At 37.9% G+C, this 57,671-nt stretch carries 34 protein-coding genes (1 of these 34 running past the window's edge); 1 reads left to right on the forward strand and 33 read right to left on the reverse strand.

Annotation, left to right across the window (positions count from 1 at the left end):
* Nucleotides 1-363, forward strand: a 363-nt coding sequence (locus tag PLJ10_01905; protein ID HOK08396.1) for a hypothetical protein, incomplete at its 5' end; no start/stop codon positions are given.
* A gap of 639 nt (nt 364-1,002) precedes the next feature.
* On the opposite strand, the gene PLJ10_01910 is transcribed toward PLJ10_01905, so the two are convergent.
* The 33 genes from PLJ10_01910 to PLJ10_02070 form a co-directional block, all read right to left on the reverse strand.
* A complete protein-coding gene (locus PLJ10_01910) occupies nt 1,003-1,467 on the reverse strand; it encodes a DUF962 domain-containing protein (GenBank protein ID HOK08397.1) in 465 nt (154 codons plus the stop codon).
* A gap of 61 nt (nt 1,468-1,528) precedes the next feature.
* Nucleotides 1,529-2,824 carry an ABC transporter substrate-binding protein gene (locus PLJ10_01915; protein HOK08398.1) on the reverse strand — a complete coding sequence of 432 codons (1,296 nt, stop codon included), beginning with the start codon at nt 2,822-2,824 and terminating at the stop codon, nt 1,529-1,531.
* Nucleotides 2,825-2,826: 2 nt separating this feature from the next.
* Entirely contained in the window at nt 2,827-3,702 is an 876-nt protein-coding gene (locus PLJ10_01920) for a carbohydrate ABC transporter permease (protein ID HOK08399.1), read from the reverse strand.
* Complete coding sequence (locus PLJ10_01925) at nt 3,686-4,486, reverse strand: sugar ABC transporter permease (GenBank protein ID HOK08400.1); 801 nt, start codon at nt 4,484-4,486, stop codon at nt 3,686-3,688. The genes PLJ10_01920 and PLJ10_01925 overlap by 17 nt, the downstream gene beginning before the upstream one ends.
* A 221-nt stretch (nt 4,487-4,707) precedes the next feature.
* Nucleotides 4,708-5,970, reverse strand: a complete 1,263-nt coding sequence (locus PLJ10_01930) for a 3-deoxy-D-manno-octulosonic acid transferase (GenBank protein ID HOK08401.1) — start codon at nt 5,968-5,970, stop codon at nt 4,708-4,710.
* Between the two features lie 42 nt (nt 5,971-6,012).
* Nucleotides 6,013-9,165 carry a tetratricopeptide repeat protein gene (locus PLJ10_01935; protein ID HOK08402.1) on the reverse strand — a complete coding sequence of 1,051 codons (3,153 nt, stop codon included), beginning with the start codon at nt 9,163-9,165 and terminating at the stop codon, nt 6,013-6,015.
* Between the two features lie 104 nt (nt 9,166-9,269).
* Complete coding sequence (locus PLJ10_01940; protein ID HOK08403.1) at nt 9,270-9,782, reverse strand: hypothetical protein; 513 nt, start codon at nt 9,780-9,782, stop codon at nt 9,270-9,272.
* 2 nt (nt 9,783-9,784) lie between these two features.
* Nucleotides 9,785-10,756 carry a hypothetical protein gene (locus PLJ10_01945; GenBank protein ID HOK08404.1) on the reverse strand — a complete coding sequence of 324 codons (972 nt, stop codon included), beginning with the start codon at nt 10,754-10,756 and terminating at the stop codon, nt 9,785-9,787.
* Nucleotides 10,756-12,846, reverse strand: a complete 2,091-nt coding sequence (pilM, locus tag PLJ10_01950; protein HOK08405.1) for a type IV pilus assembly protein PilM — start codon at nt 12,844-12,846, stop codon at nt 10,756-10,758. The genes PLJ10_01945 and pilM (PLJ10_01950) overlap by 1 nt, the downstream gene beginning before the upstream one ends.
* Nucleotides 12,847-13,092: 246 nt before the next feature.
* Nucleotides 13,093-14,481: a formylglycine-generating enzyme family protein gene (locus PLJ10_01955; protein HOK08406.1), complete on the reverse strand. Its 1,389-nt coding sequence runs from the start codon at nt 14,479-14,481 to the stop codon at nt 13,093-13,095.
* 99 nt (nt 14,482-14,580) lie between these two features.
* A complete protein-coding gene (locus PLJ10_01960) occupies nt 14,581-20,493 on the reverse strand; it encodes a right-handed parallel beta-helix repeat-containing protein (GenBank protein HOK08407.1) in 5,913 nt (1,970 codons plus the stop codon).
* 1 nt (nt 20,494) lies between these two features.
* Nucleotides 20,495-28,150: a hypothetical protein gene (locus tag PLJ10_01965; GenBank protein ID HOK08408.1), complete on the reverse strand. Its 7,656-nt coding sequence runs from the start codon at nt 28,148-28,150 to the stop codon at nt 20,495-20,497.
* 90 nt (nt 28,151-28,240) lie between these two features.
* Nucleotides 28,241-29,968 (reverse strand): prepilin-type N-terminal cleavage/methylation domain-containing protein, encoded by a 1,728-nt coding sequence (locus PLJ10_01970; GenBank protein ID HOK08409.1) that lies wholly within the window; start codon nt 29,966-29,968, stop codon nt 28,241-28,243.
* Entirely contained in the window at nt 29,952-30,371 is a 420-nt protein-coding gene (locus PLJ10_01975) for a prepilin-type N-terminal cleavage/methylation domain-containing protein (GenBank protein HOK08410.1), read from the reverse strand. Before PLJ10_01975 ends, PLJ10_01970 begins: the two co-directional genes overlap by 17 nt.
* Entirely contained in the window at nt 30,368-31,261 is an 894-nt protein-coding gene (locus PLJ10_01980) for a prepilin-type N-terminal cleavage/methylation domain-containing protein (GenBank protein ID HOK08411.1), read from the reverse strand. The genes PLJ10_01975 and PLJ10_01980 overlap by 4 nt, the downstream gene beginning before the upstream one ends.
* Nucleotides 31,262-31,345: 84 nt before the next feature.
* Nucleotides 31,346-32,218, reverse strand: coding sequence for a prepilin-type N-terminal cleavage/methylation domain-containing protein (locus PLJ10_01985; protein HOK08412.1), 873 nt, complete (start codon nt 32,216-32,218; stop codon nt 31,346-31,348).
* A 130-nt stretch (nt 32,219-32,348) separates the two neighbouring features.
* Complete coding sequence (gene gspF / locus PLJ10_01990) at nt 32,349-33,587, reverse strand: type II secretion system inner membrane protein GspF (GenBank protein HOK08413.1); 1,239 nt, start codon at nt 33,585-33,587, stop codon at nt 32,349-32,351.
* A 14-nt stretch (nt 33,588-33,601) separates the two neighbouring features.
* Entirely contained in the window at nt 33,602-35,380 is a 1,779-nt protein-coding gene (locus PLJ10_01995) for an ATPase, T2SS/T4P/T4SS family (GenBank protein ID HOK08414.1), read from the reverse strand.
* Between the two features lie 25 nt (nt 35,381-35,405).
* Complete coding sequence (locus PLJ10_02000; GenBank protein ID HOK08415.1) at nt 35,406-36,515, reverse strand: type IV pilus twitching motility protein PilT; 1,110 nt, start codon at nt 36,513-36,515, stop codon at nt 35,406-35,408.
* A 20-nt stretch (nt 36,516-36,535) separates the two neighbouring features.
* On the reverse strand, nt 36,536-38,377 hold the full coding sequence (locus tag PLJ10_02005) for an ATPase, T2SS/T4P/T4SS family (GenBank protein ID HOK08416.1): 1,842 nt from the start codon (nt 38,375-38,377) through the stop codon (nt 36,536-36,538).
* Nucleotides 38,378-38,587: 210 nt separating this feature from the next.
* Nucleotides 38,588-39,100: a hypothetical protein gene (locus tag PLJ10_02010; GenBank protein ID HOK08417.1), complete on the reverse strand. Its 513-nt coding sequence runs from the start codon at nt 39,098-39,100 to the stop codon at nt 38,588-38,590.
* A 13-nt stretch (nt 39,101-39,113) separates the two neighbouring features.
* Nucleotides 39,114-40,610 (reverse strand): pilus assembly protein PilM, encoded by a 1,497-nt coding sequence (pilM, locus tag PLJ10_02015; protein HOK08418.1) that lies wholly within the window; start codon nt 40,608-40,610, stop codon nt 39,114-39,116.
* 41 nt (nt 40,611-40,651) lie between these two features.
* The gene (locus tag PLJ10_02020) at nt 40,652-41,959 is read right to left on the reverse strand and encodes a type II secretion system protein GspK (GenBank protein ID HOK08419.1); all 1,308 of its coding nucleotides are present in this window, start codon (nt 41,957-41,959) and stop codon (nt 40,652-40,654) included.
* Nucleotides 41,956-42,840 carry a prepilin-type N-terminal cleavage/methylation domain-containing protein gene (locus PLJ10_02025; GenBank protein HOK08420.1) on the reverse strand — a complete coding sequence of 295 codons (885 nt, stop codon included), beginning with the start codon at nt 42,838-42,840 and terminating at the stop codon, nt 41,956-41,958. Before PLJ10_02025 ends, PLJ10_02020 begins: the two co-directional genes overlap by 4 nt.
* Before the next feature lies 1 nt (nt 42,841).
* Nucleotides 42,842-43,339, reverse strand: a complete 498-nt coding sequence (locus PLJ10_02030) for a prepilin-type N-terminal cleavage/methylation domain-containing protein (GenBank protein ID HOK08421.1) — start codon at nt 43,337-43,339, stop codon at nt 42,842-42,844.
* Nucleotides 43,336-44,154 carry a type II secretion system protein gene (locus PLJ10_02035; protein ID HOK08422.1) on the reverse strand — a complete coding sequence of 273 codons (819 nt, stop codon included), beginning with the start codon at nt 44,152-44,154 and terminating at the stop codon, nt 43,336-43,338. The genes PLJ10_02030 and PLJ10_02035 overlap by 4 nt, the downstream gene beginning before the upstream one ends.
* A gap of 42 nt (nt 44,155-44,196) precedes the next feature.
* Nucleotides 44,197-44,595: a type II secretion system protein GspG gene (locus tag PLJ10_02040; GenBank protein HOK08423.1), complete on the reverse strand. Its 399-nt coding sequence runs from the start codon at nt 44,593-44,595 to the stop codon at nt 44,197-44,199.
* A 4-nt stretch (nt 44,596-44,599) separates the two neighbouring features.
* Nucleotides 44,600-45,838, reverse strand: a complete 1,239-nt coding sequence (gspF, locus tag PLJ10_02045) for a type II secretion system inner membrane protein GspF (protein HOK08424.1) — start codon at nt 45,836-45,838, stop codon at nt 44,600-44,602.
* 36 nt (nt 45,839-45,874) lie between these two features.
* Complete coding sequence (gene gspE, locus PLJ10_02050; GenBank protein ID HOK08425.1) at nt 45,875-47,620, reverse strand: type II secretion system ATPase GspE; 1,746 nt, start codon at nt 47,618-47,620, stop codon at nt 45,875-45,877.
* On the reverse strand, nt 47,620-50,271 hold the full coding sequence (gene gspD, locus PLJ10_02055; GenBank protein ID HOK08426.1) for a type II secretion system secretin GspD: 2,652 nt from the start codon (nt 50,269-50,271) through the stop codon (nt 47,620-47,622). The genes gspE and gspD overlap by 1 nt, the downstream gene beginning before the upstream one ends.
* A gap of 60 nt (nt 50,272-50,331) precedes the next feature.
* Entirely contained in the window at nt 50,332-51,213 is an 882-nt protein-coding gene (locus tag PLJ10_02060; GenBank protein HOK08427.1) for a type II secretion system protein N, read from the reverse strand.
* A 310-nt stretch (nt 51,214-51,523) separates the two neighbouring features.
* Nucleotides 51,524-53,974 (reverse strand): hypothetical protein, encoded by a 2,451-nt coding sequence (locus tag PLJ10_02065; GenBank protein ID HOK08428.1) that lies wholly within the window; start codon nt 53,972-53,974, stop codon nt 51,524-51,526.
* Between the two features lie 54 nt (nt 53,975-54,028).
* Nucleotides 54,029-57,671: the 3' end of a PKD domain-containing protein gene (locus PLJ10_02070; protein ID HOK08429.1), read on the reverse strand. The gene runs 7,859 nt beyond the window's last position; 3,643 of the gene's 11,502 nt are visible here — the last part of the coding sequence; the start codon falls outside the window, past its right edge; its stop codon occupies nt 54,029-54,031.

The raw sequence follows: 57,671 nt of genomic DNA on the forward strand, positions 1-57,671 counted from the left end.
GAAGGTTCGATAGAAGGCTCAACCGAAGGTTCGGTTGAAGGTGCAACTGAAGGTGAATGGGAAATATTACCTATCCATTCCGCTGACCAGGATAGCGATGGAAAAATCAGTTTAAGAGAACTACTCCGTATTATCCAATTCTTTAACGCAGGAGGATTCCATTGTGAAGAAGGAACAGAAGACGGTTATGCTCCCTATTTTGATGGTGATAAAACATGTAGACCCCATGCTTCCGATTACAATCCAAGAGATTGGAAGATTTCTCTACCAGAACTACTTCGGCTAATACAGTTCTTCAATACCGGAAGTTATCACCGTTGTGATGAAGGAACTGAAGACGGATATTGCCCCGGCCCAGCATAAACTCAAAGATAAAAATAAAAGATATTTTAAGAGGGCAAGTTTTGATTAACTTGCCCTCTTTTTTCATCTCTATAAAATATTTTAAGTTTCGAAGATTTGACATGTAGAAAGCATACAATAAAGATAATGGAAGTAGCCAAAATACCCGCAGAGAAAGGAAGTACTTGTTTAAGGCATACCATGTTTATTCTGAAAATCCAAGGGAATAGGTCCTAAGATGTATCTGTGAATGTTAAACCTGAAATCATAAATAGCACCGAGGGGAGGTTGTGTTTTAGAGAAAACACAGATTGATTACGGTACGTTGTTAATGTTGGCTAAGAGCTGTTTTAGTTAAAGATATCTGCACCTTGGACAAGCAGGAAGTTACAGATTGAATATAACACAGTAAATAGGATATATCGGATTCTACACGATGGGATATCATGGAATCTGGGCAGTTAAGCAGATAGGAGGAGGGGTATAAAAGTTTTCAGGCGAGGTAGAATAGGTGGAAGATTAGAACAAAAGATACTGGTATTTAGACACATTAAACGAGAAGATAAGGCAAGGGTTAAGGTGATATCTGATATGAATCTTACTGATTGCCTTATCTGTTCTACTTATTTCATAATGCCCAACACATATAAAAAAGAACAATTAAAATCTCTGTACTCCAACTTTCCGAAGTATTTCAATCACGAAAAAGAGTGGGCCGATAAGTAATTGAATTAAGTTATCCGTAAAAGCAGGCTTTTTCTTCTCAAATACTGTATGACCTATAAACTGTAAAATCCATCCCCCAACAAATAAAACGAGGAAAACCATTAGATTTACTCTCCACTCAACTTTTTGGAATAAAAAGGTTAAAGCAAACAATGGAGATATAAGCAAAGCCATAATAAAGGATATTGTTTTGTCAAGTATAAAATAATAGAAAAATACACAAACTAAAAATATAGTAGCCCCATTTATATATACCGGGAAACCAGGATATTTCAGCCATGACAAGAATAACAGGAGGGAGAAAATAATAATTGGAATACCAAAATAATGGGTAAGTTTATTATAAGGATTTTTATGATAACCTGCATAAATATCAATTTGTTCTTTAAGTGTCTTCATAAACAATAATCCTCCTCACTAAAACAAAACAAAAAGAGCCTTACTGTTTATTTCTTATTTTTCAAGGGAGGCTTAATATTTTATCTGCTTGCCTTTTTAATTTATTGCAAACATTTTCAGGTGTGTCCATCATAGTAAGCACTTCTAATTCAGCACTTTCTACCATATCACGAATTTGTTGCCAACCGGACAAATTAGGTTCAGGTCGAGCAAATTTCAAGCATTCATAGGGAATACGTGCAAATGGTTTATTACGCCAGAAATTTTGTAAAAGGGGATTACGTTCTGCTGATTTTCGAATTGGCACATATCCTGTCTCTATTGCCCATTGGACTACATTTTCTGTTGATGTCATAAAGCGAACAAATTGCCATGCCCTTCTTTGATGTTCAGGCGTTGTATTAAATATGGTTATATTTGGACCAAATAACACAGTTACGAGAGGCACATTCCTATCATGAGGTAGAGGGGCAATTCCCCAATTAAAAGATTTTTCTTTTTCTAACATTTCAAGGGATATTCTAACAGAACTGGAACGAATCATAAAGGCTATATCGCCTTTGGCAAATGAGACCTGGTCATCGAATGTTCCCGGTGTAATAACAAAGGCAAGGTTTTCTTTCACAAGTTGGCGTAAAAATGAGAAAACACGTAGTGTCTCAGGGGAATTAAAAAGCGTTTTCCTCCCCTGAACAATATCTCCACCAAAACTATATATCATTGCATCAATTGTAGAACAATCAATAGATATAGCGTAGCCTGCCTTCCCTGTTTGTGATTTGACAATTTTTAAAAAGTTATAAAAATCATCCCACGTCTGCGGTGGAGAGTTAATTCCTGATTGCTTCAACACATCAATATTGTAATATAAAACAAGAACACTTTTCGCTAATGGGAAAGAATAAAGTTTGTTTCCGAAATCAGGGTAACGATTTGCTTCTATTACCGCTGGAAAGAAATCAGCCAGTTCATTTGCAGGAAGACCTATTTCAGGGTCATTTATAAATTCATCAATCGATACAACTGCTCCTGTTGGAATATACTCACTTGTCATACTTTCATACGAAACAGCCAAATCCGGCAGTTTACGAGCTTGAATACTGGCTGATACTTTTCGAAATATTTCTGAGTATCCTCCTGCTCGCTCTACTTTTATTGGCAACTCTGGAAACCCAGTATTAAATTCATTTGCTTTATTCTTGATAAACATGGCACTCTCTGCTGTCTGTCTATCCCAAAATACAACATGCTCTTGATTAATAGGTACAAAGTGATTACCAACCTGGGTACATGAAGAGAATATACATAAAGCAAGTGGAATAAAAATAATATCTCTTATTGTATTTGGGTCTTTCATCTCTAACCTTTTAATCCTACCCGTATCGATTCTTGAAAAAAATATCTCTGTGCTATAAGGTAAATAATTATTGTAGGCAGTGCTACTAAAGTGGAAGCTGTCATCAGAAGGTTAACACGAACACCTGCATCTCCAGAGAAAACAGTCAAGCCAACTTGCACTACACGTTTTGTTTCATCAGCGGTAACAATAAGGGGCCATAATAAAGAATTATAACTATTTAAAAAAGAAAAGAGAGCTACCGTAATTAAGGCAGGCTTAACAAAGGGTATTGCAAGATGAATTAAAAACGAAATATGACTACAACCATCAATCTGTGCAGATTCATAATAATCATTCGGTATCGTCATAAAGGCTTGACGAAGCATAAGTATAGAAAATGCATTTGCACACCAAGGGAAAATCAAAGCGAAATAGGTATTATACCAACCTAACCTACTGATCAAAATGAAATTTGGGATTAACACAGCCTCAAAAGGAACCATCATGGTTGCCATCACCAACGCAAAAATAACATTTTTACCAAAAAATCTTAATCGTGCAAATGCATATCCAGCTAATAATGAATTGATACAAACAAAAAAAGTAACTGTCCCTGCAACGAAAAAAGAGTTAAAGAAATATTTCCCGAATGGAGCAAATTTGAAAATATAGATCCAATTTTCCCACTGCCATTGCTTTGGAAAAAGCCACAAAGATGGGGTCGTTGCTTCTTCTAATGTTTTCAAGGATGATGTCACCATCCATAAAAAGGGAAAACTTACAAAGAAACCAAAAACAAACAGAATAAAGTAAATAACCCCTTTCCACACATATCTACTTAAATCATAATGAATATTATATCCTTTTTTTTCTAAAGTGCTATTGATAAAAAACATATCTTCTTGCCCATTGCCATTGAATATATGTTAATAGCATAATAAAAATACTTAATAAAATGGCGACTGCAGAACCATATCCCCAATAACCATACTCATAGAATTGAGAATAGATATGGAGCATTAGATTTTCTGTCGTACCTAATGTCCTTCCACTTGCAGGGCTAAGTGCATAAAAGCTACTAAATGATTGCAATGAACGAATGGATTGTACTGTAATTAAAAAAAGCCATGTAGGACTTAACAATGGCAATTCTATATGCAATAGTATTTTCCATGGATTAGCACCATCTATTTTTGCAGATTCATAATATTCTTGTGGAAGAGTACTCATTCCAGCAAGAAAAACAACCACTGCAAAACCAAAGGTATGCCATATATCAAAAAGTGATATACAAACCAAGGCAAGACTCGGTCCATAATGAGGGTCGATAGCACCTCCAGTAATAATATTCAAAACACCCCGAGGTTCTAATAACCACTGTTGAACTGGAAGCCCTAACGTTTTAAGTATATAGTTAAACAAACCTAATTGAGGATTATAGAAAATACGCCATACCATTGCTACCGCAACTGTCGAAGTTACATAAGGAACGAAAAATAGGATTCGCAAAAATGTTCTTGCTCTAATGATTTTTGCTAAGAAATATGCAAATGTAAACCCTAATAATAATGTAGCAGGGATAGTTATCATAGCGTAGTAAAGTGTTACTTGTAAGCTTTGCCAGAACATAGGATTTTGAAAAGCAAATATATAATTTTTTAAACCTACAAACGTTCCCATATTTCTTTTACCTCCCCATAAACTCAACTGAAGAGCATAAAATATAGGAAAGATAAAAAAAGGAAATAAAATTAAAAGAGAAGGAAACAGGAACATTAATGCTGTAAATAATTCATAATATTTCTTTTTATATTTTAAATATTTCAACGATAAATTCCCCTTGTATATTGCTACTATTCTATAAAAATAGACACCCAAATAAAAATCAAGGATACGACAAATTAAAACTCAATAAGATTACTTAAAAGTGAAAATGTTTTCTGCACAGCACCTTGATTTTGTAACACGATTTTACGAGCACGTGTCCCATAATTAATAGACTCGTAAGGGGACTGAAAAAGTTTTTCTATAACACTGGGGAGTTCTTCATAATTTTGTAATTGAATTGCCCCATCATCTTTAGTAAGTTTTTCTGCTGGTTCTTGGAAATTTCGCATATATGGTCCAAAAATAGGAACAACACCCAATCCAGCGGGCTCGAGTGGATTATGCCCATCTACTCCTGGAAACCAACTTCCACCAATGATAGCCACGTCTGCTATTGAATAAAATTGATTTAATTCTCCTATGGTATCTATAACAATTATTTTCTCTTCTTGTCTCCTCTTACCTTTTAGATTATCCGTACGTAATATAATAGGTTCTGAACCAAAGTATGCCATTATTTGATTTTTCTTTTCGGGATGTCTCGGTGCAAGAATAAGAAATAAATTTGGAAATTTTGTATGCAGTTCCTCCCAAACTCTTTTTGCAACTATTTCATCGCCATCCCGCAAACTACCGAAAACAATAACTTTAGCGTCTTTAGGAATATCTAATGACATACGCAATCTATTACGGATATTTATATTTATTCCTGTTGCAACAGAATCATATTTAATATTTCCTACAACACATATCTTTTGAGTATCTGCACCAAGTTCTGTAAAACGTTCTGCATATTCTTCGGTTGGTGTCATAATTATATTTATTTTCTGGATAAGGTCCTTGTATACCTTCTTCCAACGCCGATATAATCGGAAGAACTTATCACTTATCCTACCATTTATGATTGCTATCGGAATGTGATATTTATTTGTTAATCGAATAAGATTAGGCCAAAGTTCAGTTTCAACGATAACCAATAAGCGAGGGGCTATCTGTTTTAAAAACGACTCCACAACTTCAGGATGGTCAAATGGGCACCATGTAATATTAATTGAATACTCTTTATATTTTCTTTCTGCTTGCTGAAAACCGCTAATGGTGCTTACAGTTAACATGAGTGAAATATTTGGAAATATTTCATGCCACTGCTTAATAAAAGGTTCAATTTGATTTACTTCGCCGACACTGCACGCATGTATCCACACAGGATTTGTTAGTGGTGGTATTGGAGGGAAAAAACGATTTAATAATAGAAAATATTTCCGACTAAATCTTAGATAAAGTTTTATTCCCGGAGCTAATATTTTCCAGAGTAAGTTATAAACAAACACCCACATATATTCTGATTAACTATAAAACCCCTATCTATATTTTCTTTTTTATGAGGCTTCTTTTCCAACGCTGAAGAATCGTGCACCGGTTGTATCTATGATATCCGGTGTAACAAAAATCAATAGACTGGACTGCGATACTTCTTTAGATTTTCCACGGAAGAAGAAACCAATTAAGGGAATATCAGCAAGGTATGGCATCTTTTGATTATTATGGATAGTTTTATCCTGTACCAAACCACCAAGAACGAGAGTATCACCATCATGCACAATTACGTTGGTCCATGCTGCCTGCCACGATGTTGTCGGCAATACAATCTCTGTGACTGTTTCATTAGTGCCCACAATATTCTTCTGTTCAAATCTCTTTTCACCGATACGAGCACGCACTTCAGGATTTAACCAAAGACGTATCTGGTCGTTATCGCGAATTTGAGGTGTAACAGATAAGGCTATACCGAAATTAAATGGACTGAACGTTGGCTGAGTAATAACGGATTGTGTTGGGGTGCCACCAAATCCACCTTCTGTGGTCCAAACTTCATTATAAACCTGGGTTAAATAATATTCAGTCTGGAAATCTGCAACTACTGCTGGCTTACGGTTCATCGTTGTTACACGAGGAGCACTAAGTAATTCTGACTCTGATAAACTATTCAGATAGTCAAATGACACACTTAATTTGTCCCCATCTGCATTATCTATAATTTTTGTCATGATACTAAAAGTTGGATTCGCTGCAGATAATGCTGGGTCAACCAACCCTGAAATTGTCCCCTGTGTAACAGAATTACGAATAACCTGGCTCCCATCAGGCCGGACATAAAATGGTACTTCTTCATCCACACCATCACCATTTATATCATAACTATAAGTCTGCTGTGATAAATATTCATTTTGTCGGGGTCTATTGTTTTGGTCACTTAAATCGCCTGACCAGTTAAATCCTATTTTCTTTAAATCAGATACACGAACGGTTAAGAATTTTGCTTCGATACTTACCTGTTTAGGTGTAACATCAATTTGCCCTAAAACTTGTTCGAACTTGTCTAAATTTGTAGGGGTGTTCGTTACAATAAGCATGTTTGTTGCTTCATTATACGCTATCTTGGAAAGGACTTCACCCGTGTATGGTTCCTTAATAGAAGGTATAGCATCAGCAAGAATTTGTAAGCCTGACATTTGAGATTCTTCAAAACCGGCACGAGCACCCAATTGGGCTGTACCAGCCGCACCTCCATATCCTGTAGTAGTTGTACCTGTTGCTAATGCTCCTCTACCACCTAAACCTGCTGTAGCACCTGTTCCTGCTTGTACTATACCTACTGGACCTAATTCACCTACAACCTGGTCACTGATTGATGAAAACATATCTGAAATATTACTTAATGTGGTAACATCTCTTCCATAACCACCCATACCTCCGTACATACCTCCACCATATCCGCCCATACCACCTCTGTAACCACCATACATACCTCCGCCATACATACCGCCCATTCCGCCTCCATACATTCCGCCCATTCCGCCTCCATACATACCACCGCCATATCCACCTACCCCACCTCTATAGCCTCCACCATAACCACCGCCTCCATACATTCCGCCCATTCCGCCTCCATACATCCCTCCTCCATACATTCCACCCATTCCGCCTCCATACATCCCTCCTCCATACATTCCACCCATTCCGCCCCCATACATCCCTCTTCCACCATACATTCCGCCTCCATACATTCCGCCCATTCCGCCTCCGTATCCTCCTCCTCCTCCTACTCCACCGAAAGGATTACGAAGTACTAATTTAAATAGTATATCCGCCCCGACATTTCTCAATTCATAGAATCTGGTCTCTAAAGGCTCGAATGTTTCTTGACGAATAATTTCAGGTTTACTTATCCACACAAAACCTGGCTGAACAGAAAAATCTAAGCCAAGAGGTCGTAATAAAGCCTTTAATGCTTCTCTTAATGTAACATCTTTAAGACTTATATACGGAACAATACCATCCGATTTCGTACCATAATAGACATCTGCTTGAGCTAAACCTACTCCGGGTGTTCCTGGTGTACCATACGGTGTCGTTCCAATCCCGCCACCTTGGAACCCACCAGGTCCTGGTCTTAGTCCAACACCCCCTGTTGTAGGAGCAGCGCCTCCAGGCGGACGAAGTCCACCTGGAGCACCACCAAATGCAGGTGCTCCTGGAGGGCCACCGGGCATTCCCAATGCTCCGGGCTGAGCAGGTTGGCCCGTTGCTTGCTGAGCTTGTTGTTTTGCTGGTGGTTCTACAGCTCGATTATCAATAACAATGTTTACTCCGTAACTATCAGAAATAAATTGCGTAATTTCACTTATATGTATATCTTCAAATTCAATACTTACTACTGAATCTAATGATTTCTCTATCTCGCTCACTTTCGTTACTGGTGCAACTTCTTCTTCAATTTCTGGGACTGTAAATTTATAAGGTTTTATACCTCTTGCGTCAGCACCTTCTGGAAGCTGTTTTTGCTTCTCAATAAAATCTCTAATCTTGGCTCTATCTTCTGCAACTTTTCTTTCAGATTCTTTAACAGATTGTTGATGCAGTTTGATTGTCGCCTGATGAAGTCCTTCACGAGCTATATCATTTTTAGGGTCAATTAAAAGTATATTGTTATATATCTCTACTGCGATATCAAATTTTTGCGCTTCCATATAACGTTGAGCATCAGAAAGTAACTTTTGTACTCTTTCCTTTTTTAATTCATCTGCTGTTTTTTCAGGGACTTCAGTTGGTACTGCAGGTTGAAATGTCTCAAAAGCAGGCGGTGCAGTTGCTTCTGGCTTTTCACCTATTGAAAGTTGTAATTGTGCATTACATTTTTGTTGGTACACCTGAGCTTCTTGATGATTTGGATTTAAGGCAAGAGCACGATTGAACTCAGTTAACGCTTCACGATACAATTCTTTTTTATATAGTCCAACCCCTCTACGGAAATACGTTTCTGCATTTTCTTCCGCTGAAGGATTTTGTCCTGAATCTATATTTTCTGCTGATGTTGCATCCTGAACTTCAAGAGGTGCAACTGCAGATACCTCTTCTGAGGCATTTGATTCTGTTTGTGCACGAGCCCCGCTCGACATTATCAAAAGGATTGACACAAACAATAATAAAAACTTAACTACTCGATAATGAAAATGTTTTGTTGTAAACATTCGTAATTTTTCCTCCGGTGGTTTTTTGTTGATAACCGTTTGGAAGTTATTATTATATATACAATTATCTAATAAATTAAACACCATTTTCATTTTTTTTCCTTTTATTTTCTCATTTCAAGTGTAAATCTTCTTCCATATTGTTCAGAATATATAATAACAGTTTTTTCATCCGGATTGACTTGTTCCAAAATAAATTGTTCGAACTCTTCGCCTTCATCATACCATTTTGTTGTAGAACGAGTACGAAGTTGTGCTCTCCATTTTTCGCCAACTTGTCGTATATTAAGTAATGTGATTCCGAGGTCTTTTGCTGTGACTGCTTGTTCTCCTTTTTTGCCTGCGGTTTCACCTGCAAAATACCAGAAAGGATTTTCACGCCATAGTGAAGCATAGGTCCCAGGAATAGATAATGAAGGTGGTAATGGTGGCACAGGAGGTCTGAGTTCATCCGGCACCTCCTTCCGTGGTGGAGAATAAGTTTTTTCTACTGGTGGTGGTGGTGGATAGGCAATGATATACACACGATATCCTAATATCCCAACTAAAACCAATAATACAAATTTTTCTTTGTTCCACCAAAACCATATTCCTATTTTTTGTATTCTATCTAACATATTCAGTTCATAACCAATATATTACGTTTAAACCATTTCCATGCTTTTCCAAAAAAACCTGGCTCTTCTGTAGTCGTCGTTGCTGTTGCTCCTTTTCGGCCGGGTGCTCCAGCTCCCATTTGAGCTTGATATTGGAGGCGAATATCAGCCCCCACTTCCTTCGGAGGATTATAATTTGCCTGAGATATAATCATCTCTATTTGAAGTAGAGGCTCTACATTATAAGCGATATAGGGATATTGAATTCTAATACAATTGATATTAAAATACCTGTTTGATAACCTTAATTTTTCTTCAACAAAATTTACAAAGTCTTTCATATTCATTGTGCATCGGATACCGAACAAATAAAAAGAAAGTAATTTTTCAAATTCGGGTGCTTGATTAATAGGTTGCCAAAAAACAATATCATCGATACTTGCCATCTTTGAATCCAGTAAGAACTCACACATCTTAATTCCGAAGGCAAGTTTTGCTAATGCTCTGTTCACTACCTGCTCTGTAACATCTTGTCTTGATATCTCATCAAGTGTAGGGACGCCAAGAGATTTACGAATATCCTGAGGGAATAAGTCATACCGTCCCATTTTTTCGCCTACTTTTTCATATAACTGTTTTATCATTTTTTGGGCTTGCTCTTCGTACCAGAATTTTAGTATTACTCCTTCTTTTGGTGGGACTTCATGTTCTGTCCAATTACTTAAATTAAAAAATGCAGATCTTTGTTTTACTGTTTCTTCCCATGGAACAACCTGGGCTCGCCATTCTCTAATTAACACTTCGGGATCGGTCTGAGAAAAGGTCTGTTCCAAATCCATTAACGCCGCTTCATAATTCTTTTTTAAATTTTCATCTTTTTTATATTCTGCCAATTGCTTTTGTAAAAAGAAATAGTAGATGCCAGCGAAAAGAAGAAAAGATAATAGCAATACAGTAATATAGATAATGGTTCCTCGTGAAATAGTTATGTTCATTATCGTGCCCCTCCTCCACCTTGTTGTGTTGCATCAGTAGCCATAGCTTTTTGAAACTGAATGGTAACCACAAATGTAAAGAGATTTTGTCCTGTAGGTGAGAAGGCGGTTGTTTGACCTGTTTGTTGGGAATACATACCTAATCCACGCTGTTGTCCACCTGGACCTGATATACCCGAACTTCCTTGAAAAGCAGTCTGTGCATTATAAAGGGAATCCCATGTGGTAACCTGTACACTGGCTTCTGAAAAAATAACATTTTTACAAGATAAGATCATACCATCAGGAAGGGTTTGATTTACCTTCTTCAAATTTTCAACAAAGTTCTTTATTATTATGTCTGAAGTGGCTAACCCCGCAATTCGGAAACCATTAGCGCGAGGTAAAGGTTGTTGCTGTTGTTGTCCTTGCGGTTGAGGTGTTGGAGTTACTGGTTCTGCTCCTCTACCAAAGATACCTCCTCTTCCCGACCCAAAACCACCAACAACTGCACCTTTCGCCCCAATTCCCGGGAAACCGGTTATATTAAATTGTGGTTGTTGCGTTTGTTGATGCACTCCCATTCCGGGGACGTTCCTCATCTGGGCTGGCATCTGTCCACCTTGTGGTTCTTGTATCAATACAGTTTCTACAGAACTGAACCACAAACCATCTTTATCTGTTCGGGGTGGCCTTGCAGAAAGAACCAATGATAATTCATCTAACCAAAATCGTCTGGTTTTTACACCCCTATCAAGAGTATCAACTTTCTTTTTCAATACTTCTATCTCTGTTTTTGCTTCTGCTAATTTTTGTTTTAATGGAGATGTAATTGTTGGGTTTTGTGCCACTTCCGGGTCATACATTTGCACATAGCGACGAAGTTCTTCTATCCGTTGTTTAACCAATTTATTCTGTGCCGCATGCACAGGAATGACAGACGCCATAATCAAAGCAAGTGTTACCATGGACAAAGCCCAATATATGGCTTGTTCTTTTCTCCGTCGCATCTCTAAAATTCGCGGAGGTATTAAATTAATTTCTAAAGCGGTGGACTCCCAGTTCCTTAGAGCCAAACCGAGAACAACACAACTTCTTTCTGGATGCTGGACAATAGATTGTGCATCGGGACCAATAGTAATACCGCTAAGTGGTTGAGCAATACGCACATCAATTCCGAGAGCACGTTGTAAGTATGGGACTATATTACGGAGTGCACAACTGCCACCACAAAGATACACTCGCATAACTTGACTTCCACCTGGCAAAGAACGAAAATATGAAAATGAACGTTGTATTTCACTTACTAACCGATTCAACACCCTACCAATGGCTTCGCCTCCCTTACCATCAATTTGTGGATTTCCAGTAGGAGCAAAACCTTTTTCACACTTAATTCTTTCTGCCTCTTCAAATGGAATATTAAAAGTATCTGCAATGGCTTGCGTAATATCGTTACCACCCAAGTTGAGGGTTCGAGTATTACGGAAAATACCATCTCGCTCTACCACAATATTTGTTGTAGAAGCACCTAAATCTATAATAGCAACACTTTCTGAATGAGCATGGATTTCGCCCACATATTTAAGCCAGCTATATGAGGCAAAAGGAATAACATCTACAATTTCTGGCTGAAGTTTTAATCCATCAAGAACCGATAAAAATTTATCAACAACATCAGTCTTTATTGCAACCATTAATACTTCATAACCACCGCCTTCCGGATGGTCTAATATTTGATAATCAATTGCAATTTGTTTTAAATCAAATGGAATTTGTTGCTGTATTTCATAACGAACAATTTGGTCTACTTTCCTTTCTGATACAGGTGGTAGCGAACGAACACGAACAAATACAGATTGCCCAGGAACAGCAATAATTAGCTTTTTAGACCTAATTTTAGCCTGTTTTAATAAATCACTTACTGCCTTCTTTCTTACATCTCTTCTCTCTTCTTCATTCATTCTAAAATCATTCGGGACTGGTTTCTCAAAATACTTTACTATCTGCAAGCCATTCTTTGTTTTTACAAATTCACAAAGCCTAACTGCAGATGTTCCTATTTCAAGAACAACTCTTTTTTTACCTCTTCGTGTCGAATATATTGACATAACTTTTCTTTAACTATTTAATCCTTTTTCTATCATATTATTGTAATATATTTTTTACCATAAAGTAAATTCTTTCCAAGGTTTCATTTTTTTCACTTATAATATCCTTGTTAATAATTGTATAACAAATGAGTTTAAAAGTCAAGAAAATTATTGACAAAAATTATTTATTTTTTTATATTTATTTATGAGTTCTTTTAGCATATTATTCTAATAATTTTTTACCCCGTATACAAATTTTAAAGATTACTTTTTTCCCTCTTCACTAAGAACAGATGGGACATCTTTCACACACCTAAAACCATAATCTGCTCGTGTAGCATCCATTCGGTCAAAATGTCTACGTGCACATCTAACATCGAATTTATCTGTCATAAAAGAGCCACCTCTCAATACTCGATAAATCTGTCCGTATTCTTTTTTAACTGATTGATTCCCTTCATAACGTTGATACCAATCAGAGACCCACTCATAAACATTTCCAGCCATATCGAAACATCCATAAGGAGAAACTCCACCAATATAGCTTCCTACAATGGCTGGCGCATCAAGGTTTGATTCTTTCGAATTGCATAGGCTTGAAGAGAAGTCGTTACCCCATGGGTATTCTCTGCCATCTTCGCCACGGGCAGCTTTTTCCCATTCTACTTCCGTAGGTAAACGTTTTCCTACTCTTGTAGCATACGACGTTGCCTGGTCCCATGACACACCGGTAACAGGATGTCTTTCTTGCCCTTTTGCAAAATTATGGTCTGGAAAAACTTTTTTAAATTCCTCATTCGTTACTTCATATTTATCGATATAAAATGCAGGAACAAATATTTTTCTTCTTGGCGATTCATCTGGAGAACGTTCATTTTCGCCCATAACAAATTCACCTGCTGGAACAAGAACCATCCCAGGCGGGGTTTCTCCTACTTTCAGTACAAGTGTTATCGACTTTTCCTCATTAGGTCCCAAAACTAATTTTGTATGTTCTTCTAAAAAACCTGGTGCAGTAACGCTGATTAAATATTCTCCTGGTGCAAGTTGAAATTGGGCTGGTGTTTTTTGTGTTTGGGGAACATTATTTATTCTTATAATCCCACTGGTTGGTCGTGAAAGAATATTTAGGGTTCCCTCCATTGGTTTTAAAATATATTTTATGGGATACTGAAAATCTTCACGAACTTCAAGGTCTCCTTCTACTGGATAATAGTTAACCAGTTCGATTTTATATCTTCTATGACCAATTTCAACAGGATGTCGTAAAATAGGTGTTTTACCAATCTTTACCCCTTCAAGAAATACTTCTGCACCAGCTGGTTCTGTCTCAAAAGTCACATAGCCTTGTAATGGCTTCAACTCAATAGTAAAATGAGAATGTTCCCCCGGAGGGAGTATCAACGTTTCTACCGTTCTTTGGTATTTTTCCTTTTTAAGAATAACTTCAAGAGGACCTGGTGGAATATTAGTTAATGTAAGAGGTGTTACACCTTTTTCTTCACCGTGAATAACAACAATCGCTTCCTGTTCTGGAGAACTTTCAATAGTAACACTACTTAATTCAACTTGTTTTTTTTCTGATGAACATGAAGTTAAACAGGATATGATGATAAAAATACCTAAGCAACCCCACAAAATAACCCGAGTCATATAGGCAATCATCTTTTACAGCAGCCAGAGTTAAACTTCTTTTTACTTCTTTACTTATTACTTTTATATTATATATTTACCTTGGTTTTATTGCAAATTTTATTCATGTATGAATAACTTTATTTTCTGTTCATCTTTCGGCTGTGAGGGTGCTGTTATTGCTCTTTCTGTATCTCCTACAGGTGGATATATTGTTACTGATACTTTTGTTGGTGTTGAGTCAGTTATTAAAGCACCTGTAGTAATATCTTGAGCAAAAGCACGCACTACAATATCATACTTTACATCACGTTTTCTGTAGCCTTTTTCTGGTGAACCTTCATCACCCAATCTATCTGCAGGTAATCCTTCGCATTTTGTCGGTGGGGCATTCAAAAAATTACTAACACTGGTATACCAATTCAGATTGAATGTTGGATTATCATTAGGTGGGTTCATAAAATCTGTCGGGATATAAATTTCTGCTGTTGTAGCCCCCTGAAGCATATATACAGTTCCTCCCGCCACCAAATTGGAATCTTCAAATATTTGCACATCAAAACCATATTGACTAATTGCATAACCCTGAGTAGGTATAACAATAGACATTTTCAGTTTCATTTCGACTCTATAATTACATGCATCTTCATATAGAGGAAGTGGGACACGTTGGACTGCCCCAAAATCTCGTTCGCCAAAGTTATAATTGACCTCTCTCCATGTTGGATAATCTGCGGTACAACGATTCCACCATGTATCTACTTGCAAATTCGTATCAATATCAAAATCACATGGATTTCGCCATACTGCTAATGGAACAGCATTTGCCGTTAATGTCCCTATTGCATCTACTTTATTGCCTAATAATACAGTAGGTAAAGGTCGTACATTTCCAGCCTCATCAGCTCCTGTCATTGTAGCCATTAACAAAGCACCACAATATTTTCTATCACTTATAACACTGCCGAGAGTTGTTATACTTCCATTCGAGAATACAATAGGTGTATTTTTATCTAAACTTTCTCTATCAATTATCCAGCCCCATCTATTATTAAATACATCCACAGGTATCCATTGCGTTGTTTCGTAGTTAAACGGGTCAAGGGCTGTCCAAACACGAATCCCAACTATAGACAAACACGGGTCTGCATTAGTTGGTTTCTGCGAAACACTACGTGTTAATTTATACATTATTTGTGGATTATTTGTCCACTCACCAAATTTTGGAGCGGTAGTTATCTCAAAGTCAGGGTCTATCATCCACCATATATTAAGTTCACCTTGTGTTAAGTTAGCCGGCTCATATAAAACATTACCTGACAGGTCTCGAACCCCAAATTTAACACGTATATGCCAATCTATACCAAATAACAAATTCAACCACTGCCAGACGGTTCTTGCTGTTTGCCATGGCTGGGTATATCCTGTTTGCGCCGTATCGTATGTCATAGAGTAAATCAATGAAGGTTGGGTTGAATAAGACAAGACACTATCTACATCATTCAATAAAACAATATATGCACAACCTAATCCCGGCGGATAAGGTTCAAAACCTTCATAAATAGGCCCATTTGCAATTAAATCAAAAATTGGACTACTTCCTGTTACATTTACATCCGTTCTGTTATTATTAAAACCTGAAACTTCAACACTTCTTACGTTTCCTGCAATATCCACAGGGTAAGGGTCATAAAATGCACATTGCAGAGCGAATGAAAGAGGTTCTCTGTTATTGAAGAATATATGTGCTACCTGTCCTAACGTTCCACTACTATACGCCATTGGTTTTAATATATCAGGACACCAATTGGGTGGATATGTAAAACCTGAAGGCGGTGAAACTATATCATTATTCTGGAAAACGAATCCTCCTGCTGTATAACTTAACAAATCTTCCCTCAAACGAGGCTGTATGGTATCTATAATAAATTCAGTATCAGCTGGGGGCAGACGCATTAAAGTTCCATATTCAGAATAAATTCCTATAAGGATTTGTCCAACTCTCAAGAAGAGTCGTGCCCTACCATTGGTTGTAAATTGAATTCCGTCATCATCAGATAAAAACAAATTATTAATAACAAATTCTGCTCTTCCTATTTTCCCCGAAATATCTGTTATCTCAACAGGCTTTTTTAACTCCGCAGGTAATTTATTTATCTGAACAAGTTGGTCAACTGCTCCTACGACATAAGGCACATATTCTTCAGGGACGAGGTACAACATGGAATCAGATAATGTTATATCTCCAACAACTTTTATATCAACATTAAAATCATTACCTATTCCAATGTCTCTCTCTCTTCCTGTTATTTGACGGGGCAAGACAGGACTAACTTTGCACATTGTCCAGAATAAAATTGTTCCTACAATAGGCACTTCATCAGCACTTACTTGAACATTAATAAGACTTCTCATATCACTTTCAAAATCTACAAAAGGATATAGATTGGCTGTTTCGCCACAGCCAGAATTTACAATGTATGTTCGCATTGATGATGGCAAATAATTCTTGATTATTGTATCAAGTGATACCATGGCTGGAATAGGAGTCCTTAATTTACCTGTCCAGGGATAATCAACAAACAAAACCGTAGACGGAAAAACCCCGATTGGCGAACCAATAAGAGTAACACCACTTGTAACATCTGGATGTACCAAGTTCCACCCACTTCTCAACGTAGCACCAGACTCAGCAATAAGCCCTCCGCTCCGATTCTCCCAGATTAACGATGCTATTACACTTGTATCGCCGTTGCCCTTACTTACAACACCTTTCCCTCCATTTGCTCGAATTGTACTTTGTAAAATAACGGCTGTTCCTTGATTTACGACCCCATCTATGTTATTTCCATGAATAACTGTCTGAGAGATACTTGCTACACTATCAGATATAACTGTGATGCCATCATCAAGGAAAGGACCTATGAAACACCTATAAATCTTTGATACTCCACCTGAATTTAAAATTCCAGTGGAGCCTTTCATTAAGGAAATACTTTCGATACATAAATCTCCACCAGGTCTCACCTCGATTAATGGGAATCTACTACGAACAACAGCAACATCATCAATCATGAAAATTGAAGGATGTGCAGTCCGACAATTCTCGTAAACAAAGTATAAAATATGGGGGTTAGTTGTATAAGGTAATGGGATTTCTTCGAGAATCCATTGACCATCAGGAAAATCATCTGCAGTGGCAGACCATACCGGTGTACCATTAAGAGTATCCCAATAAACACTAATCTTACTATTTTCCGGGAAGTCGCCTTTTGAAACTCGTATAATGAATTGGAGGTTATCGGCTGATGTTGGGATATTAATTTCTTCTTGCCATAAAACTCGGATATCTGGTTGTTTCTGTTTTAGTTCTACATACCACACACCGGTATGCGCCTCGGGGAAACCAGTTGGACCACCTTTTATAATGCTGTTGTCGGGTAATACTTCCCATGGTGTAGAATAGCCTGCTTCAAAACTCGGGTCCAAAAGAAGGTTGGGATAACATACCAATGCATTCTGCATTAAAAACACCTTGTATCCGAAACAAAAATCATCTATCAAATATTTTACAGGTTCTTTCAAACATTCCGGCTTTATTCGAATTGTTAAACGATGCTGTGCCATATCTAAAAATGGAATTAATTCATCACAAATTGTGATAGGTTGATAACCATTCCATAACGTATTATCGTTTGCTCTTATTGCCTTTATAACTTGACCATCAATCAAAATTTCTAATTCCGATTCTGAGTCATCCGTTGCATCTACAATTTTAAGCCAGAACATTAATGATGGCTTCATATCAATCCCTGAAAATCGCAAAGCTCTCATGCCTGTAATAGGAGGTTCGGGAAGGGTACAATCTGAAGAATTTAGGTCATAACAATGGATAGGACCCATAGCCAATGCAATTGCATTCTTGTTCCAATACGTATCTGGGTCTATTTCAAAAGATGGATTCTGGATAGCGTTCTGGTAACAAACATCATTGGGACTAACGACACTACCTAAACCGCCATAAGGACTAACACAAAAATCATCAAATAAAATATAGTTTCCTGGTGAAATAGAAATAATATGAGCCTTTACATGAAGTTCAAAACTACTATCACCTTCACCAAGCAAAGGTGGTGTAAGCCAACGTTCTATCTTTGTCCATACTCCTAAGGCTGGCATCCCATTTACACGAGAATCATAAATTACTTTTGCTGTTATATTTTCATTGTCACCTAACCAAACTACAAAATAATCTGTTGGAGCAACTATATTAACTGGTTTTACAAAAAATGAGATTTTTGCTGGTGGAACATCACCCAAGTGTGCACACCAAGGGGCTGTATATCCACCTTCTGGAACAATTACATCATTAATATCTCTTTCGGGGATGACAGGTGTGGTTGTTAATATCCAAGACCCATCAACACCCGATTCAAAATTTCCATTAGGGATGATATAGCCCGGTTCAGGTGGTCTTAAATCAGTTATAGAACCTACAAGAAAATTTACATCATCTAACAAGAAAACAGTCGTATTAGGGTCAAGACTATCAGGTGATACCGCAGAAGGAGCCACCTGGCTAATAAATGAAACTCTATGTGGACTATTATCATTAGTTAGACCGGATGGTATTTCAGCCAAAATACGTGTGTATTGGTCTGTATTAGGAAATGCATTGGGTCTGTATTCTATCAGCGGTGTCCAATTTCCAGGACTCAATTCAGCAAGCAATTGTAACGGTGGCATAACTCCATCAAAAAGAATTTTTAATTGGTCAGTTGATTTTCCACTGAATACATCTGTCTTTACATAAAATTCAAGCCAAACCTGTCTTACCTGCTCTGGTGAAGGGCCTAACATTAAACATTGGTCACCTTCTACAGGGTCATTAACAATCGCCCAATTCCCTACGCCAATCCATGGCGCACAAAGCCCACCGTCAAAACCACCACATACAATCGGTATTGGCACATCAGGTAAAAGATTAAAATCTAAAAATAGCACAAAATCATCAAAATAGACTGTGTTATCTCCTGCCCCTAATTTCTTAATATTCAGTGTTATAATTGGATTTTCACCCCCACTAAACTGTTGTATTAGAGATAATATATCAAATTCCCATGGTTCCCAAGCCATAGGATTTAGAATGGTAGCTATAGGGATTGATAATACCACGCTATCAAGAGTGCCCATTTTAATTGAAATTTCTATTATATCATCTGGGTTTATAGGTCCATTATCCCTCATAATTTTAAATTGAAGCTTAGCATCTACAAGACCAGATAAATCAATTGGTAGCGGGTTCAAAAGAGACAATCCAGTATTTTCTGCATACGATAATTTTGTTGGTTCTGTTCCCTTTGGAAACATAATTGGTTGTGTTTCAAGAATATCGACAACCAATCCAACTTTTGCTAAAAGGATATCCTGATAAACTTCAGGGTCATCAATTACACTTATGGGACCTGTATTTATTGGATTAAAAGGAAACTTAAAATCCTGGCTAATTTGGTCCGGTACTAATGGTTCACTTATTCCTTTGAACAACGCTAAATGAGTTGGACTTAATGCACGTGTATTTTCTTCAATAATAGAGTAGCTTGGGTCATATAGGTCTGGAGGATTTATGTCTACATTCCATACTGAACTATCAGGAGGTTCAAAATCCCCTCCCTTTATAACCCCCTGGAAAATATTGTTTCCTTTAATAACAACTTCAGTAGGCAATCGATTTGTAGACGGAGTCGCTGTATTATCAACACCTACAAGACTAATAGGGCGGTCTACTATAATGGGCTGGTTAATTTCATATACTGTGGGTTTACTGGGACCTGTTTGCATAAGGAAAATAGATTCATCTGTTTCATCTTGTATAACCTGAACTAAATCTTCACCAGGAGTCACAATTCGTTCTCCTGATGAAAACGTAGATATTAAGAGAGAAAAGCAAAATGTTAATAAAGCAGTACCCAATAATTTATTAGCATAAATCATATATTTTAAAGGTACCTTCTTTAACATAATGGCATTCATTTTAATCCTCCTCATATCGGGCTGCGGGCACGCTCCGTTCATATATCATTCGTCCTTTCGACTCTGCTCGGACCACAAATTCATCATTTGTTCGATAATTGAAACACCCATCTTTATTAATATCAACAGCCTGACCTAACTGAACTAAAGCGATGATTTGAAACACATCTGACCTAAAACTAATGTGGTCAGCAACGGCTTCGTATCTCGACAATACATCATTTATTCTTTCTATATAGTTACCTTTTACACTAAGTGGAGTTAAATATTTACCAGAATTTATATCCGCTAATTCCATAGGAGAAGAATAATATCTACCGTCTTCATGCTCCGGTCTATTCGTTGTTAACAAATATGAAAGTTGGAAAGCAGAAAGAGCGGTATCAGATAAGTTGTCTGTATAAGTAGCATCTGTGACAGGAATGGGATTTATTCCATAAGTTGGGTTACTCAAATCTGCATCTTTGGGTAGTGGGCTTTGGCGGTAAAACATTCCTGGTAAGCACATGGAAGAAATGAACACCCTCTTACTTCTCCCCCTTGTATAGATATAAGGCTCTATTGTATTTACATTGATTTTATAAGATGTGGATTTTGAGGGACTCAATACAATATTTGTTAGGAAACATGGAGCATCACCCACATTCCTAACTCGCAATGCGATAAATTTTTGTGTAACTTTAATCATCTGGGGTCGCCAGCCGGCTGCGGCTTGCTTCCCATATATAATTATACCATTTCTATCGGGTTGATAGACAACAACATCTTCAGGAATTATAGTATTATCTGTCCGATACCAATCATCAGGATGGGTCAAACCTGTTGGTATAGTAGAACCTCTCGGTTTTAACCCTTTCGCTTGTGCAGGGTCTGTAATTACTTCGATAGCCAAACGAACCTGAGTGGGGTCATAATCTTGATTAATCCATAATTTACCAAAATCTTCACTAAACAATTCATATGTTGGCGTTCCACCAGCATGTAGTTTCTCATCGTAATATTGAAGTCTACGCATTTGCTCTTCACTAACAACATTAATATAAACGCAATAGTCTCCATTTTCAACACCATCTTCTACATCCCAGATAAATAATGCTTCTGGCCTATTACGTTCGGGATAAATCGTCCTATAACTGCTCGCATAAGCAAAAACTCGCTTTGGTATTTGCCACCGTTGAGCAACATCATTAATATCCACTTGAGGTCTACCAAAAACTCGTGAACCATCAACAAGCCAACTATCCCCTGGCTCTGCATTAAATAAAGTCGGAAGTGGTGTCGGATATTGACCAGCCCATGTTGAACCATCAACAAATTTAGGATAGGTATAGGATTCACCTGGGAACATAAACAAGAACAAAGGAACCCATGCCTCAGGATAAATATTATTATTTAAGTCGTAAGTTATCATTGTTTGGAAATTGCCACCTGACGGGAACACGTCTGTCTCATTTGGATTCGGGCGGATGGGTATAAATTCAGCAGTTCCAACCGTCAACACCTTACCTTCCGTAGAAAACATTAAAGGAGCATCCTTTAATGTCTGGCCTAACTCCACTTTGTTTTTCAACTGTGATGCTGTTACTTCACCCCCAGTCCAAACCTGACGCCAGAAAAACTCATCAGAACCAGGACGATAAAGAACCAAATTTTGACGAGATAAATCAAAAAGATATCTGTTTTCCGGATTTATAAATAGGGATTTCTGACGATAAGCAGAGGTTAAAAACTGATTCTGTATAGGGATTTTTATTCGGTCAATAACTCCCGTATAAGCAACCCCTAAATCTCTATTCTGTTCAAGATTCCAAAATGGATATGACAAAGTCAGTGTTCTACCATTAATTACCGGTGCATCTGGCAATGAACCTTCAGGTGTGGAAAAGTCTTTACTTTCTAATGCAATTTCTGTATATGATTTAGCTAACGGTGTGCTATTATATGTTCTCACAACAAAATCAATATCTGTCTTTAGCCTATATGGATTTTCGTTTGTATAGCCAAACAGTGGGAAATTATTTGGTTCTTCATTATTTATCATTACATTAACAATCTGTTCTAAGTAATGAGGCGATTCCTCCCAATCGTCATAATAGCCATCTGTGGCTTCCCACCTATTACTTAAACCATGCTTATCACCTGCATACTCCGGATGTTTTCGATTCAACGAGCGATAAAAATCCCAAAGCATACAATCAGGAATCCACCACGACGCAAAATCTGGATTCAGTTGCAATTCATTCGGTGCAGGTAAAATATCATCTATTGCACGGTTAGTTACGTCAAGTTCGTTATATGAAACTCCATCAACTAACCCGCCTTTCTGGTCATACAAACAAACAACAACGCAATCTCCTGGATTCCATCGTTTTTCCACAAATGCCTTCCATTGTGGCGGGTCATCATCTGTACCTAAATATGGTGCAATTAGATCTGGGTTTCCAGAATAATTAAGACCTGTCGTTTTATTTGGCGGATTATTCCCATCATAAGGGTCGCTAATAAAATCAACCTCTATGTTGCCGGTAAAATATGTCATTGACTTTAAATGGAAAACAGGTAGCATTCCACTCTCATAACTACCATAACCATAGACCCTATTGTTGCTATAAGGACCAATACGTCCTTCGTCTACACCTTCATTATATAAAATATTTAGAGGGTTACTTTCGTCCGTTGGTCTATCGTCTACAAAACCGTTAAGATTATTATCAACACCATCTTTTTCAAGGATACCTAACTGAGTCTTTCCTCCTGTCAATAATACCCTCCCATCGCCATCATTATCATAACCATCATTTTCAGGCTCATTGGGTAAAATTCCCCCCTGTAAAATTAATTTTGCAATATCATTCACACTAACGATTTGGTCGATCTTTCTCCGTTCCGTTCTATCTACTTTATCTGTTCCAGAAATATCTACATCAATCAATGGAAACTCTACAGATGACAGGGGTACAATGCGGTCCCATGCTTTTCTTGGACCTGCCACATTAATATTCAAATTCGATGGTGTGCTTTCAATTTCATTATCGAATACATTATCATTTAAAACACCATCACTATTATAATCGACAAGGTCCTCCTCTAAACTTGCATTTGTATACCTTCTGTTAAACACATTTTCCACTTCCTCTAAACCTACAAAAGGAGTGGTAATATAGGTCAAAAACTCCAATTCAGCAGGAGGAGCAACATCAGGGATAATGTTACAAACTCCAATTCCGTTCTTTTTAATAATAGAATCGGGATTATAATTTACATCTTTATAATGGTCATACTTATCATTGGGTAAATCCGTTGACGAATCAAAAGTCAATAATAAACGACCTTTAGGAGCGATGGTGTATCTATCGTTTGGATTGTTAGGGTCACCAATTTTTGCAACAACTTTATATGGGTCGATTCTAAAACCGTTTTTATCTCTGGGAATACCTATCTCGAGGGTATAACCTGTCAAATCAATATGCTTATTTGAAATATTAGTCAATTCTATATATTCATGGTCTGGTTCCTGGCTAAACTCCAGATAATTCAATGCGATAGGACTACCCGAATTGACATTTTCTGCCCAAAACGCAATACATAATACAAAATCATTGGTATTATCTCCATCATCGGGTGTATACGGAGGAACTGTAACAGTAAAGGTTTTTCCATTCACGGGTCGTTCTTCTGGTAAAATTCCATCTAACCAGTAGTTAGGAGGAGGTAATGTTTGTGACTCCAATTGTCCGGGTAAAAACACTTTCCCTGTTTCTTCGCCACGGGCATTAACACCAATCCAAGCATCTTGTACTCGTTGAAATACCGCATCGTCATTTACAAGATTCGGTTCGTTTCTGACGTCATCCAGCACAGATGGTTCTATTAAAGTGTCATCATCTAATACGTCCGGGGCATTGACATTTACAGCACAATATTTAACAGCATATTTGAGATGTTGAGTGCTACCTCTCTTTAATGTGTGGTCTGTTAAATTATTTGTATTCAATACTAAATAATATCTCCCTGGGGGCAATTGTTTCGTGGCTCGAATCCGAAACTCAATCACATTCGGGAAATCAAACTCTTGAGAAGGTGATGTTGTATTGTCAATATATCTAAACGTTTCTTCCGTAGTCTCATAATAATTCTCTTTTCCTAAAACATTAGCACTCAACACCCATGGGACAGCTGGCACTATATCGTGTTCATCATCATCAACAAATCGGTTACTTAATGCTTCAACATCTGCAAGGAACAAGGGGATACCTGGCGAATAATTAGTTCGATAGTAGTTATAGTAGTTTTGATACACCGGCACTTCCAGTTCAAGCCTACGCACTGGTCGTACCATGAGTTCCGTTATTCGTATTGATTCCACCCCAGCAACTGTATAACTTATTGAACGTAAATCTTTCAATATGGTTCCATCTGTACTTATGCCATTATCAACTCGATTTGCCCACCAGTAATCGTTAATTGCAAAGAAAATATTTCTCTCTTCTAATGTCTCCTTCATATAATTTTCTATTTCTTTCAAAGGGAAGTTCTCTGGATTATGTCCCTTTTCAAAAACAGATAGCGTGTTCTTATTTGTACTCGGGTTATATACCTTTTCCTCTGATGAACTTAAAGAACTCGGCACTTTTTCTGTTGTTAACCTCGTTTGAACTACATCACTATCTCTCATATCTACTAAATTTACAGCAAATTGAATTGTCTTTAACAATGGGTCCACAGGAAAATTGAAACATTGGGTTTCAGAATTGGGATTCATTGCAGAGACTGGAATACCACTTACATTATCATAGTTATAGAAAAAGAAACCAGGTTCATTGTTATCCTCTTGAAACCATGTAGACCAGTCATCCTCATAACTTCTTAATCCTTCAGCAAAATAAAAGGCGTCATAGGCAGTCGGTAATTTCCATGAAATAGTATTAAGGGTCGAGGCAGGCTTTACAAACATCATAAGAGTTGAGGCAATTTGGTTAGCAGACGCATAATTAATATTTACAGGATTAATTCCACGGAGAGACGCTCCAAATTTTTTTGTTTGTACGTTTTTTGATAATCCAAAAGAAGTTAACACTGACATTATCTGACTAATATTTTTTGACCCCGGCTCACCATATTCTAATAGTTCGGAGATTTGGTCTGTCGTGCTAATAATTCTGTCACCCAATTCCCCAAGTTCATCTGTAACACCATTTTGATTATCATCTGCAAAATCTCGTTCAGCAATTTTATTCAAATAAGGTCTTGCTTTTTGAAATTCACCTGGTTCATCAATCCCTTCAAGAATTCCTAACCAATTATTTACACCATTATCAACAATCCCATCGCCATCATCATCTAATCCATTTGTTAACAAAAGGAAAGCATTAGCATTATCATCAGCAACACCATACCCCGGAAATGCCATATCATAATATAACGGCGAAGAACCTACACCTAAAGAATAGTCCGACACAGAACTATCAATCTGTCCATGAGATGCTCCTGTTAACAAATTCCAAAACTTTCGGGCTATATTTCTTCCACTGGTAGGTAAAAATCGCGTTTCCATTCCATAACCCAACAACCATGGGGACGACATTCCTGGAACAAAATATGTTCGACGTAGTTTGTCTGCAAGGCTCGTCTCCGGAACGGTAAAATTAAAGTCTATAGGATAGTGCCCTCCCGTAGCATTCAAGTTGATTTTACTACTCTCATCTTCTATATATACCGCCATTCTACCATATAAATCACATATAGGCTCACCTGTATGAGTAATATGAATAAAGGGAATTAAACTCTCATAATTGATATCCCTTGTAACTCCTCCAGCAATATCTTTATATTTCCCTCGTGTTGGATATATTTGGATTCCCGGTAAAAAGACATTACCATTAGCATCAAGAAAATGATTGATTTCTATGAAAGATGCACTTTTTGCAGAACGAAATCGATAGGTATCTTCCAGATTCCAGTTTCCCGGCATAGCAAATTTGGCATACATATAATCATAAACCTCCACATCTGCTTGATTATTTTTGTAAATATCATATATGGGAGCACCCCGATTTGGACCAGAGGTTACGAATCCTTTCAAAACAAATGGCGGTCCTGCTAATTCAAGGACTTCACTTCCTATCCTGCTCGTATCGGTTATTTTAAAAAATCTCTCTAAATTATTAGGTCCTATATAAGCATAGGTTTCAAAATTATTTACAAGCATATCATAGTCATTATCAAGACAGTCGACATTCTCCGCTGTTAAAGTGCATACTTTCCCTGAAATAGGATTAACTATTTCTATTGATGACGGCATAATAATTTGAAGATATACCAAGTTGCCATTTTCATCCGGAACCATATCATATTGATTAATAACCCCATCCGCATTCCAGTCCACCTTGATTCGTAATCCAGGCAGAGGTGCGGTTAAAAATAATTGTTCTCGTGGGTTTCCATTATCATCTTTATCATCATCATCGATAAGACCGTTACAATCATTGTCTAAACCATCATTCCCACCCCAATATACAAAAGCACCTATCTCAAATACTTCTTCCGGGTCCGGAGTACATACTTTTTTATCTCCTACCTGTTCACAGAACTGGTCTGTTGGGTCATACAAATCATCTGCACCAAAAACGGGACCTTCTTCATTAATATCATTATCTGGCTTTTCATCCACAAGACCATTTAAATTGTTATCTAAACCATCATCACGAATTTCTCTTATATCTCCTGCGGAATCTGTTATTAAACCGCTAAATAAACGGTCTGCGGACATTGGCATCCATATTGCGTCTTTATATCCATCCCCGTCTAAATCTACATCAGCCCAGGCATTAACCCATTCACGAGTATAAAGTTGTCCGTTAGCATAAGATACCCCATTTCTATCCGCTCCTGTAAACACAGGAGAACCATCCGGATATTGAACCCTGCCATACATAGCAGGCAACAAAAATGGCGCCACATTAGACGGTATATCACCGTCTCTTGTTATCTCATTAAAACTCTTGGCATTTATATTGACCCGATAATAGAGATAATTATTTCCTTCTTTCTGTGGTAGAACCACCCACTTAGAAGGGTCAGCATCCGGAACAACTAATTCTGCATTCAAATCATAAATAACAGGCGCATTTAGATTCTCTATTCGTGGGTAAAAAAGCCAATTGCGACTCCGTGGTCCATTATAGAGTAACTCATAATATCCATCAGCAAAACGGACATATAGAAATCGTCGATTAAGAGGAAGATTTAACATATAACCTTGCAAATTTGGGAAATGCACCCAAGGTCGTGACACATCAATATAGGGGATGCCCTGTTTTGACTGGAGTGAACTTCGTAGAACCAAACCTGCTGGGCCTAATCCTACATTACGAATTGCCCATGGTTTACCTGCAACCCAGGAACCATTAAAAAAGGAACGCCACGAATGGTCTGTTGAAGATGCAAAAGGATGCTGATTTAAATCATTATTTAAGTAAGACATGGCGATATTCATCGCCCCGCGTAACAGCTCGTCTGATTGAGCCTGACGGAGTGATAAATCCGCTACATATAATTCCCCACGTGTAACAAAATAGAAAGTAAAGCCTATCGCAAGAAGAATAGCAATTATTCCAATTGCTAATACTAATGCCGCGCCCGTATTCTTTTTTTGCATAAACTAATTACTCCTTCATGAAGGATAATAACATTCTCGATAAAGTTTATTAAATTTTTACGAGTATTTCAATTTTTACACTACGTTTCATTACATTCCTGCGGGCATCCTCCTTTGTTGTGGGGTTCTAAGTCCGCACGGAATGTCAATTGATTGACTAAACCAGCGCCTGAAATCAGAAATTCCGGGCCGCGGCTTCTCAGACATTATCCAGGCACTAATGGTTATTCGAACAGGTAGACGGTCAAAGAAAATAGATGCAAATGGCGCTGTTTTACTTGGGTCTGTTCCTCTCATTTCTGTCCATATCCTATCCAAAAAAGCAGTAGCACATCCTATCTCTTCTTCTGATATTGATTCCGGAGGTGAGGATAAATAATTCATATACAACGGGATATTCCTTACATCATTAAAATACATGGCTGTTATATTCTCTTCTGATTGATATGAGAAAATGGCACCTGGATATAATAAATCTGTTGCAGTAGTAAAAGTATTTGCTTCATCAATCCAAAATGCACGGGCTCCAAAACCATCTGCCAACACATAATCTTCTGGATTTAAATTAGAGGCTTCCCAGAAATTAAGTAGACGACTTTGTGTTGTTATATTTCCTGTTCCACCGGTAAACAATAGGTATAAATATGCCTGGTCCTTACGTGAAATAGATAGGTCGTAACACCAAATATAAGGTCCTAAATTGAGAGTCCCCTCTCCCCCAGATATAACAGACCTGTTAATAGGGTTCAAGAGTAAATTATACCAATCAACACAATATTTAGAGGGGTTATATACCTGCATTAATAACAAACGGAGTTCTACTTTCCTCATATCTATCAAATTTTTTATAAACTCTTTATCTATGGTCTGATAATTGGGATTGTCAACATAATTTCTTAAATCTTTTGCTATCTGAATATTAGGTACCTGTAAATCCACCCGGCTTAATACGTTTATGTTACTTTGAGAGCCGAGATTTTCTACTAAAAATGCATGGAGCAAAGAGTCCATTTCAGTATAACCTTCTACTGCAAATGGATTATCTACAGTGTTTATCTGCGGTTGAGGGAAAATATGTGTGTTTACATCAATAATATTTGATTGTCCCTTTTCTTCTATTCTAAACAAAGCTAACGGCTGAACTAGTACTCGATATGCTTGTTCATCACCATCAAATACTGGGTTCATGTTAACCTCTGAGAATAAATTTCCTGCGTTAGAAAGGGTGTCTAATTTATTTATAATATCTGTAATATTACATGAAGAAGGGAGTGAATCTACCACCACATCCGGGATATCACCTATAATCTTTTCAAAATTTACATTCGGAATTTTATTTATTAACTTTTTCATATAAATAATATCTTCCAACCTCGTTCTACCCTGACTATTCCTTTTTTTTATTTCATCTGGAGAAATAGCTCCCCACGTCTCAAAAGGAGGAATAAATGGGCTTGGTGCAAAGAAGTAAGTAACTCTCCCAATCATTCCATTATCTAACAGTGTAAGAAATGTGAATGAAGTGGGGGTTCCGTAGAATTGAATATTTTCTCCACGATTTGCTAAGGCACATGCTCTCTGCAAATCACGAGATAAAACCTCCATAGCTGTACGTGCATTATCATAATTATCTTTAATCATATAACCTTGAAGGGTGCTTTCAATTGCTGAAGTAAACATCATCACTAAACCTGCAAGAAGAATAGATAAAATAGCCATCGCCACCAATAATTCAATAAGGGTCACACCGATGTTATACTTTAAGAATCTCGGCATCCTTCTTCGTATTGATGTATATCCCTTACTGTTCTGTAACATAGGTAACGAACCTTTCTTCACGTCCATCATTTAAACGCACTTTGAATGTAACGCGATACAAATCCTTCCCTGATGGAACACGAGAAGCAGATGCACCATAATGTTGATATAACTCATACGCACTTGCAGTCGTCTCTATCATCTGAAAAGCAGTGTCTTTAAGCCATAAATTGAGCCCTGTCGATAATGCTCCACTGACACGAACGCGACTCAGTTCTGTTCGAGCTAAATTTGAAATATTTGCATCGGCAGCAGAATCTGTCAATAACTTTAGAGCTGAAGGAAATAATGCAAAGACAGCGACCAATCCTCCTGCAATAATTGCCAACGCTATGACAATCTCTAAAAGAGTAAATCCATATTTTCTTAAATTTGAATTCATAGGATACTGTGTCTTTATCATAAATTAATTTTTATCCTACCTGTAGACCGGAATAGTTCAATAGTTGCAATTCGATGATTAACCCACTGTTTCTCTACCGGCATACTTTCACCACCAGGTATTACTTCTACTAACGTTGACGGAGTAAAAGAAATATCCAACAACGGTATGATGAATCGTTCTTTTGTGTTTACAGCAGAACTTACACTCAATTTTCCAAAGCTATTAAAAACATGAGCCACCCATAAGTAAGTATTTTGTTCATCTATATACGCCTCACTGGCATGTTCTGTTTCCGCCACATCAAGGAATGGAACCTTAACAAACTGCAGACCTAATAACTGAAATGCATAGGAATCTGCTGACCTATCCCATGACAAAATAGGACCCGGTACCGGTATAAGCATATCGGGCATTACCACATCTGTCATAAACTTCACACTACACACAACAATACCTTCACCAAATTCCTTCAACACTCCGGACTCATTTTCATCCCGAATCGGAACATAAAAATTATCCCAATCCTCCGGAACTCCTAACCTATCACGTATCGTCTCAAAATTAGGATTATTTTTTGAACTAATTTCATACATAATCGCAGCAGACTTTAAAATATGCAAACTGGGTTGAGTACCAACAATAATTCCACTATTTTCTGTTTCAACATTAGTCATATTTAATGGGATTTCAACATCTTGATAAACAACTGCTGTATTTACGCGATATGTAATTGCATACATTCGAGCGACCTGAAGAATCTGTGCCAGTTCTCTGGCTGTACGCCGTAATGGGTCACTCGAGTTCAAATAAAAACGAACAAAGGAGGGAATAAAAATCAGCCCCAATAAGGCTATTATCACCAATACTACCAAAAGTTCCGTTAATGTAAAACCATGTTTTTTCATCATTTCAAAATAACTTATTTTAATCGGGTAATGTGTTAATTTCTAAAACACATTACCCGATGATTCAATTGTCAGCTGTAATAAACATTAACTATAAAATCTCATCCAGCTTTGGCCAGGGTCCCAATTATTAATATCATCTCCTCCACCTTTGTATTCTTCATCCTGGTTCGAAGGATAATCTGCAGGTCCACTATAACTACCCTCAGGTAATGGTAAGGCTTTTTGAGCACTATAAATAGCCTGTCCTGATACAAGATTTGAACCATTAGACCAAATATATGCTATTTTTCCCTTATCCGCAGGATAGCCAAAATCAATTTCCTGATTCGTCTCAGGGTCTACAATATGATACCTATCTTTTAATATAGTTAGTGAATCTATTCTACCTCCTGCACTAACTCCCGGTAAGTTTTTATCCTTTTCTCCTAACATATATATTCTAAACGGAATAGGACCATTTCTCGGGGTCCATGGTCCAGGATATATGTTATATAAATTGCCCCATGGGTCCGTTGCCAAATCTTCGAGATAACCAACACCTAAACGCATAACCACATCTCTATCCAATATACTGGAATAGACAAGCCCAGTTTCAACATCTGCCCTGCCATCAAGTACCCTTCGTCCCTCTCTTAATAACGCATATAACGTACGCGTATAAAGTTCTATAGCTTGTTGGAACTGTCCCGCAGTCATTTGCCCTGGAGTTAAGCCTAATTTTTCACGAACTGCATCCGGAGTAAATAAGAAATTCAAATTCTGGACATTAGCATCGGTAACCATTTTAGTTAATGCTAATTCAATTCCTTTAATATCTCCGAGTGCTCGCGTTGCTCTGCCCCTCGCAATATACCGAACTACATTGGGAACTAAAATAGCGGCAAGTATAGATATAATTGCCATCACAACCAACAGTTCTACTAAGGTGAATCCTTTGTCTTTGTTTTTGTTTTTCATACTGTCTTCCTCCACTCAAGTTGTAAGAACGAACTTTTTGTCCGCCCTTTGGGTTATAAATTCATTTATTAAATTGTTGTTCTACTATATTTATACCATAAATATAGTATTCCGTGCCATATTTTTTTGATTATGTTCCACTAATTGTATCGCCAAGTGTGAATATTGGTAGATATAGAGATACTACAATAAATCCAATTATTCCACCTAAAACCACAATAATAGCAGGCTCCATCAACGCCAACATAGCATCAACAGCCGCCTCCACCTCTGCATCATATATATCTGCAACTTTATGCAACATCGCATCCAGACTTCCTGTCTCTTCACCAACATCAATCATATTAACAACCATTGCAGGAAAAACTTTCGTCTGGTCTAATGGAGCTGCAATTGTATCTCCTTCTTTTACACTATCATGCACCTTATCGATAGCATCTTGAATAATTTCATTACCAATAGTTTCTTTTGTAATTTTTAACGCCTGTAAAATAGGAACACCGGAAGTAATCAATGTGCCCAACGTTCTTGCAAAACGTGCAACTGCTACTTTAGTAACTAAATCGCCAATTAATGGGACTTTTAAAACAACTCTATCTCGAAACCTACGAACAACATGGAACTTAAAAAGAATTTTTATAAAAATAATAGTCCATGAAATAATTGCGATAACCATCCACCAGTTGTAAATCATAAAATCCCCAGCTTTCATTAAGAACTGAGTTGGCCAGGGTAGTTGCCCACCGAATTCTTTAAAAATATCTGCGAATACTGGAACAACTTTAATCAAAAGGAACATTACAATAGCGGAAGCAATTATAAGCACCGCAATAGGATAAATCATCGCAGATTTTACTCTCCGTTTAAGTGCCTCACGCCGTTCCATAAATTGGGCAATACGGTTTAACACCGTTTCAAGCATACCACCGACTTCACCTGCTTTTACCATATTTACAAATAAGCGGTCGAACTGTTTCGGATGTTTAGCCAATGCTTCAGAAAAGGTACTTCCTGATTGAATATCGGTGGCTATCTCACGCAAAATATCTTTCAATTTGCACGGTTTCATCTGTGCAATTAGCACATTCAGACTACGCAATAACGGCAACCCAGCATCAATAAGTGTGGATAACTGACGGGTCATTACTACCAATTGTTTTGTCTTTACACCACCAAAATAAAGTTCGCTGAGCCCCCTCTTTTCACCGCGAGCCCTACGTTCATCACTTCGCCGTGCCTCACGAACATGCGTTGGGAAAAGTCCTAAACTTCGCACATCATTTATCGCCAGAGCCACACTATCTGCCTGGATAATCCCGAAGACCTCTTTACCTTCTCGATTAATTGCTCGATATGCATATTTTGGCATTGGTCAGGCTCCTTTTAATCATCATATTTATCTGTATGAATAATAACTTCTTTTGCAGAGGTTATACCTTGGACACATTTAATAATACCTTCCTCGCGTAATGTTCTCATACCTAACTTTTTCCTTGCATATCTACGAATATCATACGCCATCGCACGGTCTAAAATCATCTCACAAATAGTCTCATCGACCTGTAGAATTTCAAATAAACCTGTTCTACCCATATATCCGATATAATCACATGCAGGACAACCTTTAGGACGAAACAATTGTAATTTTGGGTCATCTCGCCAGTTTTTAGGTAAGCCTAACTCATCCATCTCCTCTGAGGAAGGGCGATACCGCTCTCTACAATGTCTACATAGACAACGGACTAATCGTTGAGCCAATACTGCCTCTAATGAGGCAGTTATGAGGTATGGTTCAACATCCATATCTAACAAACGAGTAATAGTTTCAGGGGCACTATTCGTATGAAGGGTACTCAATACGAGGTGACCTGTCAATGATGCTTCTACTGCAATTTGTGCCGTTTCAAGGTCACGGATTTCTCCGACCATCACAATATCTGGGTCTTGACGCAAAATAGACCGTAACCCTGCTGCGAAGGTAAGTCCTACTTCTTCATTTACTTGACACTGCATTACTCGGTCAATCTGAAGTTCGACCGGATCCTCCATCGTAATAATTTTTACTTCTTCACTGTTAAGCTTTGCAATACATCCATAAAGTGTCGTTGTTTTCCCTGAACCTGTTGGTCCTGTCACTAATAAAATACCATTTGGTCTCGCTAAAACATCATCTAATTTTGCTTTTACATAATCACTTAAACCCAATCGATCCAAATCTATTTTTACAGCGGTACGGTCTAAAATACGTAAAACGACACCTTCTCCATATAGTGTTGGGAGAGTCGCAACACGGATATCAATAATACTATCTCCAACTTTCAATTCCACACGTGAATCTTGAGGCAATCTCCGTTCACTGATATCCATATTGCACATAATTTTCACACGGGAAACCAACGCTATTGCTAATGATTTTGGTGGATTAACTATCTCATGAAGAACACCGTCAATCCGAATTCGAATACGGAATCGGTCTTCATAAACCTCAAAATGAATATCCGATGCCCTTTTCTTAACTGCCTCTAAAAATACAAGATTAACAATCTTAATAACTTCTGGAAGCTGTGCTAACTCAACCAGGTTTTCCGTATCTTTAATAATTTCCTGAGTTCCTAACTCTTCTAACGTCAATTCACTGGAGCCAACTTTCTCCTGCAATTCCACAATCATTTCGTGGATGGAATCGGTTTCAAATGAATAATTATTTTTCCATGCTATCGCTATATCTTGCGGGTTACTAATTGCCCCTTTAACAGACTGACCCACGATATGATGTAAATCATCCAATATTTGCAAATTTAACGGGTCTGCCATTGCAACAATAAGAACACCATCAACTTCCCTAATAGGGATGACATTATAAAATCGTGCCACGTCCGGTGAAATTTTCCGAACAATTTCTTCGGGAATCTTTAATTTTGTGACATCTACCCGCTCCATCCCTAATTGGACACCAAGTGCTTCCACGATAGCCTGCTCATCACAGTACCCCATCGCCACTAAAACACGCCCCAAAAAGTCTCCTGTTATCCTCTGTCTCTGTAAAGCCTCATCCAATTGTAAAGGCGTTATTACCCCCTGCTCCACTAAAATATCGCCCAACCGTCGCTGGTTAATTTGATTGGTATTTAACTGATTTTGTTTTACAATAGCACTTGCCATTGACTTATTTTATCTCCTTATACTGTTATGCAACTTCTCCTTCTTTCTTTGGAGCGGGACCACCTTCAATACCCAATGCACGGGCTGCCGCCTCAAATTCATCCGGCATCTGTGCTTTGGCTAAGCAATCTTCATATTTACATATCCCTTTACGGAACAAAGCAAGTAAATGCTCATCCAGAAGGTTCATACCATACTTATGACCTGTTTGGATAGCTGATGTGATACGATAGGTCTTATTTTCACGAATAAGATTTTGGATAGCTGGTGTAGAATACATTATTTCAAATGCAGCAACACGACCAAAACCACTCTTCCGTGGGATAAGCGTTTGCGAGATAACCGCCTTTAAGTTTCCTGCTAACTGGGTTCGTATTTGCTCTTGTTGGTTCGAGGGGAAAGCGTCTACAATACGGTCTACGGTTCTCACTGCACCTGTGGTGTGAAGTGTTGCAAACACTAAGTGCCCCGTTTCTGCGGCGGTGATTGCCGCTTCTATTGTCTCCAAGTCACGCATTTCACCAACAAGAATTACGTCAGGGTCCATACGTAAGGCTCGACGTAAAGCCTCTGCGAACGTTGGCACATCAACACCAACTTCTCGTTGTGTTACTACGCTTTTTTTATGTGTATGAAAATATTCTATTGGGTCTTCTATTGTGATAATATGAGCATCAAGATTCGTATTTATCCAATCAATCATTGTCGCAAGTGTTGTTGATTTTCCTGAACCTGTAGGACCTGTTACCAATACCAAACCACGTGGTTGCCGTAACAGATTTTCGATATGTCTGGGCAGACCTAATTCTTCAAAAGTCAATATTTTGCGAGGGATTAAACGGAGAACAATCCCCACATAACCTTTTTGCTTAAAAATAGACACACGAAAACGTGCAATATCTTCAAATGCAAAACCGAAGTCAGAACCACCTACCTCTTGTAACTCTTGTTGATTATCAACCGAAGCAATACTTTTCATTAGCCGTTCTGTATCCTCTGCTGTCAGAGGGTCTTCACCAAAATAAATTAGCCTCCCGTGGACTCTGCCCACTGGTGGATTATCGACGGCAAGGTGCAAGTCCGAACCTTCACGGTCAATAAGCATCCTCAATAAACTTACCATTTCATAAGCCATAATTAATCTCCTTATGTGTTTTATACAGCCACAGAGGGCTTGCGAAGGGGTTCATCAATTCTTGTTCGTTTATTTACCTCTTCAACGGTAGTTATTCCCATTGTCGCCTTACGCCAGGCATCTTCACGCATCGTCAACATGCCTGATAAACGTGCTTCACGGCGGATAGCAGTAGCTGATTCTCCACGCATTACCATATCACGAATACGGTCTGTTGTTTGTAATAACTCATACACACCTAACCGACCTTGATAACCTGTCTGATTACAATTATCACATCCAGCTCCATGGAATAGTTCAACTTTGGATAGGTCTACAGGAAAACCTAATCGGCGAATTTCAAATTCAGGTGGAGTATAAGGCTCTTTGCAAGCAGTACAAATAGTTCTCACCAAACGTTGAGCAAGTACACAACGGATACCAGATGCTACAAGGAATGGTTTTACACCTATATCAATTAAACGAGTAAATGCAGTCGCAGTATCGTTAGTGTGTAATGTGGAGAAAACCAAATGTCCTGTAAGAGCCGCTTTAATCGCAATTTCAGCGGTTTCAAGGTCACGGATTTCACCGACCATAACGATATCAGGGTCTTGACGGAATATGGCACGTAATGCACGTGCAAAATCCCAACCAATCTCATGGTTAATTTGTACCTGATTAATCCCTGTTATCTGATATTCAACTGGATCCTCCAAAGTGATAATTTTCACATCTGGCTGATTTAATGTATGTAACGACGCATAAAGTGTTGTTGTCTTTCCTGAACCAGTAGGACCTGTTACAAGGACAACACCTGTTGAATGTTCAATTGTCCGTTCCCATGCCTTCTGCATCTGTGGACTAAATCCCAACTGCCCTAACCCTAACATCAAACCACTTTTATCAAGAATACGCATAACTACACTTTCGCCAAAAACAGCAGGAAGAGCACTAACACGCAGGTCTATCACCTTATTTCCTAAGGTCATTTTTATACGACCATCTTGTGGTACACGTTTCTCAGAGATATCCATCCCTGCCATAATTTTAAGTCGTGAAATAATGGCTGCCTGAGCACGCTTTGGCGGTAATGGCATCAAATGCATCACACCATCAATTCGATATCTGACCTTTACATCCGTCTTACCTGGTTCTACATGAATATCACTTGCACGCAACCGAAATGCTTCTAATATCATTTGATGAACATATTTAACAACAGGGTTATCTGCATCACCTTCGTCCATACCTTCCGTAGTGATTGTGGAAGAAGGCATGTTTGCTTCATCCATACTTATACTACTTAGAGAAATATCACTCGCACTAAAGCTCGCAGCAGAACTGATGGAACTATCCAAACCACTCATGTTGGACATCGATGTCAACGAACTAACACTACTTGCACTACTTGCTGAACTCAATAAACTTTCTACTGTCGTTTCTTGCGTCCCATAATACTTACTTAACGCCATCGAAATTTCTTCAGGAGATGCCAACACTGGTTCAACAGGTCGATCCAACAAACGGGAAATGTTATCAAGGTTATTGACATTCGTCGGGTCAGATGTGGCAATTATAACTTTATCACCTCGTATCTCTACTGGTACCACTCGATATAATGTCGCTATACTTCCATCCATTACACTGCGAACTCGCTCGGGTATCTCGCGGTCACTTAATTTAATAATAGGAAGTCCCAACTGAGTAGAGAGTGTTTCTATAATATGACTTTTACTTATATACCCAAGACGAACTAAAATCTCACCTATCTTTCGATGTGACATCGTCGTTTGCTGACGATGTATTGCCTCTCGTAGATGTTCCTCCGTTATTATCTTCTTTTCAAGAAGTATTTGCCCAAATAACTTATAGGTGCTCATAACATATTTCCTAAAAATCTTCTATATTATATACTCTATCATAATTAAATTAAAAAATCAATGTTAAAAATGCGATTTTAGTCATAATTCATAAAAAAATATCCAATTTTGTCAATAATTATCTTTCCGTTTCTCCCATTTATCTTTAATACATTATACCACATATCTATATGAAACAATTCCAAATTTAATACAAAATATAAATCAAAATTATTTCAACGTCACAAGTGTTAACTCACAATCTATTCCCTTGCCACTTTGATTTGACTTAAACTTATCTAATTTATAAACTGCAACCAGATAAGAATCGGAATATATTCTTTGCAAAAATTCTGAAAATCTTTTTAAAGATACACCTTCCAATTTGACTTGAACCATTGGCTGTCGTGGACTTCCTGAACGTGCCCGATAGTTATCTAATTTTGCTTTCTCTGTTAATTTCGTCTCTTTTAGCACCTGGTTGATGTAAGAGAAGAAATCAAAATTCTGAGGTCGTTTCTCTATTATCTGGAAAAGCATCTCTTGAGTTTTTAAACTTTCTTCCTGCTCTTTTTTTAATTTTTCGACCATCTGTAAATTATGGTAAGCCTGATTTAGTTCACTTCGAGATTGTAAAAATTTTCGATAAGGTCCCCTTTGTAGATAAATAGCCATACCTATCACCGCAATAAAACTAACAATCATTGTAATAAAATAAATGCGGTCAACTACTGAATGTGTCATTAAATAAAACTCCTTATTGGTTCTTACTTGGTTTTTCTTCTGGTGTCTGTTCCGTAATTGGCATAGACATCTTTTCTGGCTTTTGAATTCGTATAGCAAAACTGGTCATATTTCCCTGAGCACTTAACTCGGGGTCATCGGTTATATTAAAATACTTCACTTTCCTCAACTCTTCAATTGCTTGATTTATAAATGCGGAATCACTCGTTGTTCCCTGGATACGAATCCACCAGCTCTGAACATCTGGGGAACTCATTCGTATTTCATTTATGTTCACCTTATCCGAGGGTAATTTTTCCGCAATTATATTAAGTATTTCCAAAAGTGGAGGGTCAAAAAATGGAGTTAAATCTATATTAGCATCAAGCCCTTTCTCTTGATTTATTCTCTCTATTTCCTGAGTAAGCTGGTCAGCATTTACCTTATTTAAATTTGCATGCACTAAATTACTTAACGTTAATTGCTGAAGGAAAAAGGCTCCACAAACAAGCCCCGTTAAAACTAAACAATTTGTAAAAATAAGATGTTTTGATAAAGGAGCCAAATAAGCAGAAAGGCTTTGTTCTTCCTTTAGGAGATTAAATGAAAAATAAGGGTCGAGTGTAATTCCCGCAATACCTATTAAAGAATCCCATCTGGCTAATGGTTCATTTTCATTTAATTTTGATACATCTGAATAATGAACTGCCTTTGAAAGAGTAATTATTTCTACATCTGTTTTTATTAATCGTGAAAATATACTCGTTTCCTCTTCTGTCAAAGGAAGCCCTGCTACTTCAATCTTTTCAATACCCTCTTCGCCTTTCCAGCGGGCTAAAAAGGCACGTAAGCTATTCTGAACTTCTCTTGCAAATGATTCCGGGGCATTATAGTAATCTTGAACACCAAGAACAAGATGACGAATAAAAACAAGTTTTTCATTATAAAGTACTGCAATAGTAGAAAAGTTTTTGTCAACCAACAAAGCCGATTTTAATTTGTTGGTAGAAGCACTAACCTTCTTCCAAAGATAAACCAATCCAAGAGAATTTACAATTACTGCTTCAGGCTTCGCAGAAAATTCTGATAAATATTGAATATGGTCTTGGATATGCTGTTTTCTTACACCAATTGCTAACACCTCTGTTTCTTTTTTATCCTCACTTACGATTGTAAAATCTAAAAGCAATTCTTCTATCGGGAAGGGGATATGAGGTTCAAGTTCAAATCGAAGTGCTGAAACAACCTTTTTCATCCCACGGAAAGGAACCTTCAACGTTCGAACAATACTCAAAGAACATGGAACTGAAAGAGTAAAGCATGAAGGACGATACTTCATTTTCTTAAATGCCTCTTCGAGTGCATTTAGTACGTATTCTCCCTTTCCTTCACTGTGATTTTCCACCTCCTCAGAAATACCAATAGGGACTTCAATCCCTTGTAATAAATCCAGATTTTTTCCTTTTGTACGTACTGTTGCAAGACGCACACAATCTTCATTAATCTCAACTGATGTTACAATATTCTTCATGTATCTTTCTTTCTATTTCAGTTATTTTATATAAATTCCTATTATTTTATAATTTTCCAATCTAAAATGCGGAATGGTTCAGCAGGTAAACCTGTTTGATTTTGAGAAACTACCGAGCTTGACGACCTATTCCCTTGTGTATTCGTTTTTACATTTTGTTTTTGATTTGTTCTCTGATTAACAGGATTCATATTAGTCCCAGGGGAAATTCCTTCTTCATATCCCATAGGATTTCTAAACACATACGCCTCTATTCGAACCATACGATTTTGATACAATCCATCGCCATAAATACGAAAAATATCACTCTTCAAAGTAAAGTATTGACCACCCATGGCATACTGTTGAGCTAAACGGTTATTGGGTTGAGAAGGCATTATATTTGGTGTCACCTGCCGTTGTGCCTGCTTACTATTATTGGTTTTATTTGTTTGCTGAACTGGACCTCTCGGAGAAATACCATAAGAACTCAACTGATTTAAATCTGTAAATGGTTGAATATGTGCATCATCGTAAATCCTTTGTCCGATACCTAAATCGGCAGGATTCCCAGTATAACCTGCAACAATCGCCGAAATAACTTCCGGTCTTGCAGAATTAATATTTACTCGTCCTAACCAATCTCCATGAACTGTTAGATATTCAGATAAAGGAAGTTGTTCCTTTTCTGGATCTCCAAAATATATTTTAGGGGTTATCCCTTTGATAAGAAGTAGTTCTTCTATTGAATCCATAGGACCATTTTTACAGGGATAAGGATTTTCCAAACCCATATAATAATCATTTTCTGCACCTTGGGGTCTTTCGGAATCTCCATCATTATAATCCAACCAATCCAGAATAGAGTCTACAATGATATCAGGGGCTGCCCCTTCACCAGTATCTCTTAGCATAAAAAATTCACGAAGAGCATTGACCAGAGGTGTACGTTCTTGAGGTTCACCACCTGATTGAGGCATTAAAAGAGCATTCAAATTTATTTTCCCATATTCGTCAGATATATATGCATGCATCAAAGCATTATTTAAAGGTTCCATTGATGCACCCATATTAAACGTCATCAAATCAAAATCACTGTCTATCGGTGGAGCACCACTCATCATGGTATTGAGAGTATCCTCCGCAAGAAAGGCAATCCCTTTAGCGACGGCAGATTTTGCCGCAAGATACGCTTCTAATTCGCCTTGCTGGCTATAAGCAAGGGACGCTTCTACTTCAGATTCATATAGAAACTCGACAACAAGAATAGACAATAAAGCTATAAACACTAATGATAAAATAATAGCCACACCTCTTTGACGAGGATGGAATTGGAATATTTCCTTTATTTTTCGAATGTGTGTTTTCATTTTCTACCTCGAATAGGATTTTTACCCGAAGAACCTGTTTTTCCTTCTGTCTTATTACCATCCATCTTAAATAATGAACCTGTATCACGAAAATGATTCGGGTCATCCATGGGTTGCACTGTTCCGACTGTCGTTGGCAGAACAATAACTAAATCGATATCTCCACTTTGTGCGTCACCCATATTATTTACCTCACCATATTCATTAAAAAGATTTGCAATAATATGAACTGCCCACGGCATTTGCTGAATAGATTGCGAATCCCATTCCTCTACCCAGTCTTGGGTGGCTGGGTCATAGTACCAAATATCCAAAGTAGCAAGAGGAACACGAATAATATTCATAGGTAGGTTATTCATATCATCTGAAATTCCCGACTCCTCATCAAGAACTAACGGCGATTCTGTTATTACAAGATACTGAGGGGCATTATTCGAAATACCGTACATATCCGTAGCAAAACCAGATACACCTTCGGGAGCACCTTCATCTTCAAAAGAATACGTTACAACCCTACGAATTCCGGGTAAAGCCACAGGTCCTGGCATGGGTAGCGAAGTACAAAACCGAATAGAATCTGCAGGACCATACGGACCTGATTCATTTTTACCAAAGAATTCGTAACCCGTCGTAGAAAAAGAAGGGTCAATATATAGTGCATTAAACGTGTTAATAAAATGATTTACTAAAAATCGTTGTATCCGCATCTTCTCTGCTGATAACCGAGCCAGATCTGTACCTTTTGAAATAGAATCAAGTCCTAAATAAACAATTATTACAATCACAGACATAATTGTAAAAGCTATAAGTAATTCTAATAGAGTAAATCCATGTATGTGATTTGAGTAATACTGTTTATTTTTTAAAAACACGTTTGACATATCACCTACCATACATTGTGTTGCTTCTTCCTGAAGTACGGTTTACAGAATTCGACATTCGATTAGAATTTGATTGTGTTGTTCCCCCAGTAAGATTATTCGTCTGTCCTTCAACACTCAAATCATAACAGAGGAACGTTATTGTTTTATTTTCATTTGATGGAGTCATCAAATTTACATTTACAGTGTATAAAGGGATAGATGGGTCAGAACCAATAGCTGTCGCAATATAATTCCATGAATATCCTTCGTATGCTGGACCAAAATCACCACTTTCTTCTAATGTCCCTGTTAAAACTCCAACCTCTGCTCGTGAACATGCCGCATAAATCAATTGATTTTCATCTGTCTGAGTAATAGTCGCCTCATGCAATTTCATCGCATTATAATGGACATTAAATAAAATAAATGCAGCACCTCCTAATATGGCTAATGCTGTCAGGATTTCCATTAAAGTGAAACCTAAATAACGCTTGTTTCTTAACCAATATCTTTTCATTGCATTCCTTCCATGACAAAAGAACCTGACGATACAGGGTCCCATACTACTGTATAATACTCACCATTATTATTGGTAAGATAAAAAACAACTGGCTCTGTTAAACCCAAAGGGGTCACTTGTATTTCGACAACTTCTTTTGAAAACTTTTTACCACTTATAAAAACGCTTTCTATCCATACATTTTCAGACAAACGCATAGGAGATAATCCAGGTTCATTCACTTCTTCTACAATTGGTTCGCTCCCAAATAAATCAACCTCATTTTTTTCATCGAACAAAGAACCTATCTCATCTAACATGCTATCCTCCTGTTTGACATTCTTAGCCTGCTCTATAAGTTTTTTCCTTACCATCTTATCAAATTTTTGATTAATCTGCTGGCTTGCTGCTGTAGGGTCAAAACCACCCGGCAAATTCTTATTAGTGTTTGTAGCAGTCCCAGCCACATTATTCCCTCCACTCATCAACATCTCTGCTAACTCCTCAGACGATAAGCCTTGCTGTTTCATTTCTTCCAGAAGCCCTAATTGGTCAGTCTCCCCTTCCGTCACTTCAGGGTACGTAATGCGTAAACAATAATAACGTTGTTCCGCCAAATCAATCTCAACATAAAATTCATCCCCCTGAAGTGCTGATAAAGACATCACTGCTCTTCCAAAATAGGCTAATTTTCTCGCTTCACTTTCCAATTCAGAAGATAACGCAAGTGGTAGGAGATACGGCACTGCTATCGTTGCCATTAAAGCGATTATAAAGATAACAATACCTAATTCAAGTAATGTAAAACCTTTCATCCCCCGGGGCGAATGCATACAAAGAACATAAACCTCATATTAATTAAAAATCAAAAAAAATTAATCATCACTCGATATATCTGCATTTGCACCACTACCACCGGCACTCCCATCAGCACCATACGACATAATTTTAAAACTGGAGTTTCCTTCTTTTTGATATATGTAAGGATTACCCCAAGGGTCTAATGGAACCTTAGGTGGGTCCAAAAATTGAGCCGCTTCATCCAAAGTATTCGGCAATCGTTTATTTTTTATCCGATACATTTGCACCGCAGTCTTAAGATTACTAATCTCTGCCTTTGCCTTTGCCTGATCTGCATCATCAAGTGCACCGAACACATAAATACCCACCGTAGTAGCAAGAATAGCAATGATAGCTATCACTACCATTAATTCTACTAACGTAAAACCTAATAGCTGTCTTGTTTTCTTTTCCGTCTTTTGTTGTTTTGTCATGTTTTCATCCTCCAACATGTGTACTCATCTTTAGTATAGGTAGGAGTATCGCCAGAACTAAAAAACCGACGAATATTCCCATTACTACTATTATAACGGGTTCAATCAGTCCAACGATAGCATCAACAGTCAACCGAACATCTTCATCGTAGGTATCGGCAATTTGTAAAAGCATGTTTTCAAGTTCTCCACTTCGTTGTCCCAACTCTACCATGTGTATCATCATTGGTGGGAATATACCCGAATCTTTTAATGGCTGTGCTAAATCGCGTCCACGTCGAACCCCCGCTTTAATATCATCTAAATGCATCTGAATAAACCGATTATCCATAATACTATAAACAACATCGAGCGCAGGCAACATTGTTAATCCACTTTGCAACATTGTTCCTAATGTCCTTGAAAATCGAGCACATAAAAGTTTTTGTAGTAAAGTACCGTAAAGGGGTATCCTAAATTTCCAACGGTCCCATTTCTTTCTACCTTCTTCACGGCTAATCCAAACTCGCCATAGTATAATAAGAAGGAAAATAAAACCAACAAAGAATATTCCATATTTTCCTAAAAAAGAACTAACCGCAATAAGGGCATCCGTGATAAAAGGCAATTCTGTCTGCTGTTTCTTAAATATCGTAGTAATTCGAGGAACAATAACCGTCATCATAAATGTAATAACTGCTACCGCAAAAACGGTCATAAAAGCTGGATATGCAATCGATGAGAGAATTTGTGCTTTTATTTTTGCCTGTCGGTCTAACACATCAGCTAATCGTGTTAAAACCTGTTCCAAGGTACCACTTGCCTCTCCGGCACGAACCATATTTACATAAAGAGAACTAAAAATACGAGGATGCTCCGACAAAGCATCTGCAAGATTCTTCCCCGCGTTTACCTTATCACGAACATCTAAGATAGCGGTTTTGAGTTTTTGTCTTGATGTTTGTGTTATCAAGGCATTCAAGGCTTCCACTAATGGCATACCTGCCCGAAGTAAAACAGCAAATTGACGGGTCATGAGTGCAATATCTCTTGTTGACACTCCACTCCCTAATGAAAAAGAACGCAGTTGTTTACCTCCCGAGTCTTTTGCACTGACACCGTCCGTTGCCTCTTTTAATTCCGTTGGGTATAAATCCAACTCACGCAGTTTCATCCGTGCTAATGCAGGTGAATCTGCATCAATCACACCTCGGGTTGTTTTTCCCGTCCCTTTGGCTAACGCTTTATATTGATATACTGGCATTCGATTAGTCTCTCTTTAGTATTTATTGCTACCCACTTATTGGGCAAAGGTATCTTCAAATATGTCATCTCTTGTAACACGGAGAACCTCTTCTAAGGTCGTAACACCCCTCAACATTTTTTCAGCTCCGTCTTCACGCAGGGTTCGCATCCCTTCTTTATGTGCCTCCCGTTTAATAGCATTTGAATCAGCTCCCTCTAATACTAACTCCTGAATTCTTGGGCTCATCACAAGTAATTCAAAAATACCTGTACGACCATAATATCCCCGTTCCATACATTTTGAACAGCCTTTCCCTCGCCAAATCACTTCAGCCCGTGAGTCTTGTGTCCTGATACCCAATTCTTCTAATGGATTACGTTCTGGCTTATAAGGTTCTTTACATTGGCTACATATCTTTCTAACTAATCGTTGGGCTTGTATTGCTATACAGGATGATGTAACAAGAAATGGCTCAATACCCATATTGGTCAATCGTGTAATGGCACCTGCACTGTCATTTGTATGTAGAGTGGCAAACACCAGATGACCAGTTAACGATGCCTGAACTGCCATTTCTGCCGTTTCTAAATCACGAATTTCGCCGACAAGAATAATATCAGGGTCTTGACGTAAAATACTACGCAATCCAGCGGCAAACGTTAATCCTATTTTAGGTCGAACTTGTATCTGCCCAATCCCAGCTATTAAATATTCGATTGGATCCTCAAGGGTAATTATATTTTTGTCTGGTGAATTGACCCGTTGTAATGAGGCATACAATGTTGTTGACTTTCCTGAACCTGTCGGCCCCGTAACGAGGATAATCCCATGAGAAACAGTTATCAGTCGGTCAAACATCTTATGGTCTCGTTCATCCATTCCTAAATCTTCAAGGCTAAACAGGAAGTTCCCTTTTTCAAGGATACGTAATACAATCCGTTCGCCAAAAGCGGTAGGCAATACCGAAACACGAATATCTATTTCTTTGCCACTTAGCCTTATCTTTATACGACCATCCTGTGGAAGTCTGTGTTCCGCAATATTTAAGTTTGCCATAATTTTGATACGGGAAATAACAGCCGCCTGCTGTGACTTCGGAATTGTAAACTTCTCATACAACACACCATCAATACGATACCGCACACGAACTTCCCGTTCGAAAGGTTCAATATGTATATCCGAAGCCCTTTCTTTTACTGCCCCTGTTATCAATAAATTTATTAATTTTATTATCGGCGCTTCATTAGCAAGGTCAAGCAAATCCTTTTCACTTTCCGCCCCATCTAATGTATGAACTGTTGTTCCTCCATCCTCTTCCGCCAATGCAATACTATCTATCATTTCTGCTGTGTTTTGGGTCTGGCTGTCAAAATATGAGTCTATTATTCTTTGTATATCAACCCTACGACATAGAAAAGGCTGAACAGGTCCACCTAATAGTACCCGCAAATCATCCAAAGGCAATAGATTAATCGGGTCATTTAATGCTACAAAAAAACCTGCCCCGTTTTGTTTATATGGCACCATAAAATATTCACGAATAAAGTTAATCGGAACCTTTGTAATGAGGTTCATATCAACTTTTTGGGACAATTCTAACTCTAACGGTATTCCAAATTGCTCGCTTAACGCCTCTAAAATATGTTCTTCCTCCACATAACCAAGGTCTAATAGGATCTCCCCTAAACGACGTGGTTTAATTTTTTGTAATTCCAAAGCCTCCTTTATCTGCTCCGGATGGGCATATCCTTTCTGAAGCAGAATTTCGCCTAACTGCATTTCCGCAAGTAACTTATCCATTATTTTCTGTAAATTGTACCTCGGTTAAATGTTTCTTGTTCTACCTGTCCTGTTAACGCTTCTGTTCTATCCAAAGTGGGACGATAATTTTTACGCATATTTGCCTTCGTCTTTATCTTCTTAAAGAAACCCGCCTTAAACAATTCCTGAACATTTACATCTTGATATTCCGTGACTTTGTATTGTGTAATTCGTTCCATATCACTGGATTCTTTAACGATATGCGGGGTTACAAGGACGACCATATTCCTCTTTTCCCTTGTAACCGATTTGTTACGGAATAAAAATCCCAACAATGGGATATCACCTGCTATGGGCACTTGGGTTCGTGTTCGGTCTGCTGTATCCCTAATTAGACCAGCCAGAACTGCTGTTGAACCATCCTTAACAAGTACTTGATTCTTAAATAAAGATTTATTAGTTGTAGGACCCAATATATTGACGTCACCAACAGCCTGACTACCTCCTGCAACAGCAGATACTTCAATTTCAATTTTCATCAATACATTATCCCCTTCACTTATCTGTGGTGTTACTGTCAATTTTATGCCGACCTCGTGTCGCTCTACACGGGTATATCCGCCCCAGGTATTATATATTGGCTCTCCTTGAGCAGAACGTTGAGGGCTGGCTGTACTCGTAATAAATGGGACTTCTTGACCAACAACGATAGATGCTTCTTCATTATCCACTGTAACCAAACTCGGTTGAGATAAGACTTCTAAATCAGATACTGTTTCAATCGCCTGCAATAATAATGGAACGAATGGTATTCGCAAACGTTGAGTACTACTAATAGGAATAACAATATCGTCATAGATACCTGTGGTCAAGCCTCCACCTGACCCCAAATTTAACACTCCTAACATCATATTAAGTCGACTTGGATTTGTAATTTTATTTGCCGCTTCTGCTGCTGGTTGCAAAGAATTCACAACTTTCAAAATATTTGATGTCCCTGTTACACCAAAACCTGAATTACCAGACACACTTGCCGCATCTACCTTCACCCCATAATCATTGTTCAATTTAACATCCATTACTACTGCATCGACTAAAACCTGCCTCTGCGGGACATCGAGTCGGGCTATAAAGGCTTCTAATACTTTATAATCTTGTGGTGAGGCAACTATTAGTAATGAATTTGTTTGGTCATATCTCGTAATCTGTACTCGTTGTTCGAAGGGCTGGACTTCGCCAGGCGCTCCTGTTGACATTGCAGAAACAGCGCCTCCACCTGCCCCAGGAACAGCACTTCCCCCAGGTGTAGCACCACCTGTGGTAGACCTCCGCACCGAACCTGAACCGCCTATTAGCGGTTGTAATGCTTGCTCTACTTTTTCTGCATCTGCATTCAGTAATTCATAAATATGAAGGTTATTTGCTTCATACGGTGTTGGGCAATCCAACCTCTTTATAAGGTCACGAACTTTCTCCATCATCCCCTCTGTGGCAACAACTATTAATGCATTAAGTCGCGTATCAGGGACCATGCGCAACACTTCTTGACGTGACCCGATAATCTGCATTGATGGTGCACCTGGTACAGAACGTGTCGGTGGACGAACTATAGGTTGGGGCGCTGAAGGCATAACTGGCCTACCTGCTGTGCCGGTAGTTTTCGTCTCTGACAGAACCTGTTCTATTTGCTGGGCTAATGCTTCTGCCCTCGTATACTCTAACATAAATATTTCCATCTCAGTTTCATTTCCAGATACATCAATTTCTGTAAGAAATGAAAAGATACGTCTTAATCCATCTGCTGTATCTGTAATTATCAACGTATTGGTAGGGGCATAGGCAGAAATACGACATGACTTGGAACCTAATACCTGTAACGCAGTAGAAACTTCAGATACATCTGCATATTTTAATGTAATTATATGAGTCGCAAATTTATCATATCCTTCTGCTAACTTTTCCGTCCCTTTAATTAAAGGCGTTTTATCTGATTGAACCGCATCCGGTGTAGCTATAATCTTTATTAATTTGCCGTCTAAGGTTTCCACCATTGAGAATCCACGTGAGGATAAAATAGATTCTAACACTTGGTATGCCATCTCAGGAGGAATCTTATCGTGAGTTATGACTGTTACAGTGGTTGCTCCGATATTTGGGTCTACATCAAAATTTTTTCCCGTCAACCGTGCAATTGCTGTAATAACATCGTATAGTGGGGCATCATGAAAATCAAATGAAATTGGTTCCGATGGTGTTTCTCCCGTTTTTGGTCCTGTTTCTGTTGCAAGACCTATTTGGGATTTGGCTCCTGCATCGCCAGACGATTGTCCGGAGGTTCTTGGGGAAGGTGGTGGAGGAACTGGTCCGCGCCTCATTGTCGGGAATGAAGGTATAGAGCGAGAAGAAGAAGGCGGTCTTATCGGTTCCGGAGTATTTATCGGTGGTCTTACTGCCTCTGGAGGTGGTGTAGGCGGTTCCGGTGGATTCTCTTGAACTGACGGAGCATCGACAATTTGTGGAATTTCTATATTTTGGGGCAATTCAGGAGCAACCTGCTCTGTATCCTGCCCATAAATATATCCCATATAACATAGTGACAGAATAAAGATTAATAGATTTACATTTCTGGCAATAACAAAAAACACGTCTCTTTTTTTCTTATTTAAGGGGAAAATCTTTAAGTTTTGCAAGGCTCAGCTCCTAATATTCTATATTAAAATTTTTTATTAATTATAATCACACTACTAAAACTAATCTTGTATTTTATATATTATATCCATTGGGTTTCCATTTCTTAATATTGTAACTTTAACTGCAGGGAGTGTAACATCTGTATACTTTCTTATTAATTCTGTAATACTATCTTCACTATTTATAGGCTCATCATTTACTGCGGTTAGCACATCTCCTTCTTTAAAACCTAACTTTGATGCAATCGGAATTTCACTAATATTTTTGGCAGTAACCCCTATAATTTTACCTTCTTGGTCTCTATATAATTCAGGCTTTATACGAGTCACTAAATCTGCATAACTTGCAAAGAAATCCTGAACAATCTCATCCCGATTTAACTCTATCTGTTTAGAAGAGGGTTCTTCCGGAGTTTTCGGTTTATCTTGACCAGACTGTTCTTTATTTTCGTCTGTGGCTCCTTTTAGAAGAGCCAATGAATTATCCTCTAATCTTAATCTCTCCTTTTTCGGCGGATTATTTTTTTTATTAAGCAAAATCACCTCTTTAGGATAAACTTCTTCTAAAAAAACTTGTTCAATAACTTCCTGCCCTATACCAAATGCTGCAGTAACTCGCTTCTCCGAATTTTCAATAAATGCAGCTGCGAATCGGTCCTTCGGTGATAAGGCAATAGTCCCTATTAATTTTAAATTGAGTTGTGTATCTTCAAGAGTATCACTGGGAGGAGGTTCCTCAACCTTTTCTTCTGCTTTCTTTTCTGCATCTTCTTCTGACCATTTACCAGCATTGCCAAATAACCCAGAACTTAAAAGTTTTGACGATAAAGATTTTGCATCAATATTTACAATCTCGTTCTGCGAGGAAATTTCACTGACATTTACCCCTGCACTACCTTTGGACAACTTTTTTTCAGGATTGTAGGTATAAATCTTATACAAAGAAAAACCAAGGGCAATAATTATCAAAAAAACCAATGTTATATGTATAAGAAAAAAAAGCCTCTTAATTTCTATTGTCCGAACCATATTGCCCTTTCATGCTGTCCGTGTCTCCTTACTATAAATCATGATTTGAACGGAATTTAAGGATAGTTAGTTGACTTTACTTCATTACTTACTAATAAAGTTAAGTTTAAACAAAACCCCATAGTTTTCGCAAAACATCAACAACATAAAAACGTACTTTATTATCTCCATTTTATCTGAATATCCCAACAGGTACAGATTCTAACTAAATCATCCTATATGATTATTTTCCTCGATTAGCCAAATCTTTTAAATAACTTATGTAATCATCAAAGAGGATATACTGATTTGATTCGTCTGGAGACTGTGTTGATGATTTAGATTTATTAATAGCCGTCTTATCTTCAATATAAAAAACACCATCATATTCCGAGTATGGTTTTACATATAATTTTCCTGTTATTGGATTTTCACTAACTGTTGTTACACTTCTTGTCCCTGCATATAATGTCCATTTTTTACTTTTTGGCAATTCTCGCAAATACACTACAACTTCTTCATCTACCTTAAATTCTGGCATCTCTGAACATGTCATAACATACCCATTTACTTTTCCACCAGGAATTGTAAATATAACTGAACTATCTATGTTAAGCGACCCTTTTATAGATTCACTGATTTTTAGTTCGACATCAGTATAAATTCGCAAATTTCCTGTCATATAACTATTCATTGACACAATCTTACCAGCGACAACAGCATCAGACTTTTCAACAAGTTCGGCTGTGTTCATAAAAGCAATTCGACCATGAGCATTTAAAGCAAGACCTATTGATAATGAAAGTAATATGACAATTATGGTCTTTGTGTTCGCTCTTTTTACCCGCATAAATCTAATCCTTCTTAGTAATATCGCAATTACTAACAAACCTAAAACATATCTCCATATCCCATAATAAAATACACCAAAGATACTATATACCGTTTTTGTGAAAATACGTCTCGCTAATTCTGAGTTTATTAAAACCTTTGAAATTGCAGGCGCCAATGAATAGTAGATATCCACAACTGCTACCCCTGCCTCTGAATTCATTAAATAATGGTCCCTAAAACTCCTTACATCTTTTAGTAAAGAGATACTCCCTGTAGTTGTTCCCGTAGTCGTGCCTCCACCTTCTGTACCTGTTGGCGTAGTTGTAGTTGTCTGGGCACCACCTGTATTAACCTCTATAACATTTAATGGACAAACATCATTAGGGTCACCAAACATAGGTTTACGATGTGTTCTCATTCGTGAAAGAGTTTTTCCTGTGGTCGAACTTATTACTGTGTTTTTTGTAAAACTCCAAACTAATGGCGTTCCTATATTGTTATTACTCACATCCAATACATTTTCCTCTTCATGAAACACCTCTGATATAAATGAGGTTTGATAGTCAGTATCAGTACGTGTCGTTGTAGAATAGCTATTTGGACCTTGGAGGCTATCTATATCTGACGGAGTTATTCCTTCCGGTGCTTGACGGTTTAAACCTGTACCATTAAGTGCAGAAAGGGTTAATGTGTAACTCGGCGTAAACAATTCCCCATCTCTACCCGGAACTTCTAATGTTTTCCATAATCCAATTAGACTAAACTTACCTTGAAGTTGTTTGTTAATTAACGGCTCATACAATCCTACCATTGTGCTAAATAAAGGCACCCGCGGGGTATCAGGGCTATTATCCACATCTGCCCAGGCTACCACATGTCCTCCTGGTAAAGGAATAGATGGAATCCCGGTTCCCCGTCGAGTTTTACTTCTCGCTTCATGGTTTATATCAAAAAAGTTTTCCTGTGCACCGCGTGGATATAACCACGAGATTCCGGATATATCATCAGGGGCTAAATCTTTTGCTCCATCTTCTCTTTCTCCATTTATCGTTTCCACTTCAAAATAAATAGGGAACATAGTTGGGGTTGCACCAACAAATTGTGCTCTTCCATTAGGCATTGTCATCCACACCACTGGATTCTCAATAAGATATGATGGCAGTTCATCTGTGTCATTTAAATAAATAGCCCTCAAATTATTCAATGGTGTATGATCTAATCCAAGAAAATGTCCAATTTCGTGGACTAATGTTCCTTTTAAATCTGCTAATGGCTCCTCGCCAGATTGTGGGTTATAACGATGCGCTGTAGCAGAAACAACGATATCGCGGTCAATAATCGTTCCTGCAGAAATTGGGAAAACCTGTCCATTGTGTTCATAAACAGTATCCGTTGCTGAAAAAAGAGTTAAAGTGACTGATAAAATTCCACCACCGACATCCACCGTTTCTTCATCAGGTTCCACATCTTCACCTGTATCATCTGCGGACGTCACATACAACGATATTGTAGGCAAGGCATCCGGTGTGGTCAATGACAATGGGTCTTGATAATAGCCTGCTATTCTAAAGCAAGCATAAGAGGTCGGGACATCTTCCCATACTTTTAATGCTTCCTTAACTTTTTCAATTTCTTCATCTGTAAAACCTCGCTTCCCTTCTTCAATATATATGCCTATTCCCTCACCTGTAAGTATTTTACCATCATTGTTCGTGTCAAATTCATAAAAGGGCCAACGTGCTAAGCGTAGGACATTAAAAGCGTCAAATCCTCCACTCGGGAAAAAAGCATAACTCATTTGAAAAATAGAAATGAAACTTATCATCAACAAAAATCTAATTAAATATCTTTTGTTCACCATCCGAACTCCTTTCTTTCGTCCGGAAAATTTAATTACCGAATTTAGTTTTTATTTTTATCTAATTTTAACTTTTTCTTTCTTCCTATTATGAACCATCAAAAATATAGCAACAGATAAAATTACGCCAACATCTAATATATAACCAGATGGTTTATCTACACTCGGATCTGGACCACATACAAAGAATAAAAATCTTCTCTTTTTCTTCTGAGCGTCATTAATATATTCGAAGCCATTTACCACTGTTTTCTCTGTTCGTTGATCTATATTCTTAACGGTTACGTCTAACGGACCTACCGTAGGGATTCCTCCTAATGGGAAACCTACTAAAATAGTTGTTCCATCCGCAGACACTGATATTACAGGCATTAGTGTTTGTGCAAAATAAACCTCAATATTGCCGATAGATGAGAAATTAGAACCCTGGATTGTTACAGGAAATTCTTTTGACGTTCCTTTATTTGGCGATATAAAATCAATAATCGGTATCTTTCCAAGAGGTTTCGATGTTAGTCTTAATAAATCAGTCCGCGTTGCCTCATCACCAGTCGCTGTATTTCGCACTAATAATACTATTGGTTCTGTAGGGGTAACCCCTGGCAAAGTACTTACTGCTACTGAGATGGCTGTATCTGTCGCCTGTAAAATACGTACTTGATAACCAGAGATTCGAACTATTGGATTTGTTCCAAAATTGCGTCCATATATTACAAGTGAAACTTCTTGTCCATCAAGTGTTTGAACTGGTAATTCAGAAATAGAGGTCGATTCGATAACTAATGTGCTTGGACCTACCGACCTCTTAATAGCATTTATAACACCTGTTCTCTTCTTCTTTGTGCAATGAGAACGAACCCAATTAACTCCTGAATTATCTTCTTTTGCACCTGCTTGCTTTCCATCCAAATAATACCGAATCTGTGGGTTTTTGAAGTATGTAATGAAACCTAATCCTCTTACAGCCCATGGGAACTCACGGAATTTAGTAAAATCATTCCGTTGTTCACCCGTCAACCGAGCCCAAGTATCCGGATCAGGCTCTGTCGGTGTATTAGGACCCCAGTTTACAATTCCTATTCTGAAATTCACACCTACTTTCATCTTATCTGATGCGCGAATAACTACAAAGAAATCGGGACCATAGAATGGATTTTTATTATCCGAACCAAGACTTGTTGGAATCCACTGACGATTTCTTGTCTGTTGGTCTTTTGGAATAGGAACATTATCCGTACCTGGAGTAGAAAATACAAATTTCACCTGTGTAGCCTCGCCTGTCTGTCCAATATAAAATGGTGGGACATCCAAAGGTATTGGAATATCAATATCTGGGTCATATATACCATTTCTATTCGCTGGATTATTATCATTATCTCGATACAAGGCAATTCCACTTATTTGTGGGTCTATATTTAATGGTAACAAATCATTTAACGGATTAAAATCTGAATTCGCTCCTTCATTGTAAATTTCTAACGTTATTTCTTCTAAGAAACTGGGATTCCGTTCAATCCGCCACGAACCGCTTCGTGGTGCACCACTCAACAAATATAATTGGTTAGTGGTATTTCCAACAATCTCGTATGATTCATAAGCAGAATCTATTAGAAAATCCCCAACCAAAGAATTGGGCTCAAATGTAACTCCGCTGACAGTAAATGCTCTGTCAGAACCTACTCCATCATTACCCTGATATATACTGTCTTCAGGACGATTGGTAGATATATCAAAGCCCATAAAAGCAAAAGCAGGTCCTCCAGGGATTATTGCTTGCTGTTGGCTTGTAAAATCATAAATTTGCACGGGAACATTCAATTCAAGCATATCATGTCCATAAAAATCTTGTACAGGGTCCTCTTCCGGACTGGACTTAATGTAAGCAGAACCACTTGTATTAACCTGTGGATAGAACTGAATTCCTGCTTTACGGTCTAAATCACTCCGTGCCGGAAGAGTTGCTGGAATAACTGCACGAAATACCTGGAACCGTTTCCCTTGATTATTCATACGAACTGTAATGAATAAATCATCACCCGGGTTATTTCCTTCCGATTCCGTAGTTCCTTGTTCTACTGTTGTACCTTCTCCTCCTATTACTTGTTTTTCCAAAGTGCTTTCAATAGAACTTACCTCTTTACTATCCTGGTTAAGGTTCTTTTCTAAATCAACATCTTCAATTAATATATTTGAACACAAAGTAGCTATAGGTTTTAATAAGGATGGCATATAATCATCTGTTGGCAAATTCCATTTTTGTTTAGGATATAGTGTTAATATCCACGCATAATCCCGCTGGTCTACTAATCCATCGCCATTCATATCATCTGGCAAACCATCTCCATCAATATCAATAGGTTCAGGTTTTGAACTCCATTGCAAGTTATTTACTGGAACAACCTTATCTCCAATATTTGGCATTGGTAAATCCCAATAACCAGCAAGTAATTTAGGTTCAAAGAAAACCCCATTCTTGTCTGTATCCTCCCATAATAAAACTCCCGAGTCATAATTTTTACCATCTGGGTCCAGTGGCATCAATATATCTGGAGTAAACTCTGGACCCCAGAAAGCCACTACTATCTTAGCAACTGAAGGTGGTTCTTGCATTTCGGAGTTTGCTACAACATCACCTGAACCTACAAGATTAATACCTAAGAGAGCTGTATGTTCAGAGTTTATATCTGCCTTTTGTGTTAACAGCCTTGCCTTACTAAATTCAGGTGCCCATTGGCTTGCCCTCGGATATTCATTAGGTCCTATGTTTTTTGACCATGTTTGATATGTCGGAAGTATAGGTTGGTCTAATGGATTGACATAAGCAGAAGAACGATTATCAGGTCCCACCACATCTACATGGTCAAATGGCACCGTTTCATAAGCAAACTGCCCCCCACTATGAGTATAGTCAAAATTTACAGATAGAGAGGCTGTATCAGAAATAGGATAGGTAAAACCACCGAATTCTCTCCATCTGGTAACACCAACAGAATGTCTATTTAAAAATTGACTTCGTACTTTACCGTCTGGGTCCATCCATTTATCGAAATCTTTGGGATAATCAACAAGTCCTGTTGTATAACCTAAACAATTACTCGAATTTGTAGAACCTGAACCAAAGAAGATATCTGATTCAAACTTATAAGAAGAATCTGAAATATAGGTTAAAACAAGGTCATGAACATCTACACCGACTTTTATCGGTTTTGTGGCTTTGGCATTTACTGTTCTCTGAGGCCACCATGGTTCCTGCTCACCCCATCTTGGGTCCGATTGCCATGGCGGACCACCACCATCTAACAACCCACCTAAGGGTGGAATTTGTGAATCTACATAGATTCCACCTGTTGCATTTCCATTACTATCAATCCGTCGTGGTTCAATAAATACTTTAAAATCTGCTCCCATCATCACACCATTTCTATCCGGGATAGTCTGTGAAATATCCTTAAAACCGCTATCCGTTCGAACAACAACAAAGTAGTCATAGGAATATTCACTTCCTGTAGAGGGACCAACAAAATTATCTGGAATGGGTTCTACATATCCATCAACTACATCTGAAGATTCAGGATTAGGATACTGTCTCTTTCCATAGAAGAAACGTAGATTTATCTTCCACCATGGGTCTCCACCTCCAGGTGGGAACGGAATATATTCCCAATTTAACAATCGTCCCGTTGGTAATGCCAATCCTTCT

Origin of the sequence: Candidatus Hydrogenedens sp. (assembly GCA_035361075.1) — a bacterium.
GTDB lineage: Bacteria > Hydrogenedentota > Hydrogenedentia > Hydrogenedentales > Hydrogenedentaceae > Hydrogenedens.

Excerpts from the sequence above, each read along its gene's own strand:
- PLJ10_01910 (HOK08397.1), bottom strand. The coding sequence starts at position 1,467 with ATGAAGACACTTAAAGAACAAATTGATATTTATGCAGGTTATCATAAA.
- PLJ10_01915 (HOK08398.1), bottom strand. The coding sequence starts at position 2,824 with ATGAAAGACCCAAATACAATAAGAGATATTATTTTTATTCCACTTGCT.
- PLJ10_01920 (HOK08399.1), bottom strand. The coding sequence starts at position 3,702 with ATGTTTTTTATCAATAGCACTTTAGAAAAAAAAGGATATAATATTCAT.
- PLJ10_01925 (HOK08400.1), bottom strand. The coding sequence starts at position 4,486 with ATGGGAACGTTTGTAGGTTTAAAAAATTATATATTTGCTTTTCAAAAT.
- PLJ10_01930 (HOK08401.1), bottom strand. The coding sequence starts at position 5,970 with ATGTGGGTGTTTGTTTATAACTTACTCTGGAAAATATTAGCTCCGGGA.
- PLJ10_01935 (HOK08402.1), bottom strand. The coding sequence starts at position 9,165 with ATGTTTACAACAAAACATTTTCATTATCGAGTAGTTAAGTTTTTATTA.
- PLJ10_01940 (HOK08403.1), bottom strand. The coding sequence starts at position 9,782 with ATGTTAGATAGAATACAAAAAATAGGAATATGGTTTTGGTGGAACAAA.
- PLJ10_01945 (HOK08404.1), bottom strand. The coding sequence starts at position 10,756 with ATGAACATAACTATTTCACGAGGAACCATTATCTATATTACTGTATTG.
- pilM (HOK08405.1), bottom strand. The coding sequence starts at position 12,846 with ATGTCAATATATTCGACACGAAGAGGTAAAAAAAGAGTTGTTCTTGAA.
- PLJ10_01955 (HOK08406.1), bottom strand. The coding sequence starts at position 14,481 with ATGACTCGGGTTATTTTGTGGGGTTGCTTAGGTATTTTTATCATCATA.
- PLJ10_01960 (HOK08407.1), bottom strand. The coding sequence starts at position 20,493 with ATGAATGCCATTATGTTAAAGAAGGTACCTTTAAAATATATGATTTAT.
- PLJ10_01965 (HOK08408.1), bottom strand. The coding sequence starts at position 28,150 with ATGCAAAAAAAGAATACGGGCGCGGCATTAGTATTAGCAATTGGAATA.
- PLJ10_01970 (HOK08409.1), bottom strand. The coding sequence starts at position 29,968 with ATGTTACAGAACAGTAAGGGATATACATCAATACGAAGAAGGATGCCG.
- PLJ10_01975 (HOK08410.1), bottom strand. The coding sequence starts at position 30,371 with ATGATAAAGACACAGTATCCTATGAATTCAAATTTAAGAAAATATGGA.
- PLJ10_01980 (HOK08411.1), bottom strand. The coding sequence starts at position 31,261 with ATGATGAAAAAACATGGTTTTACATTAACGGAACTTTTGGTAGTATTG.
- PLJ10_01985 (HOK08412.1), bottom strand. The coding sequence starts at position 32,218 with ATGAAAAACAAAAACAAAGACAAAGGATTCACCTTAGTAGAACTGTTG.
- gspF (HOK08413.1), bottom strand. The coding sequence starts at position 33,587 with ATGCCAAAATATGCATATCGAGCAATTAATCGAGAAGGTAAAGAGGTC.
- PLJ10_01995 (HOK08414.1), bottom strand. The coding sequence starts at position 35,380 with ATGGCAAGTGCTATTGTAAAACAAAATCAGTTAAATACCAATCAAATT.
- PLJ10_02000 (HOK08415.1), bottom strand. The coding sequence starts at position 36,515 with ATGGCTTATGAAATGGTAAGTTTATTGAGGATGCTTATTGACCGTGAA.
- PLJ10_02005 (HOK08416.1), bottom strand. The coding sequence starts at position 38,377 with ATGAGCACCTATAAGTTATTTGGGCAAATACTTCTTGAAAAGAAGATA.
- PLJ10_02010 (HOK08417.1), bottom strand. The coding sequence starts at position 39,100 with ATGACACATTCAGTAGTTGACCGCATTTATTTTATTACAATGATTGTT.
- pilM (HOK08418.1), bottom strand. The coding sequence starts at position 40,610 with ATGAAGAATATTGTAACATCAGTTGAGATTAATGAAGATTGTGTGCGT.
- PLJ10_02020 (HOK08419.1), bottom strand. The coding sequence starts at position 41,959 with ATGAAAACACACATTCGAAAAATAAAGGAAATATTCCAATTCCATCCT.
- PLJ10_02025 (HOK08420.1), bottom strand. The coding sequence starts at position 42,840 with ATGTCAAACGTGTTTTTAAAAAATAAACAGTATTACTCAAATCACATA.
- PLJ10_02030 (HOK08421.1), bottom strand. The coding sequence starts at position 43,339 with ATGAAAAGATATTGGTTAAGAAACAAGCGTTATTTAGGTTTCACTTTA.
- PLJ10_02035 (HOK08422.1), bottom strand. The coding sequence starts at position 44,154 with ATGCATTCGCCCCGGGGGATGAAAGGTTTTACATTACTTGAATTAGGT.
- PLJ10_02040 (HOK08423.1), bottom strand. The coding sequence starts at position 44,595 with ATGACAAAACAACAAAAGACGGAAAAGAAAACAAGACAGCTATTAGGT.
- gspF (HOK08424.1), bottom strand. The coding sequence starts at position 45,838 with ATGCCAGTATATCAATATAAAGCGTTAGCCAAAGGGACGGGAAAAACA.
- gspE (HOK08425.1), bottom strand. The coding sequence starts at position 47,620 with ATGGATAAGTTACTTGCGGAAATGCAGTTAGGCGAAATTCTGCTTCAG.
- PLJ10_02065 (HOK08428.1), bottom strand. The coding sequence starts at position 53,974 with ATGGTGAACAAAAGATATTTAATTAGATTTTTGTTGATGATAAGTTTC.